The following is a 57,671-nucleotide window of genomic DNA, read 5'->3' as shown; positions in this document are numbered from 1 at the left end:
CAGAGATGATTTTATTGCAATGGTAAATGAACTAACTGATCAGGTTAAGGGTTAAGCCTATTTTCGTTTATAAATTTCTACCCATATCCCCCCTTTTTCAAACCGTTTTAGGGGAGCAAATTCTGTTTTTAGTTTATTCAGGTCGGGACTCGCATCTATTTCTATATTATCAATGATAACGAATTCTGTAGATGGCTGAATGATATAATCTACCTGTGTAAATATTTTTGAAGTATGTAAAAAACCGGTAAACGGTTTAGTGAGATGCTCTCGCTGTAGTGGGGAGTGTGCCGATATATGGTGGTCATATAATTGTTGTTGTTCCAGGTAGTTAACTAAATCCTCCTGCACGTTCATCGAATTATAAATACTCAGATCCACATCCCCATTTCCGGTATTGTTCCTGAATGCGAAGAAGGCAATGATCAGTATACCTGCAATGAAAGGATAGAATATAAACCGTTTAAACGATTCAAGCAAAACATCAAAGCAGTATCCTGCCAATAGCAGTACCATTAATATCGCAGAGAATAGGTAGCGGTTGGTAAAGAAATTAAGGCAGGTAAATGATAGGTATGCAGCAATGAAATAGATAGAGAGCACAATAAAGCGCCTGCTCTTTTTGTCATTGCCATTTTCTTTTAGTAAGCTGTGAAACGTAAATATAAATAGGGCAAGGACCGCAGGTATGAGTAATCTTCGGGTAATGAATCCATAATATTCTCCTCCAAGGATAAATAATGCAATGGCGAGTACTGCCGGATAGGCATATCTCACACTGCGCTGAGCAATAGCAGCAGCTATAGAAATCAATACAAGCAATCCAAATACATAGCTCCTGTATTGATGGGTGAATATGATCTCTATGCAATATCTGAGTTTGCCTCTGAACATGTCCCAGTGGAAATCCATTAGGCCTGTATGCTCCGGGAAAAGATACCAGCCGTTCAGCTTTTTTTGAAGCAGGAAAAACAGGCCGGTTACTACAGCTGCTCCTGCTACTGAAGCAAAATTTCGTGCCTTATCAGATAAAACTATTCCTTTGTTGAACAATTGCCAGGTGGCATGTATACCCAATACCAGCCCCAGTGAGAACCCGCTTTCTTTTGTCAGCATTAACGCTGTGCAACTGATAAAAGTGAGTATATACTTATCGGCTGAGTAGCAATATACGGTAAGCAATGACAGCCACGCCACCATTACTTCGGGCAATAATAAGGTAGACTGCACAAAGAAGATGACCTGTGTGGCTACAAGCAAAAGGCTGATGATTGCCATTCTTTTATTGAACAGCCTCAGCCCCGCCTCATACACAGTTATCAATAACAGGCAAGAGATAAACAGGCTAAAACTATGTTGCGCAGTATGGCTATCGCCAAATATTTTCATCCATGTAGCCGCGCTTGCGTAAAACAGTAAAGGATGGCCGCGCGAATAGCCCAGGTCTATGGCATTGGGCATAAGACTGGGACCATGCAGGTACATGAGTTTGACCGCGGGGGCGTAAGACCACGATTCATCCCAGTAAAATGGATAGTTTAGGGCGGGTGTCTTTACAATAATAAATACTGCCAATACCAGTAATAATACCCACCTGTTTTTAATGGCTTCCGGCATATTGATTCTTTCCGATCACGCCTTAAGATAACTTTAAGGTTGATTTGGCGATAAATTTATAATATTTGCGGCTAGTAACCTCGATAGATTTTATAACACCATGAGCTTTGTACCCAAAGTATACAAAAACGCGTACTCCGGATTATCTCCGGCTACATGGTGGCTGTCGGTAGTTATGCTCATTAACAGGTCGGGTACTATGGTGGTGCCATTCATGACTTTGTACATGACACAGGCATTGCACTACAATATTGCAAAGGCAGGCATGGTCATGGCCATCTTCGGTGCGGGTGCAGTGTGTGGTGGCTTCCTCGGTGGTAGACTAACTGATAAGTTTGGCTTTTACAATATTCAGCTGTCTGCTTTGTTATGCGGTGGCGCCATGTTTATTGTGTTAGGCCAAATGACGAGTTACCTTGCTATTTGCATCTGTACGTTTGTTCTGGCGGTGCTCAATGAGTCATTTCGCCCTGCCAATTCCACGGCCATTGCCCAATACAGTAATGAGGAGAATCGTACCCGCTGTTACTCGCTCAACAGGTTGTCTATTAATCTGGGTTTTGCTGTAGGGAGTGCTATCGGTGGGTTTATTGCATCAAGAGATTATCACCTCATATTCTGGATAGATGGATTGACCAATATCGGCGCAGCACTGCTGCTGCGAACGGTATTGTCGCCACAGCGCAATGTACAGACACCTTCAAAAAAAGACAAGCAGTCACAGCCTAAAGTAAAGGGCAGGTCGCCATATGCCGACAAACAATACATGTTTTTCGTTCTGCTGACGATCATGTTTGCCTATACTTTTTTTCAGCTTTTTACTACCGTGCCCATATTTTATAAGAACCAGCTAAAACTGTCAGAGTTCACCATCGGCAGCATTATGGCACTTAACGGACTTATAATAGCAATAGTAGAGATGGTTTTGATCTTTAAACTGGAGCAAAAGAAGAAGAATCTGCAATTTATATCGCTGGGTATTTTCCTTGTGGCAGTTTCTTTCCTTGTATATAATGTTATACCCGGTATGCTCATGGTAGCTTTAATTTCAACGTTGTTTATCACTGCCGGTGAGATGCTCTCTATGCCCTTTATGAACTCATTTATGATCAGTCGCACAGACGAAAATAATCGGGGACAGTATGCGGGACTATTTACAGTGGCGTGGTCTATTGCCCAGGTTATTGGTCCATACACTGGTACACTCATTGCAGATACTTACGGCTTCAACAGCCTTTGGTGGTGTATTGTGGCCATGTCGGTGGCTACAGCACTAGGCTTCAGGTATCTGCAATATAGGGTAGAAAGGAAAAATAATTAGAATTACTTCTGGTTCTTCCTGTAGATCTCTATCCATCCTTGGCCTTTGGTCTTTCTAAAAACTAAGGAGTATCCGGGCCTGTTTTTTATCTGATCATACCGGTAATCCGGTTCTATATTGTCTACTATCATGTAGTCGGGGTGATTGATCTCCCAATCCACGTTTTTAAAAGTCTTATTGCCCCGCAAAAATCCTGTGGCAGGATCAGTGAGGTGTATTCTTTGCAGGTAAGATCCCGCACCTATCAGCGCGTCATAAAGGTTATGTTGCTCCAGGTAGTCTACCGAGCTTTGTTGGAGCTCCATGTTATAAAAGGCGCTCCTGTCCGTATCGCCATTGCCATCGTCATTTATGTAAGCGTAGGCACTTACCGTCATCATTAAACCAAATGCCACAAAGAATAATTTAGGTTTTGTTTGTTCGGCCATCTTATCGGTGATCACGGCCACAAGCATCAGCCCCGGAATGATGCTGGCAAGCAGATACCTGTAAGTGAAAAAGTTCATGGAAGAGAAGATGATGAAGCAGCTAATAAATGCCATAGTAAGTACTATGAATTTTCTCTGCGCCAATAGCGGGAACAGAGCCGGACGTGATATAAACCAAGTCAACAAAACAAACGAAACGATCAATCCGATAAAATGGAAAAAACTATCCCAATGTCCACGCGGGCCTTGCTCCCCGGTCATGAGATAGATAAGAGCTACCGGAATGAGTATAGTGAACAGACCATACATTTTTTTAGTGATGGCTGCATATACAGTGATGGCTGCTGCAGTAAGAAAATACCAATACCTGTAGTCACTCACATACATACAGCCACTGGCTACTTTACTAAATACATGCCAGAAATTGCTCCAGCTATGTTCAACCAGTTGCGAGTATAGCGGTAGTACATACCACCCGTTTATATGCTTTTGCAGCAGGAAAAATATACCCATCAATATGCATGGAACTCCTATTGATAATAGTCTTGCCGCGTGATCTTTCCATGTTGCTTTGGTAAATGTTCTTAACGACAGTAAAGCATCAATACCCAGTACAAACCCCATTATAAGACCGCTTTCCTTGGTTAAGAAAAGCATGGAGAGATATAGGCCCGTCTGAAGATAGTTGCCCTTTATATAATGGTATAAGCTGAGCAATGCCAATAACGCCACCAGCATTTCCAACAGCAGGAATGCCGATTGTACAATAAAAAGTACTTGCGTTACCACCAGCAGCAGGCTCATAATAGCTACTCGTTTGTTGAAGATCTTTAAACCTGCTTCATATATAGTGACAAGAAATAGAACAGAGATAAGTAGGGCAAAAGAATGCATAGATACATGCGACATACCAAATATTTTACCCCATAAAGCTGCTGCTGCATGAAAAAATAAAGGATGTCCCCTTGAGAGATCAGGATCAACTGCGCCCGGTATCAGGCTGATGCCATGATTGAACATGTAAGCAACTGCCGAGGCATAAGGCCAGCTCTCGTCCCAGAAATAAGGATAATAAAGATGATGTATTTTGAAGATAGAGAAGAGGGTAATTACAATAAGTAAAACCCATCTGGATTTTAAAAATGATAGCATAGAGTTTATAGATTATCACAAAGTTATGTGTATTCTTTAATTTACATAACGTATAGACATCTATTTTATTATTTTACTTGGCATATGTCCTGCCACCAAATAACAGGCTGCCGATTCGCACCATGTTGCTGCCCTGTTCTATTGCTATTTCATAATCGCCACTCATGCCCATCGAGCATTTGCTGAATTCTGGATGATCAACAAAGTACTCCATCTTTAGCAGTACAAAAAAGGAGTCCAATGAACGGAACTCACCACGCACCTGCGCCATATCGTCAGTATTGCTGGCCATGCCCATAAGCCCGCATATGCGTATATTAGGTAGGTCAGCTTTATGTTTTACTACCTCGGTTATCTCGGCCATACTCATGCCATACTTGGTTTCCTCTCGGGCTATGTAATATTGCAGCAATACGTCTATCACCCTGTTATTCTTTGCGGCTTGTTTGTCTATTTCCTGTAGCAGTCGGGCATTATCTATACCATGTATCAGGTGTACAAATGGAGCTATGTACTTTGCCTTATTACTTTGCAGGTGGCCAATAAAATGCCAGTTAATGTCTTTGGGTAACGCAGCATATTTCTCAGTTAGTTCCTGCACATAGTTTTCGCCAAAGTCTCGCTGACCTGCATTATATAGCTCCTGTATGTCACTGGCAGGTTTTGTCTTGGATACTGCTATAAGGGTTACTTTCTTTGCAGTAAACTGGTTCCTTAGCTTTTCCCAGACTTTTAGATTCACCATGCTATTTTTCTACTTTTCTCGTGGTTTATAATGATAAGCCTTCAATCAATAAACTACAGCGGGTAAGGCTTTTAAGTTTTTACTTTTAAGTTTTTACTTGCCGCAGGCTAGTATTGTTCCTTGTCGTTAGGGAAGTCTTTACTTTTCACATCCTTTATGTAGTTTCTGGTAGCCTCGCTTATTTCGTCGTAAAGGTTCAGGTAGCGTCGTAAAAAGCGTGGAGAGAAGTTCTTTGTTATTCCCAGCATGTCATGCATTACCAATACCTGCCCGTCTACTCCTCCACCCGCACCTATGCCTATCACAGGTATGCGTAATTCTTTTGCTACTGCCTCACCCAACGCCGCAGGTATCTTTTCTAATACCAGTGAAAAACATCCTGCATCCTGCAAAATTTTTGCATTGTGTATCAGTATCTCTGCTTCTTCCTCCTCCTTGGCACGAACAGAGTAAGTACCAAACTTATATATAGATTGAGGTGTCAACCCCAGGTGCCCCATTACCGGTACACCTGCGCCCACTATGCGTTTTATGGATTCAGCTACTTCTTCACCACCTTCCAGCTTTATGGCATGAGCACCGGCTTCCTTCATTATTCTTATAGCTGAGTTCAGTGCTTCTTTGCTATTTCCCTGGTAAGATCCAAACGGAAGATCTACGATTACCAGGCAACGCTGACAAGCACGAATCACACTCTGTGCGTGATAGATCATCTGGTCGAGCGTAATAGGCAATGTTGTTTCATGGCCGGCCATAACATTAGATGCTGAATCACCTACCAGCAATACATCAATACCCGCGTCATCCAGAATTTTTGCCATTGAGAAGTCATATGCAGTAAGCATACTTATCTTTTCTCCATGGTCCTTCATTGATTGCAGTGTATGGGAAGTAACGCGTTTTATTTCTCCGTGTATAGACATTTTTCAAAAACTAAAAAGTAAAAACTTAAAATTTAAAACAGCTTAATGTAACCCAAAGTGGAAACCTAAAATCTAAACAACCAGCTTTTAGGTTTTAAGTTTTGACTTTTAACTTATAAAGATGCCCGATGCCATATACATAGCATCGTCAAATGCATCTCTGTTCAGGTTCAGTTTAATGTCGTTGTTGTCGCACCAGCCAAGTATATTCTCAGTTGCCAGGTTTCCCACAAGGTCGTTCTCTGCCATAGGGCATCCGCCAATTCCTTTCATGGCGCTGTCAAAACGTACACAACCATTATCGTAAGCAGCCTTTACTTTCTCCTCCCATTTATCTGGGGTAGAGTGGAAGTGAGCACCTATGCTTACATCTTTAAATTCAGGTATCAGGTGGCTGAAAATATGCGATATCGTGTCTGGCTTAGCCACACCTACAGTATCAGACATTGCAATGGTTTTTATTCCGAGCTGGGTTATTTTATTCACCCAGTTTATTGCTATCTGCGCATTATATTCATCTCCATAGGGATTGCCAAAGCCCATAGATATATAGATCACCAACTCCTTGCCATGCTGTATACACAGTTTCTGTATCTCCTCCACTTGTACCAGCGATTGGGCAATGGTCTTATTGGTATTCTTCATCTGGAACGTTTCAGAAACAGAGAAAGGAAAACCTATATAAGTGATCTCGTCATATTGCACTGCTTCCTCTGCGCCACGGGTGTTAGCTACTATGGCAAGAAGTTTAGTGCGGGTATTGCTCAAGTCAAGCTGTGGTATTACGTCTTTAGTGTCAGCAAGTTGCGGTATCGCCTTGGCCGATACGAATGAACCGAAGTCCAAGACGTCAAAACCTACCTTCAGGAGTGCATTAAGATAGGTTACCTTTTCTGCTGTTGGTATAAAATGTGTCCACCCCTGCATTGCGTCGCGTGGGCATTCTACCATGGTTATCTGGGATGTCATTCCGTAAAATTGTACCGTAAAGGTAATTACAATACCTGTAACTGTATAGTCGTAAATGCTATGAAACAATAAGCAAATGCAATATCTTTACTTTCTTAATAAGCACTTTATCAACCTGCCAAACCCACTATATGAAATATCTTCTTTGCACGATGTTCTTCCTGTCAGCTATCCAAAGCAGTGCACAACTTTCCTTCCGAATTATACCATTTTCTGGTTACGGTATCAGCGGCATCCATATTGCTACTTCGGCAACACCATCATACAGTTATAAAAGGGAGGGGCATTATCAATCTCACGGCTCATTTGCCGGAGGGGTATTGGCAGGTGTCTGCGGCGGCAGAGCAGGCTTTACAACAGGGCTGCAGTTTCTGTCCGATGGAATGACGTATGTTGGCACGGAGTCTATCTATCACGGTCTAGGTAGCGGTGGTAGTTACACCACGGGTAATTTTTCTGATAATACAAGATTTTCTCATCTCGTTGTTCCTGCTATTTTAAGTTTTCGTTTCTTCATAGACAGTGCCATTACATTTGTTCCCGGCATAGGTGTAGAAACAAGTTTCAATTTAAGGAGTAAGACTTATAGCAAAGATATTTATGATGATCAGCATACTTTAGTGATGTCGGGAACCGAATTCGCAAAGTATTACGCGCCCGTTACAGCATCGCTTATGCTACAGGCCAACATTGAGGTAGCATTATCTAAAAAGAGTTTTCTTTATGCAGGGCTAACCTACAGGTATATGATCAGTGATTTTCTGAGGTCGCCGTATGCAGCCGGGTATATTTATGGCTTTCAGGGTATCCTGGGTTTTGGATTCAACATGTCGCAACTAAAGCATAACCAGGTAAAAAGACCAGTGAACCCTGTAAATCAGGATGACTGATCATCGTAATGTTGCTTCAGTGCCCACTTGGCGAGATGAGTGCAAAATAAATAGACCGATAATGCGTTGTATATCTTTAATTAACCATGTTATTATGAGAAAACTTCTATTATTGTTGGCACTTTTTACTTGTCTTGGCACTTATGCTCAAAAACACACAGGCATTTATATAATCCCTTCTGCGGGAATATCATTAGGAGGTTTTGATACAAAAAAGGCATCCATTAATTGGTATAATGCAGATGCGAAATGGTCATTCAAAAGTGGGTTAGGTTTTAAAGCAGGCGTGGCTGTTGGTTACGAAAGGCAGAAGTGGTCGGCAAACACAGGTGTGTATTTTCTTAATCAGTGGAGTAGCGATGCCTATACATATAGTGTTTACGATGGCCATTTTTCTAGCTCAGATGGTAAAGGGTATGAAAGTGTTCATTCCGAATACTTACTGTTGCCGCTTAGTGTGAGTTATAGGCAAAAAATATCGGGTAATGGTAAGCCAGTCTGGTTAGTGCCTTGCGTTGGCGCAGAAGTAGGCCGGATCATAGCGAGAATATCAGATGGATGGGACGAAAGCCATTGGCAAACCTATGATGGAGTGAATTTTCGTAGTGGTTCGCACTCAGAATATTATCACAGAGAACTAAAAGAAAAAGAACTGAGCCAAACGTATAATCGGTGGGGTATGTGGGTAATGGCAAAGGTTGACTTAGAGTTTGAAACCGCCGCCAATCGGGCGTTCACAATTGGTCCTGAATTTCATTACATGGCTTCGGTTTTGTCAAAGGATGGTGGGAACGATGGACATGGCTATTCATGTTTGATTAATTTGGGTTACAAGTTGTGTCGGCACTAGGGTTTGAATATTAAGCAGTCCACCTATTGCAACTTCACCCTCGGGTCTATCTTGGCATAGAGCAGATCTGTAAATAGATTCACAACGATAAAGATGAGTGCCGTTAGCAACACAGACCCCATCACCAACGGAAAATCGAATTTATCCAATGCGTCTACCGTGATCTTCCCAACACCTTTCCAGCCAAATATGTACTCTACAAAGAATGATCCCGCTAACAACTCTGCCAGCCATCCCGAGATCGCTGTAATTACGGGGTTGAGTGCATTAGGCAACGCATGACGAAAAACCACGCGTCTGGTAGATAAGCCCTTAGCATAAGCAGTTCGGATATAGTCTTGAGACAAGGCGTCCAGGAGGGCACTGCGGGTTAATTGTGTGATGATAGCTAGTGGACGAATACCCAATGCCAACGCAGGCAGTATAAGGTTCTGAAGGGCAAGATGCCTGCCGCTAAAAGGATCATATTGCCACAAGCTGCCAGTCATATTCAACCCTGTGACCGCGTGTAACAGGTAGCCAAATACAAAAGCAATGATCAGTCCCGCAAAAAATGAAGGCATGGAAATACCTGCCACAATTGCCGCAACTGATGCTGAATCTACCCAGGTATTCTTCTTTAATGCCGCTAATACGCCCAGTAGTATACCAAAGAAAGTAGCAAACAGCATTGCGGTAAGCGCCAGTATCAACGTTCCAGGCAGGGCTTCCCATAAAATGGTGTTCACCTCTTTTTGAGTTCGGTAAGAGCGCCCAAGGTAAGGCCACTTGGCTACCAATACATTATCACCGGGGAGATCAACAATGCTGAAAAAGTGATATCGTTCCTGCATCACCTTTTCATTCACACTTATTGGTGACAAGTTATTCAGGTACAGCAGGTATCTTGTCACCAACGGCTTATCCAGGTTCATGGCCTTACGTGCGTTCTCTATAGACGCTACGTCGGTTCGCTGGCCCATAGTTAATCTCGCCGGGTCTCCCGGCAGCACGTTGAACAGAAAGAAAACGAGTGTAACTACTCCCCATAGCACCAGCAGGGAGTAACTCAGCCGCCGTGCTATAAAGCGGATCACTATTTAGTGTTCAGTTTGCCGTTGTCCAGTACTATGTCCTTAGGATAGCTAAGGTAGCTCCACTTGCCCACTACATTACCATCATTCAGCAACATAAGTCCTGGATTGCTGCGCATAGCAGTTTTGCTCACTACACCATCAAGTGTGTAGAAGGTCACGTCTTTCATACCCCATACTTCCTGGTAGGTCTGGCAAATGTCAGCACCCGCAGAGCAAAGCACAATAAACTTCACGTTCATAGTACCTGCCTTGGCAATGATATTCTTCAGGCGGTCCATGTTCTTCAGGTTGGCAGTTGCAGGCTCGCGCACAAACCACATAAAGGTGTATCCCTTAGCCGTAAGCACTTCTTCTGTTTTGTCCTCACCCTTAAGGTCATTCAGAGCGAAATCTTTTGGTATTTCAGGTTGGCCGGTTGCTTCCTTTACCAATGTGGAGATCGACGTGTCAAACTTCCACGCAGGGTCTTCCCATATCTTTTCTTTATTGAACTCTTCTGTAGTAAATTCTTTCTTTACACCGTTCTTGCTGTAAGTAAGCACAGTTTTATATTCGGCTGCAGTCGCTCCTTCAGAAGCCTGCATTTTTGACCATATGTTGTTACCAGCCTTGTAAGGCAGGCAGTCGTGAATAGGCAGGTAGTGTAGCGTATACCATTGGCCACCAAATGCAATTACGGCAGCGCCAACCACGATATACATGTTTATCTTGGCATTATTGAAAATAGGGAATACCCTGTACCTGAATATCCACAGGAAGAGGTTGATAGCTGTCAGCGCCACATCCTTATAAAAAGTTGCCTCGTTAGATAGTTTGATGCAATCCCCAAAGCAGCCGCACTCTTTTACCTTGCCCGACGTGAGCGCATAGTAAGTGAGGAATGTATAAAAGATATTAAGTAACAACATTAAACTTATGTACAGTCGGAATGAGTTACCTACTATCACAGCCACGCCACCTATTATCTCAAAGGCGATCATAGCTATAGACAATACCTCGGCATATTTACCTAATCCACTCATGCCCCAGATATCAAATATCTCGGTCATTTTGTAGGTAAGTCCCAATGGGTCATTTGCCTTAACAACTCCAGAGAAAATAAATAAGCCTCCTAATACGATCCTGCAAAGCCAGATAAGATATTTCATTCCTTTAATTTAATCGTTAATACTATTTAATGTCTTTATACTAAATGTATGCTTTCGTGTTATAGTTGGTCACTAAGTGGTAACAGAATGCTAAAATAGGTAATCATCTTTATAATGCCATACATCTAACGCCTTCTAATTCTTTGATTCACCCAGTTTTATGAGTGCAAAAATGCCGTAGTTCACAATGTCCGCAAAATTAGCTTCCATCCCTTCCGATACGGTCGTTTGCCCGTCATTGGCCAGTATTTGCTTTATTCTCAGCAGCTTTACCAATATCAGATCTACAAATGATTGTTGCGACATGTCCCGCCATGCTTCGCCATAGTCATGATTTTTCTGCTGCATAAGGTGCTCCACTTCGCCTGCATGCAGATCATAAAGACGCTTGGCCTCATCTGCACTCATGTCTATCGGCGCATCAGCCGGCAACCCCGACTGTATGAGTGCCATAACGCCATAATTGACTATGGCAATAAATTCACCTTCTATCGGATCTGCTATTTTTTGTACCCCTTTCTCCTGTATCTGCCTTATCCTCCAAGCTTTTATGTATATCTGGTCTACAATAGATATAGGCCTCAGCACGCGCCATGATGTACCGTAGTCGCGCGCCTTATTCACATACAGCCTTTCACATTTATTAATTACTTCTTTATATTGAGACTGAGTGTCTGGCATTGATATAAAATTCTACAAGTATTCCTTTAATGATACTGAGGTAATAGTTAGTAAATGCATTGCCAATAAGCAATAACTTTACCCCCAAACTTACTAGTGTTACCTCGAAAAACAAAATTAAAGGTACATACATAAATACGTTTTGAATAAACTATTAAGGAAAGAATTAAACAAACGAGCTATCAAAACACTACTGCCTATATCAGCAACTATTCAAAGCCGCGGGCGGATCTTGGATCTGTCGCGCCCTGTAATAATGGGTATTTTGAATGCTACACCCGATAGTTTTCACACCGGTTCTACTGACCCGGATACTTTACTTCGTACTGCCGAAAAAATGCTCAATGACGGTGCCACTATATTAGATATTGGCGGAGCCAGTACAAAACCCGGACAGCCTCTAATAAAGGATGAAGAGGAATTGCAAAGGATCATACCAGTTGTTACTACTATCCATAAGCACTTCCCCGAGGCCTGGTTGTCTGTAGATACTTACAATGCCAGGGTGGCACAGGAAGCTGTTCATGCAGGTGTGTCTATAGTCAATGATGTTAGCGGTGCAAGGTTCGATAACAAAATGCTTACCACTGTAGCCGCATTGAAGGTGCCTTACATTGCCATGCACATGCGGGGTACTCCCGAAACTATGCAAAACAACCCTTCATACGTTAACGCGGTAACTGAAGTACGTGACTATTTGCGAACACTGACCGACGAATGTTCAACTGCCGGCATTCACGATATTATCATTGACCCCGGCTACGGATTTGGCAAAACATTGGAGCATAACTTTCAGTTATTAAAGTCACTTCATACTTTTCGTATGCTCGGCAGGCCTATTCTGGCAGGCCTATCGCGTAAGTCTATGGTATGCAAGGCCCTTCACGTCGACCCCGAAAATGCCCTGAATGGTACAACGGCACTACACGTGCTGGCACTACAACAGGGTGCCAATATACTCAGGGTACATGATGTAAAAGAGGCTGTCCAGGTTATCAAACTCGTAGAATTATATAATGACGTTATAGATAATTGATGGCTTGCATAACACCTCCCTCTCCTTTGGAGAGGGTCGGGGTGAGGCTTTTAAACACAACACACAAATGCTCAACCAAACGCAAATACAGGAACTATCCGCAGCATACTTATCTATATTCCCTGACGAGGACGAGCGGATAAAAATATTTACAGACTATGTCAACCGCACCCAAAGCGACAACTTATACGATCGCAAGAATTTTGACGGCCATATAACTACCAGTGCATTCATCATTAAGAGAAAGTCGCGGGAAATACTTTTGCTCAAGCACAAATCGCTCAACCGCTGGCTACAGCCCGGCGGCCATGTAGAGCAGGATGATACTTTGCTTGCTTCAGCCTTGCGCGAGGCAGAAGAAGAAACCGGAATCCCCGCCAAAGAATTGATCAACATAAGCATAAATACCAACGCTGCGGTGCCTTTTGATATAGACCCACACAATATTCCTGCAAATCTCAAGAAAATGGAAGATGGTCACTACCATCACGATATCAGGTATCTTTTTTCTTACGAGGGGAATGGAGATATAGCATTCAACGAAGACGAATCGACAGGCCTTAAATGGGTGTCATTCACTGAACTTAGGGAAGACGATACTTTTGGTAAGATGATTGCAAAATTTGAACGGTTTCTATAATATTAATTATGATAGCCCAAACACCCCCACCCCCATATTACGCAGTAGTATTTACATCGCTACGCAGTGATATTGATAATGGTTATTCTTCTATGGCAATGTATATGGAAGAGCTTGCAAGAGAACAGCCTGGCTTTCTGGGTGTAGAAAGTTCCCGCGACGAAGCCGTGGGAATTACTGTTTCTTATTGTGATTCCTTAGAGTCAATTAAAGCATGGAAGGCCAATATGCAGCACACTGTAGCGCAAGAGCGGGGTAGGGCAGAGTGGTATACAGGGTACAAAACCCGTATTTGCAAAGTAGAGCGCGACTATGAGTTTTGATTTAGTCTTCACTCACGGGTAAAGTAGTGTTCAAAGTTGTAGATTGAGCACTAATGGTATAAGGCACTCCTCCTTTCACATACTGATTAACCGAAGTATCAAATCCGGTAGCAAACAGGTAGTAATTGCCATTTTTTAAATTGATAATTGTGCCGCTGAGTAAACTGTCATGGTTGGTGCATGTTGCTGAGTCGTCATAAACCCCGCTGGTTGGTGCATCCAGCGTATAATATCGTATAAACACCTTCCCGTTGATTATGTTTTTGGCAACGGTATGGTGCTGTGGATAGATGACCAGTGTTGCTGAACCTCCCTTGCCCCCGCCTTCCTTTTTGTCTGGTTTACAGGAGATCGTTAAAAGCAAAAAAGCAAAAAAAAGGTATTTCATGCCTGTAGGATTAGAATGTAATGGCCAAAAAGTAAATCTTAATTGTATCTAAAATTACGGACTGATGTATTTCATTCAAAATTATTAGTGTTAATACTTTCATGTTTCCGTATGGCATTATTACACAATACGGAATATTGAATCATGCACTTTGGGGTTTTCACTTTTCACTTCTTACTTATTAGGTCATTTTATTCTAATTTCGCTGGCCTGATAATTAAATCTGTCCTGTAATGTTGAATAGTTTGTTTTTAATGATCGATTTTACTGATCCCGGTACCTGGGTGAGTTTGGTCACGCTTTGTTTTCTGGAGATTGTACTTGGGGTCGATAACATCATTTTCATTTCTATTGTTACCGGTAAGCTGCCTCAAAAAGAACAGGCACGGGCAAGAAATATTGGTATGCTTCTGGCTATGGGTTTCAGGGTATGTCTTTTGTTGGGCATTAATTTGATTATAGCTTTGAAAGACCCTGTGATCACTATTCCCGATCTCTTCAATAAAGTAAAAGGTCTGCATATAGGTTTGAGTTATAAAGATCTGATTCTTATAGCTGGTGGTATCTTTCTTTTGGTAAAGAGTGTAATGGAGATACATCACAAGATGAACGAAGCTGCTGAAGGTGGCGGCCACAAAAAGAAGAAAGAAGCTAAGAAAAATAGCTTCGGAAGCATACTCATACAGATAGTATTAGTAGATGCTGTATTCTCGTTCGATTCTATTCTTACAGCTGTAGGTCTTGTCGACAATGTACTGATCATGATCATAGCCGTTATTATCTCAATGGCCATCATGATGATGTTTGCAGGCGGAGTTGCTGCTGTTATCAACAAATACCCTACGTTGCAAATGTTGGCCTTATCCTTCCTTGTTGTTATAGGTGTAGTGCTCATAGCCAGCGGATTTCACGAAGAGGTTAATAAGAGTATTATTTACTCTTGTCTCGGGTTCTCGATCATTGTGGAAATGCTCAATATTCGGTTCCGAAAGAAAACAACCAATGCAAAAAATGACTAAAAATACAAAAGGCACCAATCTGGTGCCTTTTGTATTTCTCGCAGAATACGCTTGCGCGATAGATATGAACAGTTGGGTGAAACTACAGTTGCAACGCTGCAGTGAGCATCTGCAGATCAACAGGCTTCTTAAGAATGTTCCTTATATATTTCATGTCAATGTTATCTTCAAAGAAACGCTTAAGTATGTCTTCTTTCTCACCACTGGTAACAATGTAGATCTCAAAATACCTTTCAGACAGCACACTATCACTTTGTATCGCTTTCATAAAACCATAGGCATCCATCTCAGGCATATAAACATCTAGCAATATTTTCGATATTTCGGTGTCTGCGGTCAATGTGTCAAGGCCCAATTTTCCGTTTGCAGCCGTTAGCGCCGTGAAATTCTTTTGGGAGAGGGTACGGCTATATACACTTAAAATTAGTGGGTCATCATCTATTATCAGGACTTTCATCGTAGTTCAGTATTGTTTTGTTAGGTACTCGCTTTATGACAGCTTCTTGGTTGCTATCAACGGCTAATATAGTGTGCAATTGGCGTATTTACTACTCGTTCAGCATTAAAATCAAGCAATAATAACAATGAATTTATCCCTGCTTTGCTTTACCGGCGCTAGCCGGCCAGTAGGGCTTGGTATAACTCAAAATTTTCGGTGTCAAAACATACAAAAGTTACCTTATCTATTTCGCCGAATTCATTAAGAAATTCACGAACGGTATGTACTGCAATTACTGCTGCCCTGTCTTTTGGAAAACGATAAACGCCGGTACTAATATTGGGAAATGCGAGTGTTTTTACTCCGTTATCTGCTGCTATTTTCAGGCTGTTGATGTAGGCATTGGCAAGTAAGATGTCCTCATTTTTTTTGCCTCCGTTCCATACCGGCCCTACTGTGTGTATCACAAATTTGGCAGGTAGTTCTCCACCTGTGGTGATCACAGCTTCACCTACCTTGCAGCCGCCTTGTCTGTTGCGTATGGCTATGCACTCTTCCAGTATATCCGGCCCCCCTGCTTTATGAATAGCACCATCTACTCCGCCACCGCCTAACAATGATGTATTTGCAGCATTAACAATGGCATCTGCGGTTATTTTAGTTATATCTCCGAGTATCACCTCAATCATTTGCCGTGTTATTTTTTGTTTCATAATCAAAATGCTCAGCCCATTCCAATTGTTTATGGAGCACTTGGTTACTGAACTCTATATGAATCACTCTTCTCTTTTTGCCGTTGGTAGTCTTGCCCGATGCATGCAGCAGCAGAGGCTTCATGATCATTATTCCTCCGGCCGGCACATTGCAGGTCACTTCTTTTTCTACAGTCCAGTCAATATTTTCCGCACGGTAAATCCCCTTCAGGTGGGATCCCGGTATTACCCTTAATGCTCCATTCTCTTCGGTTGTGTCATCAAGGTGTATTCTGATGGTGAAATTGTTTTCCAGAATTTCAAGCGGAGGCTGCACCGCAAACTGATCCTTCTTTGTCGTCCATGGCCCATAACCATCTAAGGCAATTTTCTTGTCGACAGATATGGTCAGGTCCTGGTGATACGCAACAAACCAGTTCGATTGGTCTGGTTTGTCGAAGTATATGGATTTTACAACAAAATACTCATCTCCAAATAATTCCTTTATAGAAGCAAGCATCTTTTCTGTAAAGATCAGATGAACCACTTCGGGTACTTCTTTTATAAATTGTCTGATAGCAAACAGGTCTGCACTTTTCCTGAAGGTGGGTTTAGAAGTGTCTGTTTGTTCTACTGCGGTAATAATTGAATCTATCTCGTCAATTGAGAATATGCCATCTACAAAAGTATATCCATTATCTCCTACTTCCCGTTGATGTATATGTGTTGTTGTGGTCAACTTCAATGTTTTGCAGAACTAAGTTAATTCAATCTGTTGGTTTTGTATCTAATTAATTTTCAGCTGGTTAGGTGGGAATTATGCAGCTTTTAAATGCAATCTGGCGTCAATTGCATTTAACTGCTATAAATTGGCGTAAATTATACTTTATGTTTATAGTGCACAATATCTATATGTTACGAATTGTTTTATTTATTAATATTTATTGCGCTCTTTTTACATCGGTACGAATGCTTATTTTAAGGCATTAGTCGAATTGTATTAATAATATTTGTTTTTATATCGTTAATTAATTTAAAAACCCACTAATTTTAGTATGTTTATAATTCATTGATAATCCTATGTTTGTAAAACAATTGTATTGCTATGAATAAGAAAGTTTTAATTGTTGAGGATAATGAGCTCATTGCTTTTTTACACAAAAAGTTTGTAAAAGACTGTGGAGCAGAAGTAGTGGGCACGACCTGCGATTTTGAAGAGTTTATTGACCTCATAAATGATACCCAACCCGATGTTATTTTAATGGACATTTTGCTTGGTCAGGAAATGGACGGGATCGATTTTGTGCTGGGCGCACCGTCTTCCAATGCAAGAGTCTATTATGTTTCTGCCAGCACAGATCCCGCTACACTTGAAAAGGCAAAACAGACAAAATTTCATGCATTTGTTGTAAAACCATTATCATTAGCTACGCTCAAGGAAATGCTGGATTTTTGATAGTAGTCTACTCACCACACTTTACTTTTTATCAATGGAAGACGCTAATAGGGGAAGCAGTGTAGAACCTAAATTGGAGCAGCATCAACTGGCGCACTCATATGGTCTGTTTGATCAGCTAGTCCAGCCTGTCTTTGTTTTATCGGCAACTATAGGATTACTGTATAACAATGCAGCGGCCAGTGCTTACGCAGAAAAATTTGTCAGGCATTGCAGCCAGCCGGCTTTCCAGAAATACTTCGGTGGCGTATCGCCGTCAAAAGATAGTTTTACTTTCAGACATGTTCAACGGGTATTTAGTTGCTCCATTTCTGTGGCTAACACCGGCGACTTTGTAGTTATACTTAATGATATCACACCATTAAAGCGCGAACTAGATAAACGGGAAGACCGCATATTTTTTTATGAAAAGGTGCTCAATAATGTACCGGTCGATCTTGTCATTTTTAATGATGAACATAAATACCTATTCGTGAATCGGTTTGCTATTAAAAATGACAAGGTGAGGAAGTGGATTATTGGCAAGGATGATTTTGAATACGTGAAGGAAAGGAATATGCCGGTAGAAATAGCTCAACGCAGAAGGGCTTACTTCGATAAATGCGTTACCGAAAACAGTACAGTTGAAACGGAAGACGAAACTGTAGGGGTAGGTAATAACCGGAAAACAACCCTAAGGAGATTCTCGCCGATACACGACAAAAACGGGGAATTGCTATTCATACTTGGTTTCGGTATAGATATTACCGATCGTAAGATCATGGAGACAGAGATCCAGTATTCTGAAAGAAAATACCGGGAATTATTTTTCAACAACACTGTCGGTGTTTTCACTGCAACTATTCTTGGTGGAGTAATAACGTACAATAAAGAAATTGAGAGGATACTGGATGCGATCGAGGTTGACCGTCAGTATAATATCATGTCTTTTTTGAAAGACGAAGATAAAAAGGTCATCAGCGGCACGCTAAAACAGAAAGGACGCGTAGTAAACTTTGAATCTCCAATTACTACGCTCTTAGGTGAGTCTAAAACCATATTATTAAATATGGTGATTGTCGACTCTCCACAGGAGGGTAGGTATATACTCGGAACGATAATAGATGTTACCGAGCAGGTCTTGACTCGTCTGGAGTTAGAAAGTAGTGAAGCGCGTTATCGGTCTATTTTTGAGGGCTCTCTCGATATTATCATTACCATAGGGAATGATGCAAATGTTTCCTTCCACAGTTTTTCCTTTTCGTCGGTGCTCGGCTATGAAAATAGTTTGTTGATCAACGCACCAATAGCGGAGTTCCTTACAGAAGAATCTGTGGTTAAATTCAACGCCGTTTTTGAAGAAGTGCTGAAAGGGGAGTATATGCGCGACGTGGAGTTGGAGTTTATTCACTGCGATGGCAGCATCTTAGTGTTGGAAGGAAGCATTTCTCCTTCTCCGAATATTGATGGTAGAATTGGCGGACAGGCGTTCTTCAGAGACATTACTTTGAAAAGAGAGCAGGAACGATCAATAAAGAGATCACTGGCCGAGAAGGAGATGTTGCTGAAGGAGGTGCACCATAGGGTCAAAAATAATCTTACGGTCATTTACAGTTTGTTGGAGATGGCGTCTATGAATTCTGATAATGAAGCCTTTAAACAGGTATTCGCATCTAGTCAATCCAGGGTTAGGTCTATGGCTATGGTGCACGAAAATCTTTACCAGACCAATGTCTTTTCTGAATTAGACATTGTAGCTTATTCCAATCAATTGTTTAAAGAAATTTCGGCTATTTATAACCTTGATCACAAGTCAGTATTCTTCTCAACAACCAACGACCTGATACTTATCGATATTGATCACGCTATTACTATTGGCCTCATTCTCAATGAATTGATCATCAATTTCTATAAATACGTTTATCCGGTTACAGTCAGTCCTGCTCTATCATTGAGCTATGGTCAAACAGAATTTCTTGATGAAAAGTCAGGGAATTTAAAGCACAGAATTACCCTTATATGCCAGGATAATGGTCCGGGTCTCGATCCCTCCCGTGTTGATACGGGCAGTGGTATTGGTATGTTACTGTTGCAATTACTCAGCAAGCAACTTAAGGCAACTATAACAAGGGTCTCTGACAACGGCTTTAACTTTACGATGGTATGGAATAGCACGCATAAATAATTGGGCAGTTCCTCCTAAATTATACCTGTTACCGTTCCCCACCATTTGCTCCAGTTCCACCGCCAGTCAGTGCCATCCCATATGCCGCTGTGATCAAAGGCATGGGTCATACCAATGTTATATCCTATAAAGACTATAAGGACAGCTATAGACAAATATTTAAGTGTCTTGATTTTCAGTGTCGATAATTGCTCTATTGCTGCTGCCATTGGTAATGCGAACAGAGGGTAAAAGTCTATGTAGCACCTGTGCCCATATGCCGCGCCAAACCACCATGCCCACCAACTGGCAAAAATGTAGGTAATGACGGTAAATGTCGTCAATACATTTATGCTATTCGTTCGTCGGTCTTTATTGGCTACCAGTATCCCCACAAACGATAAAATTAGAATGGGTGAGTATAAGATCAGACCATTTTGTGTGTCAAATAATACTGCGGCAATTTTCGGTTTGTTCCAGTAAATAAAACTTTCTCCGGTATAAGAATAGCTCACCCAGCTACCGGTCATTTCTTTCCAGTAATAAAGCTGTGGCAGCAAGGGGATAATGAAGAATAGAAAGGCAGTGACAATGTCTTTGTACCGCCGCTTTAAGGTCTCTATCCGCTCACTAATGTCCCCTCTCGATACGACATTATAAAATAGAAGACTTAGAGCAATAACTATATTGGTTGGCCTTATCAATACCAGCCAACCCAACAGAAGCCCTGTATATGCTGCTGTTTTTGTTGCCGGCTTTTTATAATAGTCGTCGGCCAGCAGTAGCAACCCACATACCAGCACAAAATTGTAGATATGCGCCATGCCCATCCATCTGGTGGCGTAAAAGAAATAGTTTGTACCCAGAAGCAGGCACAATCCTGTAAGCCATGCTATTCTTTTGGTAAAGTGTCGTTGTAATAGTTTCAGCAGCATATATACCCCAACCATAGACCAGAATACCCCGCACAACATGATACCAAAATAATAGGACGTGCTAAAGCCCGATGTATCCGCACCCAGCAGGTGGGCAACTACATGTGAGCCAATAAAAAATGGCAGGTAGAAAAAAGCAACCCCGCAGGTGTATTTCATCATTACTTCGCCCTGCTCATTCTTCTTTATGTCCATGCTACGCTCAGGTACATGGTGAATGCTATGTTGAATCAAAACAGCAGGCAGGTACATATAGTACCCTTCGGTATCTGCCCATATAATACCCGGCATATTATTATGATTCCTCGCATAGGCAATTGCAAGGAATACAATGAAAAGGAATGTCAGTATGGTGCTGTCTTTTAGGTTTTTCCATACTTTTACAATACGCATAGAGGCGGGGTCTTTTACCCTAAAGATAATCGGCAATTTTTAATATTTATATAGCTGATTAATATGCGGTATTACTTATTGTGTGAATAATAAATGCAGATAAAGCGGCTGTTATTATATTTGCAACAATATGGCATTGTATTTGCTGTATCATTACTGTTATATTGTTTTTTATTTGTATTAATTCGCTGCTATGAAGAATGTCATTAGTGTATTTATAAGCTTTCTTGTGTTGGTAGCCCTTAGCTCTTGCACTAAAAAATCTGTGTCTCCCGATCATTATTATACTGTTGGCGACAGCACCTTTAGTGGAAGTTATGTTCAGCTGGGTTTTGCCGGGGCCGATTTTAATGAAAAAGATGTTTCTATTCCTACCAAAAGGAACATAGTCTGGATCAGTGACTATAAAAATATTTATAGGGGTACCGCCTTGAGCAATGACTCATTTTACCTATATGTTGTAGATAGTTTTGGTACCTATGGCTTGGGTGGAAATAGTGGGACCCAGTATGTTGCTACAGCAATTACGTTCGCCTGCAAAAACAAACAAACCGGTAATTGCAAAATAGGATCAGGTGAGATCAATAAGTTTAATCCGTTTGTTCACTATGATGCTGACGTTTCAGGTGTTGGTTTCGTCAATGTGTTTCACAATGATGATGATTTCATTCAGGGTACTATCACTTGTCCATTCTATAACAACGGCCTGGCCTACTCGGTATCCGGAAGCTTCAAGTTCTATAAGCGGTAAGCGATCACTCTTCTTTATTCTTACGTTCCCGTTTTATTGGCGATACAGACTTAACTATTGTCAGTCCTTGCCGTAGCAGTTTTTCATCTTTAACTTTTGCCATTGAGTTTGTATAAGCGTCTTTCAATAGCTGTTTTATATAAGCCTTTGGAAAAGCCGTTTTGCTTTTTACCAATAGATACCGGTACTGCTTGCCGTTACCAATAAGTACTTTTTTCGGGTCGGGCACTTCAGAGCCCCAATAAAATCCAAAATGTATATTCTTACTGGTCCTTCCTACAGCTATTGAGCAGAAAGTATGTCCTTGTTTCTCTGTGGGTGACCAGCCAAAGGCCAGCGTATTATAGTTATCATAGATCAATTCGTTGGCGGTAGGGTACAGGTCCCATACAAATTCGCGCAGCCACAACACAAGGTTGGTTATGTCGGTGCCATAAGGTTCCAGATATTGTAATAGTTCCTTGTTTTGTTCCTTGCTCATTGCACTCTAATTTGCTTGCTTAAAGTTCGTGAATATAATCAATAATAAACTATGTGTATGCACGAGGCTCCCTCTACCTTTTCCTTGCCTGTTTTAGACAACATTCCGGTTTTTATATTCCTTCTGAATACAACTATATCTCCGCTTATCTGGTTAGCAACTATCAGATACTTGCCCGATGGAGACAGCGCGAAAATTCTGGGATGGTCTCCCGTTGTAGACTGATGCCCGATTAATTTGACTAAGCCTGTTTTTTCTTCTATTTTATAGATAGCTATATTGTTCTCATCCCCTCTGTTTGACGCATAGAGAAAGCGGCCGTCTGGCGACACATGTATGTCTGCGCTACTGTGCTCCTTGGCAGCATTGTGCTTGTGTGAAGCAACCCGCTGTATACATGTGAAAGATCCATCCATATAGCGGTAGGCACTTACATATCCGGCCAGTTCCTCTATGCAATAGCAATATTTCCCATCAGGGTGAAAGGTGAAATGTCTTGGCCCGCTGCCGGGCATGGTAGGCAAGGAGGAAGGCTGTGCCTCCGTCAATGGTCGTGCGGATTGGTTATTGAATTTATAGTGCCTTATCACATCCGAGCCAAGATCCGGCAGGAAAACATGATCTTCCAACGGCGATAAAACTGCCGCATGAATGTGTGCAGCATCCTGTCGTTCTTTATTTATGCTGCTGCCATCAAACGCTATTATCTGGCTTGCGGGTGCTATGCTGCCATCCGCCAACAGGTGATAAACTGATACGCTGCCCTCAGTATAATTGGCATTGATCAGCCAGTGGTTACTTCTATCTGTTGTTACATAAACAGGGTTTTCGCCATTGCTGCTTTGTTTATTAACGAAGGTCAGTTTGCCGGTTACTTTGTCAAATACATAACTGCTCACGCTCCCCATTCCTGCTGTATGAGCCTCGGTGCAGGCATATACATATTTGCCGTTGGCAGAAACAGTCAGATATCCGGGATTAAGCACGCTATCTACCGTAGAAATATGTTTCAATGTACCGGTAACAGTGTCCAATTTAAAAACATAAATGCCCGGCTTGTCTTTGTCCCAGTTATATGACCCTGCAAATACATACTCCTGTGCCTTTATACTGCAACTGATGCATAGTAGAGTAAAAGAGAAGATTATTCTTTTTAGCCACAGGCGATTGTGCAAAATGCGAACGGACAGTTTCAATTTAAATGGCGGATTAGCTTCAAAAATAGCGATTGTGCCATTTGCAGTTGAAGAGGTCCCAATTATTTTCTTCAGTATTCGTAGCTCTTTAATACTTTCGTTACTATCAATTATGATATTGCCATGAAACCAGAGATCGTAACCCTTGCTGACAAGAAAGTGGTGGGTATACATATTTCAACTACAATAGCAGAAAACAGAACAGCTGAGCTGTGGCGGACTTTTATGCCCCGGCGCAAAGAGATAGTCAATGCGGTCAATGCCGATTTTTATTCTTTGCAGTTTTTCGATCCGTCTGCCGACTTTACAACTTTCAATCAATTTTCCGTATTTGATAAGTGGGCTGCAGTAGAAGTGTCCGATTTTGAACAGGTGCCTTCTGCCATGGATTCTTGTGTTTTACATGGGCTATATGCTGTATTCCCCTATAAAGGCATGCCTCAGGCAGTAGATCCTACTTTGCAATACATCTACGGGGCTTGGTTGCCGGCATCAGCATATGTGTTGGACAACCGGGCGCATTTTGCAGTAATGGGTAGCAAGTATAAAAATAATGACCCTGATTCTGAGGAGGACCTGTGGATACCTATCAAAAGTAAAAACTGATGAACGATAACTACGCGATCAGGCCCTTTATTGCTACAGACGTATGGGCTTATAAGGCTATGCGGTTGGAAGCGCTGCTTTATGACCCTGGTATGTTTGGTAACAGCCACGCTTTGGAAACTACATTTACAGACCAGCAGTGGATGGATAGGGTAAGTAATCCTCTGAGCTGTTGTTTTGGTTTGTATTATAACGATGAATTGATAGGTATTACTTCTATTATTGTCACCGATAAAAACAAGCCGGTCGATGCTTATATGACTCAGTCTTACATACGCAAGCCATATAGGGGTAATGGCCTTTCTCGCATGCTCTATGATGCCCGCATAGCATGGGCGGCCGCACACAATATAAAGCGATTGCTTATCGGCCACAGAGCCGGTAACATTATTTCAAAGGCTGCGAATCAGCACTACGGTTTTGTATATTCGTATAGCGAACCACGAACATGGCCCGATGGAACTACGGAAGATATGCTCTACTATCAATTGTTGTTGTAATTTTTCTGTACTCACTTATATTACAAACTATATCTTATGAAGAGGCTCTATTTTATACTTACATTCAGCATACTTACTGCCACTCTGGTGAGTTGTAGTGACGACAAGACTAACGATACTGCCACCACGCCTACACCGGTAACAGACAGCATAAAAACAAAAGTACCCGATGAATTCATAGACTTATTGTTTGCAGACCAGTCCATACAGCAATTAGATAATTTAGCGTCAGCAAGAACTATTGGTAACAAATCTATCTGGACCGATTTTCTTTCAGCCACACAGCAGGCATTGCAACATAAGAACGATGAAGCAATAGCGGCCTTTCGCCTGATCGCTGATGATAAAACGAATGAACCACGGGTAAGATTGTGGGCATGGAATGGTTTACGTAGTCTGGGTGTAAGGCCAAAGAAGGTAGAAATTCTGGGACTTATTTTAGAAGTTCCTCAGCAAGGTAGTACAGAGTTGCTTGCTATGTATGCCGATAGATCGGCTCGCTACATCAATTACTCAGGAATGGTGGTAGTATGGGAGCAACATGAACATAAGATGGATAGCCTGATGGGTGCTTCATTTAAATTAGCCGACCAAATAGTGGCTACACAGGCCCTCACTAATGAGCGGTCTCATGCCAGAACAGATAAGGTGAGATTCAGTTTCCTGACCACTGACGGGCTTATGCAGGCAGAAAAAAGCATAGAGGCACTCAACGACCCCAAAGACAATTTTACCCGCATATTTGGCAATTCCGTACAAGTGCTCAGTGAAATGGTGAATAGAGCAAAAACGACACCTAAAGAATAGGGGGCTGTTGGTTAGGGACGTTCACCTATCTATCGCAACCGTTCAATATTTACTTGTATACTTCCCCAGTTATTCCATTCATACCCCGGCACATCATTTGCAAAAAAAGACAGTTGGCCGCTTTGTGTAATTGTTATTTCTGCAGCACTGCCTATTGCAAATGCCGCACTATCATTATTGTCGTAAGTTCCGCAAAGACAAAAGCATTTCACGCCCTTTACCCGCTGTCCAAACATGTTTGCGAGCGGGTTGTAGTACCCATTCGCACCGGAAGGTATGACCATATCCACCCACCATTGCCCTTTATCGCACCATATACGGTAGACCTCCCCGGCAATCACCTCTACTTGATTTTCAGAATACACGTCGCCAGCATTCACCTTTATTATTAAGATGCTACCTATCTCTGGTTTGTGTATAACGATGTTGTCTGGCATTACTCATAAAGTTAGCATCTTTGACGGCAGCATAAGAAACAACAGATATTACATCAAAAAAAGTTCAAAAAAAGTGTGATAAAAATTTTGCAAAGAAAACTATATCCCTATCTTTGCACTCCCTTACGGAAACGGACAGGGACTTTTCTTAAAGTAATGATATCGTAGCTCAGTTGGTAGAGCAATACACTTTTAATGTATGGGTCTTGGGTTCGAGTCCCAACGATGTCACTTCTTAGAAACAGAAAGCCTCCCTTTGGGAGGCTTTCTTGTTTATACTATATTTACATAATTAGTACTGCTTCTTTAATGACTCTTCTATGAAATTCCCGCTATCTGATTTTATTGATTTTCTTTATTGGGTTAAAGACCAGACAGAATATTATTGGCAGCACTTTCCAGTAGATCAGCCCGTGGAATATGGATGCCCGGAATGGTTGCGGGGCGCGAAGTGGATAGGTATGATGGAAGATGAGATTGATTCGGTGCAGGAACGTTACTCTATAACGTTCACACCTGAGCATAGGGAGTTTCTTAGGGTTTTGCATACCATCGACAAAAAAGCCGGAGACTCTGAACATACATTCATATTTTCAAGAAACTGGTTGGAAGATGACGCCGACATTCGCTACAGGTTGGCCGCTGTTAATAATGAGATACGGGAGAAAGTTGCCAGTAACTTTTGGTTCAATTCCTGGGGTAGCAGACCCGATGATTTTGATGAGAGAATGCTTGTTTTTGACAACCAGCTAAAAAATGCTCCCAAGCTCATTCCCGTTGCAGGCCATAGATATCAGGTGGCTGATATGTCCTTAGAGAATAGGCCTGTTTTGTCAATTTTGGGTGTAGATATGGTTTATTATGGATCCGACTTCCGCTATTATCTTATTAACGAGATAGGGCAGTTCCTTAATATCAATAGCGAGGATAATGTTGCTGAAGAAGACAAAGACGACGAGTGGCTTGCGCATGTCAGAGATGAATACAAACACCTTTTTGAACCTTACGATAAAACAAAACTCCCCGATTTTCCTTTCTGGAAAAATTTCGTTCTCATCGATTGGACAAACTGGGCAAACAATACACATCTATAACCACCCTTAAAAATTAAACAACACCTTTACATTCAGCAACCTGCTGGTAAGCCTGTTAGGCACCGCGTATTGGTTATTGGTACTGTTGTCCTGTATCCATGTGTAAGAGAGGGTATTCTGTATACTCAGCAGATTAAACACCTCAAGACTGGCCCATATACTATGCAGCATATTAAAGTAGCTATGTGCCGGGTGGTTTTTGCGTTCACTATTCAGCAGTAGGGCAGAGAAGCCTATATCTACACGTTTATAGTCGGGCAGGCGAAGGGTGTTCTGGTAAAGGTGTCCTGACGGCGGACCAACCGGCAGCCCTGTTGCATACATCATATTGATGTGCACTTTAAAATTCTTGTTCTGCCTCAGGTAGTCTTCAAAATACATACCCAGCGTAAAGCGCTGGTCAGCAGGCAGCGGGAAGTAATTATTAAACCCTGCTATGCCCGCACTATCCGTTACCTTTTGTTCCCCCTTTAGAATACCTATACTTATGAAAGAGGTCGCATCCTTCACTATATCACCATACAGGCGTATCTCTCCACCATATATGCGGCCTATTGCATCATTCTTGCCTGTGTACCTTATGCGCACATTGTCGTAGAAGTAAGGATCCAGATCCCACAGATTCTTAAAATAAACCTCGCCGGTGATCCTGAACGGACGATAGTACATGTTGAAATTATAATCAACACCTGCCACCACCTGGAACGACTTCTGTGCTTTCAGGTCTTTGTTCACACTACCCGCCAGGTCACGCATTTCGCGATAGAACGGTGGCTGCTGGTAAAGGCCTGTAGAGAACTTATAAATGAGATCTCTTTTACCCGTAGGCTTATACGAAAAATTCACCCTCGGGCTTATCAGTAGCTCATTATTCAGCATGCTGTAATTGCCTCTTACACCAATGGTGGCATTAATCCTGCCCGAGTCAAAACTGATATTATCCTGCACAAACGCACTGATACGGGTGTAATTAAAATCGGCAGACGAATTATAGAAGTAGGCCATTACCAATTCATTAGGGTTATAAGGCTGGTTGAACCTCGCCGAATCCCTCCTCTGCCATTCATGTAGGTTATCGCTGATGTTGGTAGTGGTTACATTGGCGCCAAACTGAAAGAAATTCTTCTTAGCGTCGTACGATCCCCGCATCCCCACATCTGCCACGCCTACCTGCAGGTAGTTACGGGCAAAGTTCTGTATATATCCCGTCCCCAGGTAGGTTTTTATCTGCCCGAAGTCTTTCTTGCTCTGGTCGGTCTGCAACTCACCAAACAGGTATTCACCTCCTATATCATAGGTTTCATACTCTTTAGTCTGGAATGCCGATGCCAAAAACTTAAGCCGGAGCTTTGATGAATCAGGGTGATAGCTGGCAGATACACCTCCAAATCGACTGTCGAACTGGTCAAACTCGCCACCGTTATAGAACACATCCAGTTGGTAAGCCTGGTTCAGCACACCAAAGCTAGACACCTGCGACTCCGGGAAGAAGGTAAACCTGTTGCGGGCGTAGTTGCCTATGGCCTCTACCTCCCATGTGTTATTGATGCGGTAATTCAGCAACGTTTGTATGTCTGTAAACGACGGATTATAAATACCCTTTGTTGGCTGAGACTGTAATACATATTGGTTACTTTTCTGTCTTGCACCAAACAGGTAGGTAAATTTCTTGTTCTTCGAAATGCCTTCCAGGTGCAGGTTGGCACCCAGTAAGCTGGCCATTACAGATCCCGAGAACTGCGCGGGGCGCTTGTACTGTACGTCCAATACGCTACTCATCTTATCTCCATATTTCGACTGGAAACCACCTACGGAAAACGTAAGATTAGATACCAGGTCACTATTCACAAAACTCAATCCTTCCTGCTGCCCCTGCCTTACCAGGAATGGCCTGTAGATCTCAAAGTCGTTCACATACACCAGGTTCTCATCAAAGTTTCCGCCACGTACGCTATACTGAGAGGTAAGTTCATTGTGACTGCCTACCATCAATTTCAACAGACCTTCCACGCCACCCGATACATCGGGTATAAAGTTTACTTTCTGTAGTTCTATATGCACATCACCCGCTCTGTTGCGTTGCTGTTTATCTCTTACCACACCTTCCTTCAGTACATTTTCGCGGGCGCGTAGTTTTATATTTACATTTCGTATTTCTCCGCTATTCAGCGTTACGGTTCTTTTTTGCAGAAAATAACCCGGCAGGTAGTAAAAAATAGTAACAGACTTACCCGGCGGCACATCCAGCATGTAATAGCCTTTAGTGTTAGATCGCACACTGTATTGGGTGGCAGAGTCAATGACTCCCACACCTTCAACTATTTTACCAGAATCATTTTTGATAATACCATCTACTACTGCCTGCTGCGCACGTGCGCAGACAGATAATATCATGACCACTAATAATAAACCTAACCGCCTTAACTGCATACTAGTTTCCTAAACGTACCGGAACTGATTTTATTTCCCTATCTCTTTCAACTTTTTGATCGTATCTGCCGGATCGGGAGATGAAAATACAGTATTTCCTGCTACCAGCACATCAGCCCCATCCTTTATAAGCAAGCCTGCGTTCTGTAGCGTTACACCGCCATCTATTTCTATAAGGGTGCTGGCACCACGTTCTACTATCATTTGTTTCAGCGTGCGGATTTTATGGTAAGTACGCTCAATAAACTTCTGTCCGCCAAAGCCTGGGTTTACGCTCATCAGGCATACCACGTCTATGTCTTCTATAAGGTCTGCCAGCAGTTCTATAGGTGTGTGCGGATTCATAGCCACACCAGCCTTCATGCCATTAGCTTTAATGATCTGCAGGTTGCGGTGCAGGTGGGTCGATGCTTCATAATGTACGCTCAGCACATCTGCTCCTGCCTTAGCAAACCCCTCAATATACTTTTCAGGCTCTACTATCATCAGGTGCACGTCAAATGTCTTTTTTGCCTTCGCCTTCATAGCCGCTATCACGGGCATACCAAAGGTTATATTAGGCACAAAGCGACCGTCCATCACATCCAGGTGAAACCAGTCAGCCTCGCTGTTGTTGATCATGTTGATGTCTGCTTCCATGTTAAGGAAGTTAGCCGATAAAATAGAAGGGGCTATTAATGCCATTGGTATTGTTGTTTTTGTTTATTTACTATTTGTATTATGATTGCAACATATCAAAAGCAAATCGCCACAAAAAAGCGGGTCATTGCGAGGAACGAAGCAATCTAGTATCAGGACGTACTTGTTTTGGGTCATCCTAATAATCTCCATTGTGATGGTGAGCTTGTCGAACCAGCATCCGGCCCTTACCCTTTCACCTTCAACCTTGCTAACGCCACTTTCGGGCTCTTATACCCTGTGTCCAGCTTCACAGCTATTCTATAGTCGTTGATCGCATCCGGCATCTTGTTCATCATTTCATTACACACACCCCGGTCATAGTATGCTGTCGGATTATCCGGCTGCAACTTCACAGCTATGTCGTAAAAGCTGAATGACTTCGTTATAGAGTCCTGTTGCATCAGTATATAACCCATGTTAAAGTAAGCATCTACAAAATGCGTATTCTTAATGATACACTTTCTGAAGATAGCCTTGGCACTGTCATAAAAGTTGTGGTTTTGCAGATACACCCCACGCGCATACATCGGGAATACATCCGAGCTGTCCATCTTATAAGCAGTTTCCAGGTACTTTACTGCCATTGGGTCGTTTTTAGCACTGTATAACAGCCCCAGTTGTATCAAGGCCTCTTTATAATCAGGTGCTACCTCCAGCGTTGTCTGGAATGCAGAGATCGCTTTTACTGTGTCCTTACTATCCTGGTACACCATCCCCTTAAGAAAGTAGGCTTCAGGATTATAAATATCTTTACGCAACACAATATTCACCTGTTCTATAGCCTTTGTATAGTCCTTAATGTATAGGAATAGCTTGGCTATCTTCAGGCGGGCCTTAGGGTCTGCAGGGTTTTTGGTTATCGCTTTTTGCAACCAGTCTACCGATCCGTCCAGGTCCTTATTTTCAAACAACAGATCACCTACCGCGCTATAATACACCGCATTATTAGTGTCCAATGAAGACGCCATCTTGAAATCATTCAGCGCAAGGGTGTCTTGTTTCAGCTTTACAAGCATCTTTCCACGGCTGTAATAAAGACCGGGATCCTTGGGACTTTTACTTATAGATAGCGTGATCTCTTTAAGTGCCGGATCGCTGTTAAAGAAAGGATTAGATACCAGCGATTTTGTGGGGTCTACACAACCAAAAAAAAGCAAAACCCCGAATAGGATAGGTAAAAATTTAGTCCAGTTGCTTTTCATGGTGCAAACTTATTAAAAATTGAAGATACTAATGAGGAAATTGCCTTGGTACCGGCACATATACCCTCATACTTTAACTGTTTGCATACTTTTATCGCGCATATATCGAATCCATCATTTGTTTCGCCGCTTGCGGGCGATAATGGTAGATCTCATAATAATTATGAACGTCATTCGTAATATTATTGATTCCTGCAAAATCATAAACACTACCTGCTCCGAATATGTTCTGAAGTATTCTCAGGTCCGAAGGTGCAAGCTTTATCTGGTTGTACAGGGGGCTGATCACTATTTTGTAGTTAGTACCTTTCTTGTTCAGTATTGCTTTTATGTTGCGCAGCATTACCATTTGGGTGTCTCCTATCGCAGGTTGTCCATATTGCTGTGTGGTGTCCCGCTTATAGAACATGTCTTTGTTCACCTGGTAATAATTTTTCTTGCCATATATTATTTTTTCGTTGGCATAGACCTGTATGGTTTCATTTCGTTTTACATCGTACTTAATATAGGTGCGGTAGAGCAGTTGTTGTCGGCGCATGTACTTTTTTACCTCTCCTGTCGCCAGCCAGTCGCAGTATGCGTAAAGAAATTTATAGTTGAAAAAGGCTTTCACATAGTTTAGCTGGAAACGAATGGCGCTCTCTCCCGACGTGATCGGATCTTTAGTAACTGTATATCTGGGGTCATTGCTAACTTTCGATAGCAACTTTGCATCTATAATTAATAGCAGGTTCTTGATCGGTTTCCCTTGTTTATCCAGATACTTAAGTTTCTTCTCTACGCCGTATAGCGACTCAAATATGGCATTAAAGTGGTAGGTATTGGTATCGTGTATATGCCCTTCCCAATCTTTCATCTCAAAATACCCCGATCTCGATCCGCCCATTATATAGGAATCGTATTGGTATTTGCTGAAATTATTGATGAGTGTACGCGTAGAAACGAAATCACTGTTGTAATCAAATACTACCGATGAATCGTCCTTTTTATAATAAGCGTCGTAGTGATACAGCACCTTAAATGGGTCTTTCCAAACGTACAGCAGCAGCACCGCCAGTATGGGCGATGAGATCAGCAGTAGTTTTAGGAATAACTTCTTCATTGTTGCCAGTTAAAATTGAAAGTAAATGAATTGTTTGTTATCGTACACGCCAAAGAAGGTAAGGAGTATGAGTCCGGTAAAATATAGGGTCCATCTTATGGCTGCAGGTCGTTGGCTAAATGTATTCTGCAGATCATATTTTATCTTCAATAGATGAGCCATTTCCATAAGTACGATCAGCGCAAATACGGGCAGCAATACCGATCTGAATTGTGGCAGATGTGTAAACCCCAGTTTGCCGGTTGATAAAAACAATCCTATTTCACGTGGAAGGTCCTTCAATTTCTTAATAAAATACCAGGCATCATCCATATTCTTTCCCCTGAAAAAAATGCGAGCAAAGGCAGTAAGCGAAAATGTGATGACTATGTCAAGCCCATGATCCAACCATTTAACGCTGCTGATGCCAACAGTATCATTAATGCGTTTCCTTAATTTCTTCGTCATGTGTCCCACTATCATATAAGCCCCTTGCAGCAAGCCCCATATAATAAACAACCAGCCGGCCCCATGCCATAGGCCACTCAGCAGGCATACAAAAAAGAGGTTTCTGTATGTTTTGAAATTGCCTTCTTTATTGCCGCCAAGCGGCAGGTACACATAATCTCTGAACCAGCTGGATAATGAAATATGCCACCTGCGCCAGAACTCAGATACTGTGCGCGCATGAAATGGCATGTTGAAGTTGGTCATCAGTTTAAACCCCATTACCCTGGCCGATCCTATGGCAATATCTGAATAGGCCGAAAAATCGCAGAACACTTGCACATGAAAAAGGGCAACACCCATGTATAGCCCCAGTGCCGAATAGGCATGAGGATGGTTAAAGATAGGATCAGTAACGGTCCCAATTCTATCTGCTATCACCACCTTTTTTATTAATCCCCACAACATTAATCTCAGCCCCGCCACAATGCGCTCATACTCCGGGTTATGTACCTCTCTGAATTGGTGAAGTAGGTTTTGTGGCCTTTCTATGGGACCTGCTACCAGCTGCGGGTAAAACATTACATAGAGCGCATAAATACCAAGGTGACGTTCGGCTGGTTGATTACCACGGTACACTTCTATGGTATAGCTCATCGCCTGAAAGGTGTGGAACGACAACCCTATAGGTAAAATTATGTTGAGTAACGGTATGTAACTCTTCATGCCTGCAGCAGCGAACATTGCATCCACATTGCCAATAAAAAAATTATAGTATTTGAACACACACAATACGCCCACATTGGCTACAATGCTCAATATAAGCCATCGCTTTCGCCGCGCTGGGTCTGTTGCCGATTCAATGAGTATACCCGCCGCGTAATCAATACCAATAGTAAGAAATAGAATAAGGATATAGACCGGCACGAAGTACATGTAAAACACGCAACTGGCCACCAGTAAATGCAACCACCTGAACCTATGCGGCAGCAAAAAATAGATAAGCGTAACAACCGGGAAAAAGAATATGAAGTCTAAGGAATTGAAAAGCATAGCCTAACCGGTTATCATTACCAGTCCGAAAGTAATAATTATAAATTAAATGAAGTTTTTGCTACTCGGTTTTTCATTCCAAATGCGATTGGTTTGTCACATTGGTACAGCTTATTATTCTTTCTTTTGCGCTATTACTACAAAGTCCGCAGTCTTGCTGTCACCGGTCATATATTTCTATTATCGAGGCGTTTTCTTTACCTATAGTGTTGCAAAATCTATCAAGTGTCTCATGGTATAAACTCACATCCATGAATTTGTCTTGATATACATCAGCCATCTTGTTAAAGATAGCAACTGCTTTTTGTGTATTGTCCATACTTTATGAAAGATATTGCTACACAAGTTACCAATTGTTGTCGTTTTAGAAAATGGCGATAAGCCTAAAACAGAAACCGGTCAACTGTATCACAGTTGACCGGTTTTATTACTTGTCTTTTCCTTTAATTCTTCGATATCATTCCAGATAATGGGTTGCGCAGATTACTGTACTCCATCAGGTCTATTTTTACCGACCCTATCAATATCGGGCTTTCAACTCTCACAGGTATATGATTAGGGTCATCACTAAGCCATATGGTCATTTTTTCTCCGCCTTTAAATATGGTTCCTTTTATCAGCAAGGGAACTATTTTAATGGCATTGAAGGTGCCCATTTTCGTTGTTATCTGCTCTTTGCCAAGGTATTTTACATACAGATTGTACACCTGGTTGTCGAGGAACATATCAAATGAAATTTTGTCACCCGGTTTGTGTCCGTTGTAGTTAATGTTGCGTGCAAAGTACATGGCCGACAAAACGTCTTGCGTACAATCGGGTATGGCAAAGGCCTTATTATCTGTAGTGGCCTGCTTGTTCCTGTGATCAAATTTTACATCGTTGATGAACTTCATACCACCTTCGTTTACATGCCTTACAAACCGCATAGGCAGCATGGTCTGGCGGTCTATGTAACTTTCATAGGTGTCCAGTACTTTATAAAACCATTCAAATGAATTGGCGGTTTTTCCTATGCCGGTTATGTGGTACGCTTTACGGTTCGAAACATTTTCAACACTGGTGGTAAACTGCGCACTCCCGGCATTTATCCAGACAAAGCTCATATTGTAAAAAACCTTGAAGGTTAGTTTCTCTCCTTCCTGAAAACTGGTATTGGCCGCAAGGCACTGTGCCTGCGCGGTCGAAAATAATGGCGAACTTACTGTTATAAGCAGTATTCCTGAAATGGTTAATATTTTGTATATGATGTGCTCTTTTTTCATGTTCACGTTGTTCTTACTTAGTGTAAGACAAATATTGTGCCGTAAAAAATGTATGTCTATACTGTCAATACTTCGTATATTGTCTCTGCCTGAATTTAATATAGCCGCAAAGCTAATTTCGGTATTTTTGTTAATAACTTATTATATCTCTTTTTTGAAAGAACCTACTCAGATAATTTTAGGCATAGATCCGGGAACACTCGTAATGGGGTACGGGCTCATAGCCGTAAGTAAAAATACTATTTCACTTGTGGAAATGGGGGTACTAAAGCTTTCATCTAAAGAAGATCATTCCGAGCGGTTGCATCTCATTTTTAAGAAGACAGATGCGCTGATAAAGTTGCACCGCCCGCTTGCGGTGGCTATTGAGGCACCATTTTTTGGCAAAAATGTTCAAAGTATGCTAAAGCTGGGTAGGGCACAGGGGGTGGCAATTGCTGCGGCTATGGCCAATGGGTTGCAGGCAACAGAATATGCACCACGTAAGATCAAGCAGTCTGTCACCGGTAGGGGCAATGCTTCTAAAGAGCAGGTTTGGCAAATGTTGCAGGCCACGCTCAAATTTACTGAGGAAGATCCCTACATGGATGCTACAGACGCTGTGGCTGTTGCCCTTTGCCATCATTACCAATTGCGCTCTCCGCTTCCGTTAATACCGGTTGCCACTAAAGCGAAAGTTAAAAAAAATAATAGCTGGGAAGCATTTATATCCAATAACCCTGAACGGATTAAATAGTTTGTTTTTCGTTATTTGTCAATATTTTACAAATAAAATCCAAGAAGTGTTATATTAGCACTAGAATTAAAATTAGCCTACTTATTTATGTCACAACCGAAAGTTAAAATACTGCTTGTTGAGGATGATCCCGTGCTTGGATTTGTAGTGAAAGATTTTCTGCAAAAACAGAACTATGAGGTAACACATTGTACTGATAGTGATACCGCATGGCAGCAGTTTATGAAAAACATTTACGACATCTGCTTGCTTGACGTAATGTTGCCCGGCAAGAAAGATGGCATAGAGCTGGCTAATAACATACGCAAAAAAAATGAAAATATACCTATCATGATGCTTACTTCAAAAGGTATGGATGATGATAAGTTGGCTGGTTTCGAAGTAGGGGCCGATGATTATGTTATTAAGCCTTACAATATGCATGAAGTGCTGAAAAGAATACAGGTATTCCTTAAGCGCAGCAAAAAGAAAGACCAGGAAGGTCCTGCTTTCTTCAAAATTGGTACACTCGATTTCGATTATGCTAACCTCACTTTAATGAACGATACAGAGCAGCATCAGTTAACTCAAAGAGAAGCCGATCTGTTTAGATATTTATGCATGAATGCAAACAGGGTATTAAAAAGAGACGAGATACTCATGAACGTGTGGGGTAAAGATGACTACTTCCTCGGCCGCAGTATGGATGTATTCATAACCAAAGTGCGTAAATATCTTAAAAATCAGACCGAAGCTAAACTACAGACCATTCATGGTATCGGCTTTAAGTTTGTCTTCAACGCAGCTGAAGCTGAAGTAGAATAGAAATTCAAACCTCAACCATATTATCACAGGCGCTATCATAGCGCCTGTTTTTGTTTATATGCTTTTCAGTTGTAAACCGCTATCTCTTCTAATAAAATAGAATGTTTACAGTTTAAGGGAAAGCTCCCTCTCCTTTGGAGAGGGCTGGGGTGAGGCCTAATAAGGCGAGACGCAAAATATTTCATTATTGTTGATGGCGGCTTATTTTAGTTGTAATTTAATGGGTCTTATTCCTTTACCAATCTGTGTGTTGATTTCATTGCGCCTGAGGTTACCTCTACAAGATATATGCCTGCTGCCAGGTCTTTTAATGGGATGTGTACATTACCATTACCACCTGCATTTGAAACATGGTAAACACTCACGCCCGACATGTCCATCACGTTCACCAAAACAGCTGCTGTGTTGCCGGTGCTATACGCTATGTTCACTTCATCAGTTGCCGGGTTAGGTGTTAATTGCACCTTTATATTCACTTTTGCAACTGCAGGTTGTGGCTTGGCAATCAGTTCAAATCTTTCATTACCTTGTGTCTCTTTGTTTTTGGTGATCGCAAATCTGTATTCCGAGCCTTGTTGCAGCAATACAAATTTTTCCAGCTGCTTATCATGCAGATAAAGTGGGGTATCGCCGGTTACAGGTAAATTTTCCGCTACAATAATATACTCCTGTGTATAAGCGCTACTGATTCCCAGCGCAATGGCTTTCGAAGGGGTAAATGGACGCGTGTCAATTGCCAGCTTCCTGTTGCTGTTAGACAGGCTGTAAAAGGCGAAATCAGTTCCTGTTGGCTTACCTGCATCAAAATTCCTGTCTTCCTCATCGGTCGCCGCAGCGTTATACTGCACCTGTAGCATGTCATAAAGATGATTGTTGGTGTCGTATATTTTTAGAGAGATGCCTTCCTGCGCTTGTTTGAACAATGAATTATCAGCCCCCGGCTTTTTATCATGCTCGTTAAATAATAGCTGAGCGCTGTCATACGCTGCCCTTACTTGGAACGATGTAAGCGCTTGTATAGAATAAGGTATTGGGGCCGTTGCGCCAATAGGAATGACCATATACTGTCCGCCTGCACTCATTGTCGGGTTCCATACATAAAATGCGCTGCCTGTTATCTTTCCGGCCATCTTGGCATTGTACAATATAGTACCAATATCTACAGGAGACGGGTAAGGGTTACCTACCATGTTATAATCCTGGGTCAACTCCTCTGGCCAATGTTACCAACTGTGCACCCTGGTTTATAGTGCCTGTTATGGCGATAGTTACCGGAGATGGATTGTAAAGGAAAGTGTAGCCAAGCCCCTGTCCTTTAGCTCCCCGTACAAATAACCTGAGGCCCTGATATCTCTGAAATTTGTTGGTGTCGGCAGCACTGATGTTGATCTTCGTAAATGGTTTCCATCCCGGGTCATATCCTAAAGTCGAATTACTTTTATATGGATCTAACCGGAACACTGATGATGCATTAGTCGAAGTACTCGTAAAGCCGTTAAATGACCCGCCAATGCCTGTTATGTCTATACACTTCTGCACCTGACTCAGCGAAATCGCCGAGTTGAATGGATGGCTCACAAAGCGGTATCTGCGATATCCACCTGGTATGTATTGCTGTATCGTCATCTTACCCGTAATAGAACTACCCATGGGTAAATATCCGATCCTTGCAGTGCCTGAGCTGTCAGAAGCAAGCAACAGGCTATCATTTGTGTTAAATGTGCCACTTATTATAGTGAATGAATTTTTTATGGTTATACTTGAAGCAGCTGAAATACTCGCACCCCATACATTGATCAATTCTAGGTTACTGATGGTGCCGATGCCATAGATATTCTGAAATGCCGGACCCTTTAGCTGCAGGGTGCCGGCTCCCGTAAACTGGCCATTGTTACTCAGTGTTCCTTTCACATTCAGTTTAGATCCTGTATTGGCGGTAATGGTTGTTCCTGAGTCAAGAATTAGATTTCTTGCAAATGCGCTCCCGCCTGCTGGAATAGTTGGAGGGTATAATGTACCCGATGCTATAGTTACATCTGTAACACTGTCTGGTACAAATCCGCAAGACCAGTTACCGGCATAATCCCAGCTTGTTTCATGGCCTGAAGCGCCGCCAACCCATTGCATACTGATCACGTTTGCATTAGCAACAGTGTTGATTGTAGTGCTGCAACTGGCATCATGTACTTCAACAAGGTTATAAATATGGTTGGCAACAACTAGGCCGGTACTTAATGAGTAAGAGCCGCCGGGCAGTATATGCATAATATTTGAGCCGCCGTCTATATTGAAGGTAACGGTTGCACCCGGTGTGCCGTTAAAAACTATTATACCTGTTGTTCCCAAACAAATAACAGGTGGTGTAACTATAGATGCAGTTGGATTGGCAGAGACGGTAAACGTATGAACTGTTGATGCCGAGCCGCAGATGTTGGAGGTAGTGTAGCTGATGTTGGCTGTGCCTGGTGATCCTGCTAATATCAGACCGGTTAATGAGTGGATCGTGGCAATGCTACTATTGCTGCTGCTCCACACACTACCTGTTGTTAAACTAGCAAGGGTGGTTTGCAGTCCCTGGCAGAGTGAGAATATACCTGTTATAGCTGATGGGGTAGCAGGCTGTGCTGTATTGGTTAGCGTTGTTGCCGCAATACAAGATGCATTTGCATAGGTAATGTTCGATGTGCCCGCAGATAGGCCAGTAGCAAGGCCTGTCGACGAATTTATAGTAATAATGCCGGGTGCACTACTGGTCCATGAGCCCCCGGCTACTGCGTTGGATAACGTAGCTGGTACACCACTGCACAAGAATGAAACGCTATTAATCACACCCGGTTGTGTATTTATTGTCACCGGATAAGTTGCAGTACATGCGGCACCTACCGTATAGGTTATAGTTATGTTGCCGGCAGATACAGCTGTCATTGCTCCGGTTGAAGAGTTTATGGTGGCGGCTGTTAAGTTGCTGCTTGTCCATGTTCCGCTGGGAGTAGCATTTGTAAGGCTGGTGATTGTACCTGTACACACGGTGTTGCTCCCCGATATGGCAGCTGGCGTAGTGAATACATTGATCGTCTTTATTACTGGTGTGCCACAGCCGGTTGAGTATGTAATGTCAGCTGATCCTGTTCCAACCGCAGTTACTATTCCCGTTAGCGAGTTTACTGTTGCTAACGCAGTATTGCTGCTTGTCCAGGTGCCACCTGTTACGCTGTTACTAAGGGTTATCGATCCTGGATTGCAAAGCACAGATAGTCCTGATATTGCAGCAGGTTGAGTGCTTACTGTTATTGTACGATTCGCTCCGCATGTCCCCCCAATAATATATGATATCAGGCTGGTACCCGCAGACAATGGTGAAATTGCCCCTGTGGAAGAATTTATAGTACCCACAGCTGTTGTGCCGCTGCTCCACACACCGCCCGATACTGAATTGGTCAATGAACTGATTACTCCCGCGCAAAATGCGGTACTGCCTGCTATTGCCGCTGGGGCAATGTTTACCGTTATGGGGCGTGTTGTATTTGCGCCGCAGCCTGTGCTGTAGGTAATGGTAGTTGTACCCGGCGTTACGCCTGACACCAGACCTGTAGATGCGTTAACGCTGGCAATTGCGGTATTGGCACTTGTCCATGTGCCGCCAACTGCGGTGTCCAGGTATGCTCTCGTAGCGTTTTGACACACAACCGACGATGCTCCTGTAATGATCGTTGGAACAACGAGCGTGGTGAAAGTCATTCCCGATGCGCACGATGCTATTGTATAACTGATCACAGATGTGCCATTGGCTACCGTAGTAACAACACCTGAGGCACTTATTGTGGCTTTAGTGGGGCTGGCACTTGACCATACTCCTGATGGTACTGCATTGCTTAAAGTAACGGAGGAACTATGGCACGATGATACTGTTCCGGTGATTGGGCCGGGTTGAATATTCACAGTTGCAGTTCTTGTAACATAACAACTGCCAAGCATGTAGGTGATCGTCGCCGTACCTGCAGTAACTCCTCTTATAATTCCGGTTGCACTAATAGTGGCAACCGATGTATTACTGCTACTCCATGTACCCCCGTTAACTGTGTTGGTAAAAGTAATGGTAGACCCCTCGCAGACCGATGTTTGTGTTGCTCCTATAACAGCTGGAACGGCCGCCACGGTTAACACTACGCCTGCTTTACAATTACCAACTGAATAGCTGATGGTTGACGCCCCTGTTGTCAATGTGCTGACTATTCCCGAATTGGAGTCGATTGATGCTCGTGAAGGCACTGAGCTCAGCCATATTCCTCCTGCTACGCTGTTGCCTAAACTCGTAGATGAGCCAAGACAGACACTTGTCGGGCCTGTGATCGGCCCAGGTGCAACATTAACAATAACTGGTCGCGTAATGTAGCAGTTATTTGCGCTGGTAAATGTAATGGTGGTAGTGCCGGCAGTAATACCTGTCACTCCCACTGATACGCTGTTATTGATAGTAGCAATGCTGGCGTTGCTTATACTCCACGTTCCTGGTGTGGAGGCATCCGTCAGTGTTGTAATCGCATTTTGGCAAACAGTATTGGTGCCTGCTATGTTAAGCGGATTAGTGTTGATGGTAAAAAGTACGGTGCTGGAACATGTGCCAATTGTGTAATACATAAGGGCAGTTCCGCCAAAGGCAACACTGCCTGCCACTCCTGTTGAAGCATCAATTGTAGCTCTTACCGTTGCCGTGCTGGACCATACGCCTCCGGGAATACTATTATATAATGTTGACTGGTATCCCACACATGCCACAGCAATACCCGTAATTGCCGCCGGCTGTATATTTACAGTTACTGCTTTTGTTATGTAGCACCCCGTTGGCGCAGTATAAGTGATATTGGTTGTCCCTGCAGTTATTCCACTTATGTTTACTGGTGAAGACATATCTATCGTTGCAATTGCGCTATTGCCAGTAGTCCATGTACCACCGGTAGTCGTATTACTATAGCTTATTGTTGCTCCTTCACATACGTTGGTTGTACTGCCGGTTATTGACGGAGGGTTGGCAATGACACTAAATGAAGTAGTTGATCGGCATGTTCCAATCGAGTAACTTATCGTTGCTGTACCTGTAGCTACTGCACTCACTATCCCGCCTGTAGAGATAGTTGCTGTAGGATTAGCACTACTTGCCCATGTGCCTCCGGGCACAGAATTGGAAAGTGTTAGGGTTGTGCCTACACAGCCTGTAGTTGCACCTGTTATTGTACCCGGTATCGTTGTAACCATTACACTCGTAATCCCACTTGTCAGTGTTCCCGACACATTGCAAGTGCCACTACCACTCCATGTGATCTGGCTGTAGTAATATAATGTGCCTGTGACTGTCGTAATGGGTACATAGGTGGTGTTGCCTGTTGCCGCGATGGCACAGTTTCCCGTTACACTGCTGACCAATGTTCCACCCGAGGTACTGTTAGTAATGTTGGAATACCAGCTAATGGTAATGCTGCTTCCCGATGAAACCCCTGACCCGGTATTACAGGTATTATATGTATATGATAATTGGGTTGCTGCAGCATTCTGGCAATAGGTCGCTCCTCCGGTGATGCTGCTATTTGATGTGGGGCTAAAAACCTTTTGTGACCAGCAGGTAATATATGATCCCGTTAAACATAATAAAAGAACTAAACACTTACTCATAATACTTGAGTTGAATTGCATTGGATATTTTTTTCGCATTTTGAAACACAGTTTCCTAAATAGCACTTAAGTAGCTATGTTGCCAGACTGGGTGATTCCGGTAATGATTTCAAGGAGGAGATGAGGAAAAGAAGTAGTTATCTGGCTCGTCAGATTTTTATTTACTGGATAAAGTCAGACTATAAATGTCTGGTAATTAATTAGTATTGAATAGTTATTTGTTTTAATTCGAAGCGAAAGTAAGCTATTTTGTTTATGATTTGTTATTTAATTTATTTTATTAACATTTTATTTATTTAATGTTGACCAAGCACGTCTACTGGTTGTTTTAGCAGGATTGAAAATTTGATAGTCAAACTGATTTGAAAATTTCTATAGATACTGATAAGCATGAAAAAGGTTCCCTTCATGCAAAGGAACCTTTTCTGTTGTAATTTAGTGGTCTTATTCCTTTACCAATCTGTGTGTTGATTTCATTGCGCCTGAGGTTACCTCTACAAGATATATGCCTGCTGCCAGGTCTTTTAATGGGATGTGTACATTACCATTACCACCTGCATTTGAAACATGGTAAACACTCACGCCCGACATGTCCATCACACTAACTGATACGGCTGCTGTATTGCCGGTGCTATACGCTATGTTCACTTCATCAGTTGCCGGGTTAGGTGTTAATTGCACCTTTATATTCACTTTTGCAACTGCAGGTTGTGGCTTGGCAATCAGTTCAAATCTTTCATTACCTTGTGTCTCTTTGTTTTTGGTGATCGCAAATCTGTATTCCGAGCCTTGTTGCAGCAATACAAATTTTTCCAGCTGCTTATCATGCAGATAAAGTGGGGTATCGCCGGTTACAGGTACATTTTCCGCTACAATAATATACTCCTGTGTATAAGCGCTACTGATTCCCAGCGCAATGGCCTTTGAAGGGGTAAATGGACGCGTGTCAATTGCCAGCTTCCTGTTGCTGTTAGACAGGCTGTAAAAGGCGAAATCAGTGCCTGTTGGCTTACCTGCATCAAAATTCCTGTCTTCTTCGTCTGTCGCTGCGTTGTTATAGCTTATCTGCAGCATGTCATAAAGATGGTAGTTGGTGTCATACACCTTCAATGAGATCACATTCTTAGATTCCTTGAATAGTTCATTGTCTGCGCCTGCGGTCTTATTGTTTTCACTAAACAATATTTGCGCACTGTCATATGCCGCCCTCACCTGGAAAGATGTAAGTGCTTGTATAGAATACGGTATTGGGGCCGATGTGCCTATTGGAATAGCCATATACTGCCCGCCGGCACTCATAGCAGGGTTCCATACATAAAACGCACTGCCTGTTATCTTGCCGGCTATCTTGGCATTATACAATATTGTACCTATGTCTATAGGAGAAGGATAGGGGTTACCTACCATGTTATAATCCTGGGTAGAGTCAATGCCTTTGGCCAGCGTTACCAACTGTGCACCCTGGTTTATAGTGCCCGTCATAGCTATAGTTACCGGAGACGGATGGTATAGGAACGCATATCCCAACCCCTGTCCTTTAGCGCCTCTTACAAATAGACGAAGTCCCTGGTATCTCTGAAATTTGTTGGTATCAGCAGCGCTGTTGTTGATCTTGGTAAATGGTTTCCATCCCGGGTCGTAGCCCAACGTGGAATTACTTGTATAGGGGTCCAGCCTGAAAACAGATGATGCATTAGAACTGGTAGAGGTAAAACCATTAGCAGCCCCGCCAACTCCTGTTATATCTATATATTTCTGCACCTGGCTCAGCGATATTGCCGAATTGAATGGATGGCTCACAAAGCGGTATCTGCGGTATCCCCCCGGTATGTATTGCTCTATTTTAATTTTGCCGGTTACTGATGTACCGCTTGTTAGTTCGTTTATTCTGGCCGTTGCCACAGAGTCAGACGATAATACAAGGCTGTCATTTGTGTTAAATGCACCCTCGCTTACAGTCAGTGCTTTTATAATGGTTACTTTAGCCCCGGTGCTGATCGTCACGCCCGCGTTATTGGCTACTTCCATATTATCAACAGTTCCTGTTCCCGTTATTGTCTGTGCCGCGCTTCCGTTCAGTTTTAGTACGCCGCTTCCTTCTACACGACTATTATTGATAAATGCACTTTTCACATTTAGTATTGCGCCTGTCGATGCTATTACCGAAGCTCCTGCCTCAATAGTAAGACTCTTAACAGTGGCGCTCGCCCCGGTGGCTATCACAGGTATTCTATTTATGCCGCTGGGTAGGGTTACATCGCTTGCACTATCCGGAACTGCACCGCAAGACCAGTTGTTTGCTTCTGCCCATTCGTCTTCATGTCCTGTCGTTCCGCCTACCCACCGCATTGGCACCGGTGTTACTATTGCCGATGTATTGATTGCCGCACTGCAAAAAGCATCATTTACAGATACAAGATTGTAAGTGCGTGCTGTGTTGAGGTTACCGGTATTGATGGTGAAACTGCCGCCGGTCAGCACTTGTGTTAGGTTAGTGCCACCATCTGCGTTGTAAGTGATCGTTGCTCCGTTCGTTCCGGTAAAGCCTACTGTTGTGGCATAGTTAACGCATGGATTAGTAACTGGACTTAATGTGGCAGTTGGTGTTGCTGATGTTGTAACCGATGTGGTTGCAAAACAACCGTTGCTGGTGTATGTGATATTTGCAAGCCCCGCAGTTATGCCGGTTACACATCCTGTCGACGCATCAATGCTGGCTATAGTTGTATTCTCGCTTGTCCACGCACCACCTGCCAATGTATTGCTGAGCGTTATGGCCGCAGGCATACATATGTGTGTTGCTCCTGTTATTGCCGATGGTTGGGTATTTACGGTAACAGTAGTAGTGGCACTGCAGGCACCACCCAGGGTATAGGTGATAATTGTTCCTCCGGGTGCTATTGGTAATACAGCCCCTGTAGTAGCATTTATGGTGGCTACGGCAGTATTACTGCTTGTCCACACACCCGATGGTTCGGTATTGGTAAGTGTATTCACAACACCTGTACATAGTGTTGTCGATCCGGCTATTGCCGATGGATTAGCAATGATAGTTACTGCCCTCGTTGCGGGTGCACCACAGCCTGTCGCATAGGTAATAGTTGCGCTTCCGGCGGCCACTCCCGTCAACACGCCTGTACTGGCATTTATAGAAGCAATTGCGCTGTTATTGCTGCTCCATGTTCCGCCAACTGCTGTATTAGTATAGGTTCTGGTGGTGCCTGCACATTGGTTAGTTGCTGCTCCGCTTATAGCTGGTGGGGTGATCAGTGTTGTAAATGGTAGGGTAGCAGTACAGCTGCCTATTGCATAGCTGATGGTTGTTGTGCCATTAGCTACTGTCGTTACTCGTCCGCTGCTGTTTATAGTGGCTTTTGCCGTATTAGAGCTCGTCCATGTTCCGCCGCCAACTGTATTATTTAGTGTTACTGCACTGCCCAGGCAAGCCGATGATGCGCCTGTAATAGCCGCAGGTGCTGTGTTTACAGTAATTCCCCTCGTTGCAAAACATCCGGTTGGCATTGTGTAAGAAATGGTTGTGCTACCTGCAGCTATTCCTGTTATGCCCACCGGCGAACTGCCGTTTACTGTAGCGGTTGCGCTGTTAGCTGTGCTCCATGCACCGCCTGCTGTTCCGTTGGTAAATGTGGTTATAGCGCCCTGGCAAATGGTATTAGAGCCTGTAATGCTTCCGGGGGTTGCGTTAACGGTAAATGCCAGCGTTGCTCTGCATGAGCCTATTGTATAAGATATTGTTGTGCTGCCCGCTGCAACAGCGCTAACTATACCAGTTGCTGTTATTGTGGCCTTAGCAGTTGCTGAGCTTACCCAGGTGCCACCTCCTACAGTGTTAGCTAAATTGGTACTTGTTCCGGTGCAAGCTGCGGTAGCTCCAGTTATTGCTGCCGGTGCTGTATTCACTGTTACAGACCTTGTAGCGTAGCAAGTAGGTGAGATCACATAACTGATGGTTGTTGTCCCGGCCGTTACTCCAGTCACATTTACAGGAGATGAGGCATCAACTGTAGCTACAGCTGCATTTGCACTTGTCCATGTACCGCCTGTATTTGTAGTGCTGAATGCGGTAACCGCATTTTCACATATAATATTGGTGCCGGTAATAGTAGCCGGTGTAGAAATTACTGTAAATGGCGTTGTTGCCCTGCAAGAACCTATTGCGTAAGTTATTGTTGTAGAGCCCGCTGCTACAGCACCTACAGTTCCTGTTGACGTTATGGTAGCTATCGAGGTAGAATTGCTGCTCCAGATGCCGCCCGCCACCGTGTTATATAATGTGCTTGATGTGCCCACGCAGCCCGTTGTTGATCCCGTTATTACATCAGGCGTTGGGCTCACCGTCACTGCAACGGTTGTGCTGGTTACGCTGCCAGATGAATTACACGTACCCGCATCCGTCCAGGTGATGATGCAATAATAGTAGAGTGTACCAACTACAGATGTCGCGGGTTGATAATTACTTGATCCTGTTGCTGTTAGTGCACTGCGTACTATCGTAGTACTTACTACAGTGCCTCCCGTTGTTGAATTAACGCTGTTTTTATACCATTTGATCGTTATGAAGGTGCCTATAGAGCTGCCACTACCGGTATTACAGGTATTGTAGGTATATATGAGTGCACTTGCAGTTACATTTTGGCAATAGGTGTTGCCGCCTGCTATGTTGTTATTAGATGCTGGTGTGAATATTTTCTGCCCCATGCCGGCATAGCTCATTACCATCAATACGATGGTAACTGCTATAAATCTTAAATGACCAGCTGTGAAGAAATGTTTCATTTTTAATAATATTAATAAATATTAGTATGCAAATATTTGTTTAATAGTATATTTCTGCTTTTATGTGTTGCGTCAATTGTTAATAATTGTACCTCTTTCTTTTCAATTTTATTTTTCTCTTTAAGGTGCTGTAATAATGTTTGTTAGGTATGTTATGCACCACTTATTAACATTGGTATAGCTGCTTAATTGTTATTGGTTTGTTATCGAAGAATACAAACCTAAGTAAAAATTTTAAATTATTTTGTTATCGGGACATTTAGATAATTATTAATTAATATTTGATTCTGTTCGTGGATAACTTTTAGTGAATATTTAAACAATTAAGGAATACTATGCTTACCAAACATTTATGCAGACGTGTGCCGGCTTTTGTAATTTGTGATTTGTTCCGAAACTCACGCAGGAAAGGCTTTTCGGGATATCTTAGTATTTTGCAATCCTCTGCCCAGCTATAATTTTTCTAAGACCAAACAGCGTTAATCTTTATCAATTAGATTACTACTAATGGGGATAAAAAATATTTATTTTATTCTGAAATAGCTTGAATGTTCTCCTCAGGCTCTAATGAAATACTTCTGTTCATGCTGGTTACACTGCCAGCAGCAACAGCTATATCCAGTCACGGAGTTAGCGCCCTATATTACCGCTCACCCGGTTACAATAAATCAGGATAGCTGCCGTTATAATCCAAACTATTTCTATGAAATCTTTGAAATTCGTGCCGTTGATCTTGCTTCTGGCTGCCTGCCACAAGAAGGATATGCTTCAAACACAGGCAACACACAATCCTGCGTTTGCTCTGAGAAGCATCTATACAGATTCCTTCATTGGCACTTATACCTATCGGTATCATGAAAGTAACGATGCTGCAGTAATTGAACTTGACACTGTAATTACCTTACCGCTTATAGTCTGCGTGCAGCACGACAATACAGATTCCGTTCGTATTTATGATAACCTGGGAGAGACGCCATACCATGTAAGTTCCGGCTATTCCGGCGGATGGGCAACACGATATTATAGCGGGATCAATTCACATACTTTTTTGAAAAACAGCGATAATAAATATGGTGGTTATATACGCATTACAGGCGATAGCCTGTTGTATAGCAGCAACCCGTCATCCATTCGCTATAAAGGTGGCCCAATAATTTACCGTAGTGTTACATTCCGTGGAAAAAGATAAAGACAACAAAGCCCCTTCATCAGGGGCTTTGTTGTTATATTGAATGCACTAAGCAACCACTTTTAGGTTTTAACTTTTGACTTTTAACTTAGATTACGCCATGTTGTGGAACACCAGCTGCACGTCATCATCAGTTTCTATGCGCTCTATCATTTTAAACACGTCTTCAGCTTGCTCAGGTGTTACCTCTACAGTATTCAGTGGTATCCATTCCAGTTCAGATGATATAGGAGTAATCCCCCTGTCTTCTAGTGCTTTCTGCATATTACCGAAGTCAGTAAATGCGCAACGCACTATTATATTGCCATCTGCATCATCACCTATCTCTTCCAGTCCAAAGTCTATCAGCTCCAGCTCCATGTCATCCATATTCAGTCCGTCAGACTTCAACTTGAATACACCCAGGTGCTTGAAAAGGAATACTACAGATCCGCTATTTCCCGGTGTGCCACCACCCTTGTTGAAGTGCGACCGTACGTTAGCCACGGTACGGGTTGTATTATCAGTAGCAGTTACTACCAGCACAGCCACACCATGCGGAGCATAACCTTCGTACAGTACTTCTTCGTAGCTGCTGATGTCCTTACCCATCGCATTTTTGATAGCAGCCTCAATGCGGTCCTTAGGCATATTAAAGCCCTTGGCATTCTGCATTACACGGCGCAGAGCAGGGTTGGTATCAGGCTCCGGACCACCTTTCTTTACAGCAATCGCTATTTCCTTACCTACACGGCTAAACTGCTTCGCCATACGGTCATAGCGAGCAAACATTGATGATTTACGTACTTCAAATATCCTACCCATATATTAAATAGTGCTTATCTTATAGTTTGAGGTTGCAAAAGTAAGAAAATTCTTCTAATGGCTGAATGACTGAATGGCTCAATTGCTCAATGAAGTTAATATTAATGAGTATATAGTCAGGATAGCGGATCACCCGGTAAAAATTGATTGAAACTGGAGTTATCTTTACCGCAAAGAACAACACATCAATGAACTACTGGCTCGTAAAATCAGAACCATTCAAATATAGCTGGGATCAGTTTCTAAAAGATAAGAAGACCTTCTGGGACGGAGTGCGCAACTATGGTGCCCGCAATAATATGAAGGAAATGAAAAAAGGCGATCGCGTTTTCTGGTACCATAGTAATGAGGGATTGGCCATTGTGGGTATAGCCGAAGTAGTTAAAGAAGCTTATCAGGACCCAACTACAGAAGACCCTGCCTGGGTAGTGGTTGATCTTAAACCTTATAAAACATTACCCAACCCCGTTACGCTTGCTCAGCTCAAAGCCGATGGTCGTTTCAATGAAATGGACTTAGTAAGGCTAGGCCGCTTATCTGTAGGTAAGGTGAGACCGGAGGAGTATGAGGATATTCTGGCAATGGGTGGACTATAAGCAACAAGCCCTGAAAGGGCTGATAATGTTAGCCCGGGATTTTAATCCTGGGTAGATGTGCCTAATCAACCAGTTTTTCCTGCATTTCCTTGGCTGTTTGTGTGCTGCCATCATGGCTCCATCCCGGCGGGTTCAATAGGTATTTAAGTTTAGTGCCAAAGGGGATCTTTCGCTTAAAGTCTTTAGCTATTGCCTGCCACTCATGCGTTACCATATAAATAGGGTGGTGTGGATGGACTATTGGTTTTACAATGCCATATACCGGATCTTCGTCGGCACGCTCTTCCGTAAAGGTGCCAAACATTCTGTCCCATATGATCAGCAGCATGCCCATGTTCTTATCCAGGTAGGCCACATTACTAGCGTGGTGTACCCTATGGTGAGACGGGGTAACGAATATATATTCCACCCAGCGCGGCAACTTCTTAATAGCCCTGGTGTGCACCAATATGCCGTAAGACTGTGTAATGGCATAGGCAAAGAAGATATCGGCGGGGGAGAAGTTGAGCAGTACAAGTGGTATGAAGTAAAAGAACCGGTACATAGGCATGAATACCGATGATCTGAAACCGGTTGTAAGATTATATTCCGGCGACGAGTGATGGGTAACATGCACAGCCCAGAACAGTCTGCAGTTATGATCTACATAATGCTCTATGTAAAACAGGAAATCCTCTGCCAGCACCAATAGTACCCAATAAAGAACAGGGTTTAAATGAATCGGTAGGCGATACTGATAGAAGAAACTGAGGACGGTAAGCGATACGAATACGCGCAGCACAAAGTCTATACCGGCGTTCAGCAGGTTCAGGTATATATTGGTGATGGTTTCCTTTACACTGTAAAACTTCAGGTGGTTGAAATTGCTCAGTAGTATTTCCAGCGGAATGAAGAGCGCATAGATGGGGATATTGAACAACAACATGATCTCATCGTACAACGAGAAATGAAACAGCTGCTGTATCTTATCCGGTAATATCATCTGCTGAAATTGAAACAGGTAGTGTCTGGAAGCACGGAGCCAAGATCACTACCTGTTTTTAAAATATTGATTGAATGTCTAATTAAGGCTTGCCTACAGGGACACTTTTAGGTTTTAACTTTTGACTTTTCACTTATACGGTCATTATCTCTTTCTCCTTCTCCTTGCACACACTATCTACCATTAATATAAACTTGTCGGTGATAGCCTGTATTGCAGTTTCAGAGTTTTTGGCAGTGTCCTCGCTCAGGCCGTCTTTCTGCAACTTCCTCACCTGCTCTATGCTATCTCTACGTATGCTGCGTACAGAAACCTTTGCTTGCTCACCTTCATTAAAAGCCCGCTTAGATAGTTCCTTACGACGTTCTTCGGTTAGTGGCGGCAGAAACAGGCGGATGTAAGTACCATCGTTCTGTGGGTTAAGGCCTATATTAGATGCTATGATCGCTTTTTCAATAGGGCCCATCATGCTCTTTTCCCATGGCTGCAGCGCTATAGTACGTGCATCGGGTATAGAAATGTTGGCTACCTGGGCAAGTGGTGTAGCGCTGCCGTAATAATCTACGAAAATGCCGTCCACTATTGCTGCATTGGCCTTGCCGGCGCGTATTTTCCTTAATTCAGTTTCAAGATGGGTGATAGCTTTTTTCATGTCTACCGACACCTCATCCATTATCATTTCTAATTCTTCGTTCATAAGTAACGATATTTTGAAGAACGCAAATGTAGGAAAATTTGCTGTTTTTTATTTCAGGGGTTTTGCCGGTCGCAAAATCTAATCATTAATTAGTGCACATTAGGCTATTACTTATTCTTCAGTACTATCCATATTGGCTTATCCAGCGTGGTACTGGCGTCTATATATTGTATGTCAGTACCCATTGTTATTTTGGCACGTGCGGTATTCAGCGGCTCCGATCCTTCATTAACTGCAATGATCTTTATCGTATCGGCCATCGAGGTTCTCAGGTTAATGGTCAGTTCTTTGTGTATGCCGCTCAGTCGGTAGTTCTCTAATAATATCTTGCCATTTTGAACAACAGTGATCATGTCGCCGTCAATGGTTTTTGCATCCCATACTTCCATCTTAGCCAACTTCCCCGAATGGGTGAATTCCTTAGTGCTGCCGGGAGTTACCTTCATAATTTTTGAATCAGGTACTGCGGTTTCTGTCTGGTATACCACTGTTTCCTTGGGTGTTGCAGGCTCTTCAGAGGCCATTACCTTCATCAGGTTTTTGGTTACTGTCGTATCTTTCTTCAGGTCAGATTTCATCAGCTTATCCATCACATCGCTGGCCGAAACCAATACCATAGAGCCTGTTGCACATACCGATACGCCATCTTCACCGTATCCTGTAAATGTGCCTCTGAGTAGTGTTGTTCCCTTCTTTTTCGTCGCTTTAAGATTGGCATGAATAAAACACAGCGCGCTGCCGGTTTTGGTCTTTGTACTTACCACCCTGGTCTCTCTGAATTTCAGTGATTTCTGGTTGGCATTGATAGATCCTTTGATCAGGGTCTTGGTCTCATTAGGCCCCATTACGTCAGTTACCGAATAGCCGGTAAGCACGCCATTGCTGTCATTTACCTGTATCTTATAAGAAAATGCATCTCCGTCTTTGATGTTTACAGAACCAATAAAAACCACATTAGTAACCTGTGCCTGCAGGCTAAATACAGGCAATAGTAAAAGAATGAGCAGCAATAATTTATTCATATATAGCAATATACTAACGGTAATGAACTTTTCAGTTACAAATGTCGTGCCTTCATTATTTGTGGGCGGGTGTATCTTCGGTTGCCTCTTTCCTTATGGAAAACCCACAGACTGTTTGTTATGCTGAGGGCCAGGGTTTCATCTACCCAAACCATCAACATGCACTTTTAAATTTAATATTTTCTTTTTACCTTTTATATCACCTGCACTATCAAGAACTTCAAGTACTGGGTGGTGGGTATATTCCACATTATAGGGTGGTCGCTGCTTTGCGTTTGCCAGCATACCTGCCTTAGTGTGCGGTGTGCATCTTTAGCGGCCATAGCTATAGTTTTCAGGAACAGGTCTGGCGGAACCAGGTTAGTACAAGATGCCGTAACCAGGAACCCGCCTGGTTTGGTTAGCTTCATACCCCTAAGATTGATCTCTTTATAGCCTGTTACTGCCTTATCTATATTTTCCCTGCTCTTGGTAAATGCAGGAGGATCCAGCATCACCACGTCAAACTTTTTACCCTCAGTGCCCCATTTCTTCAGTGCGTCAAATGCGTTCACCGCCTCAAACTTACATACATCGTCATACCCATTCAACGTGGCATTACGGCGTGCTGTTGCTACCGCGTTTTCCGAAATATCCAGTCCCAGCGTGCTTTTGGCACCATAGTGAGCTGCGTGCAAGGAGAATGTGCCTGTGTAGCAGAATGCTTCCAATACATCAGCCCCCTTTGATATATGCTGTATGGCGCGGCGGTTATCCTGTTGATCAAGGAAGTAGCCGGTCTTCTGGCCATTCTCTATATCCACATGAAACTTCAGGCCGTTCTCGTTCAGAATGATGTTGGTATCAAAAGGATCACTTAAAAAGCCCTTTATCTGTTCCATACCTTCCAATTCGCGCACTGGCACATCATTACGCTCGTAAATTCCTTTTGGGTTGAACAGCCTTTTAAGTGCGTCAGCAACGTCTTCCTTCCAGCGTTCTATTCCCAGCGCAAGTGTCTGTATAACAAAGTAGTCGTTGAACTTGTCGATGATCAGCGCAGGTAGTCCGTCAGCCTCTGCAAATATCAGGCGGCAGTTCTCCGTGTAGCCTATGCTTTTGCGGTAATCCCATGCCTTTTTGATCTTATTATAGAAGAAATTTTCGTCTATTGTTTCGTTTTTATGCCTTGTCAGCAAGCGTATCCGTATCTGTGATGCCGGATTTACATACCCCTTACCAATAAAAGATCCGTTATAAGAATATAATTCTACTATATCGCCGGGAGCGCAGTCGCCCTCGCTATCGCCTAGTTCATTTGCAAATACCCATGGGTGGCCGCCAAGAATACGATCACCTATTTTCTTTCTGAGGAAAAATTTCGCCATGCCGCAAAGGTAGTTAATTCAATTAGCTCATTAGCTAACAGGCCATTAATGTGTTGGCATAATACTCTGACATCCAATGATAGCATTTTCACATTAGCACATTTTTACATTTCCTCATTGAATTAAGCCATTGAGCCATTTCGCAATTGAGCCATTAATTTGTAGGTTTGCTATACAAATACCACCTATGGGCATTCGTACTGCTACTTTTCTGTTCATTGTTGCTACTGCATCATCTTTTCCTGCCTTGGCGGGTAAAAAAAATAAGAAGGTGATCAAACAGCTTCAGGCTGATATTACCTTATTGGCATCAGATAGTCTTGAGGGCCGTCGTACAGGCACCGCGGGTGAAACAAAAGCAGGGAATTATATAGAAAGTCGGTACAAAGAGCTGGGTATCCCGGCTTATAAGAGCCAATATCGTTATCCTTTTCATTTCACTTATGGCCGTGAGATAGGGCAGACTACGCAGATACGCCTAAATAGTAAGGTAGTGAAGATAGGCGACGAAGGGTTCCCATTGCCTTTCAGCGCACCGGGTGCATCCAATAGCGACGTGATGCCCGAGGTTACTGAGCAAGGTGCTATATGGATGGTGCCATTGTACAAGGATAAAGACGAGGCCGACAATCCGCACTTTGAAGCGGATAAGTATATGTATGAATACGCCAAAGAAGCAAAGCGTGGCGGTGCCAAGGGTGTGATCTTCTTTGATAGCTACAACAGTAAGTACGAACCTTCATTCAATAAGCAGTCTGAATACGATCCATTAGAAATACCTGTTGCTTGCCTGAAATATGCTGGGTACAGAAAGTATATATTGCCGATACAGGATGGAACTGGAACCCGCTCCAGTCTTGCTGTGGAGCTGAATATCTCTATAAAGAAGACAGACAGGACAGGAACTAATATTGCTGCTTATGTAGACAATGGCGCGCCTTACACTGTTATTGTAGGTGCTCACTATGATCACCTGGGTTTTGGTGAAGATGGCAATAGCCTGCATGCCAATGCCGCTAAAGAACATGAGATACACCATGGCGCTGACGATAATGCCAGCGGCACTGCTGCCCTTATGGAGGTGGCACATTGGGTGAGCAATAGTAAGCTGCATAATTACAACTACCTGTTCATTCACTTTTCTGGCGAGGAGCTTGGATTGTATGGCTCTAAGGCATTTGTAAAAGACCAAAAGATAGATAGCAGTAAGATAGCCTACATGCTGAACATGGACATGGTAGGCAGGCTCAACGACAGCACCCGCGCACTTACCGTAGGTGGTGTAGGTACATCACCTGTTTGGGCAGATGTGGTAACCATGGGTGAAAAAAGAAAGTTTAAAATGGTGCTGGATAGTGCCGGTGTTGGCCCCTCTGATCATACCAGTTTCTACTACGCAGGTGTACCCGTATTGTTCTTTTTCACAGGTACGCATAAGGACTATCATAAGCCATCAGACCGCGCTGAGTTTATCAATTACGCCGGCGAGGCAGAGGTCATAGATTATGCCGAAGCTGTGTTGACTAAGATGGATAAGGAAAACGTGAAGCCTGCTTATGTAGTTACTAAGTCGGCAACTGCGGGTCGTTCAAAATTCAAGGTTACGCTGGGCATTATGCCCGACTATTCTTACCAGGATGGTGGCGTACGTGTGGATGGTGTTACAGACAACCGCCCTGCAGCTAAGGCTGGAGTTAAAACCGGTGATATCATCATTCAACTGGGCGATGTAAAGATACTGAGTATGCAGTCTTACATGGAAGCTCTGGGAAAATTTGCACCCGGTGATAAGACCGAAGTAAAGCTTAAGCGCGATGGCAAGGAAATGAGTTTACCTATAGAGTTGATGGGTAAGTAGTCATAAGTCATAAGTCATAAGTAGAAAGTCATAAGCAGAAAGTCGTAAGTCTGTAATTGTAAGTTCCCGTTATCTTGGATCTCGTCGCATTTTATAGGTAAGCAATTCCCATATTGCGTTAAGCAACCCAATGGCTATTTCTACCTATTGTGCGATTTTGTCTGGCATAGTGAGCTTTTTGCCGAGCTGCTGTTTCGGCAATGCCCCTCTGTCTCATTTCCAACACAATTTCGTACATTAGCGACAGTAAATTAAAACATCATTTCCCTTGAATAATAAAGCTAAGATCACAGACCCAAATGCGGAAAATCCTGAACGGTTTTTAAAACTCAGGCTGGCAAAACCTAAAACGGTTGCCGCCGGTATGACCGCAGTACTTTCCAGTGCCAAACACGTATTTGGAGAGATGGATGTGGCCAGGGGGATGAAGGCTTTACTTGCACTCAACCAGAAGGATGGTTTCGACTGCCCGGGTTGTGCCTGGCCCGACCCGGATGGGGTGCGCTCTAAGATAGCCGAGTACTGCGAGAACGGTGCAAAAGCGATAGCTGAGGAGGCTACTACCAAGAAATTGGGAGCACAATTTTTTAAGGATAATTCGGTGTTCGATCTGGCTAAGTTGAACGACTATCAGATAGGTAAAAAGGGTAGGGTGGCCGAGCCAATGTACCTGCCCGAAGGGGCTACACATTACCAGCCAATAAGCTGGGATGATGCGTTCAAGAAGATGGGCGATAAGCTCAATTCTCTGGCATCGCCCGATGAAGCTGTGTTCTACACATCGGGCCGCACTGGTAATGAGGCCGCATTTCTCTATCAGTTGTTTGCCCGCGAATACGGCACTAACAATCTGCCCGACTGCTCTAATATGTGCCACGAATCTAGTGGTGTAGCTTTGGGTGAAACGCTGGGTCTGGGTAAAGGATCTGTGAAGCTGGAAGATTTTGCAAAGTCGGAAGTGATTATCATACTAGGGCAAAATCCGGGTACCAATCATCCGCGTATGTTATCTGCATTGCAGGAAGCAAAAGAGGCAGGATCTACTATCATATCGGTTAATCCGTTACCGGAGACGGGGTTGATAGGGTTTAGTAATCCTCAAACAGTGAAGGGTGCATTGGGGATCAAAGCACGACTTACAGACATATTCCTGCAGGTGAAGTTGAATGGCGACATGGCCCTTTTGAAGGCAATAGAATTGTTGCTGCTGGAGGAAGAAGAAAAGAAGCCGGGATCTGTTTTTGACCTGGAGTTCATTAAGAATAATACAGCGGGTTATGAGGAGTTTATCAGTAACCTGAAAAAATATAAGGTAGAAGAACTGGCGGAAGCTGCCGGCATAAGCATGGAGCAGATACGTGAGACTGCTGATGTGTTCAAAAAGAAAGGCAAGATCATAGCCTGTTGGGCCATGGGCCTTACGCAGCATAAGAATGCAGTGGCTACCATACAGGAAGTAGTGAACCTGATATTGCTGAAAGGCAGTATAGGCAAACCAGGAGCAGGCACCTGCCCCGTACGTGGACATAGCAATGTGCAGGGCGACAGAACAATGGGTATCAATGAAAAGGCGCCTCAAAAGTTCCTCGACAGTATAGAACGTGTTTATGGTTTCAGGCCACCGCAGGCGCACGGATATGATGTGGTGGAATGTATACATGCTATGCACGAAGGCAAGGCTAAGGTGTTTATAGCTATGGGCGGCAACTTCTTATCAGCTACGCCGGATACTACCTATACCGCTGAAGCTATGCGCAACTGCGATATGACGGTTCACATATCTACTAAGCTCAATCGCAGCCACCTGATACATGGCAAGGAAGCACTGATACTGCCGTGCTGCGGCCATACCGACATAGA

51 protein-coding genes and 1 tRNA gene (2 of these 52 cut by a window edge) are annotated in these 57,671 nt (G+C 42.9%); 22 read left to right on the top strand and 30 right to left on the bottom strand.

All coding sequences use genetic code 11. From position 1 onward, the window contains the following. Positions 1–55, top strand: the 3' end of a protein-coding gene (aat, locus tag CJD36_RS05660; protein WP_105038168.1) for a leucyl/phenylalanyl-tRNA--protein transferase. It extends 608 nt beyond the left edge of the window; 55 of the gene's 663 nt are visible here — the last part of the coding sequence; the start codon falls outside the window, past its left edge; its stop codon occupies positions 53–55. Between the two features lie 2 nt (positions 56–57). Here the strand turns inward: aat and CJD36_RS05655 are convergent, their stop codons facing one another. Then, positions 58–1,617 carry an ArnT family glycosyltransferase gene (locus CJD36_RS05655; RefSeq protein WP_105038167.1) on the bottom strand — a complete coding sequence of 520 codons (1,560 nt, stop codon included), beginning with the start codon at positions 1,615–1,617 and terminating at the stop codon, positions 58–60. Positions 1,618–1,717: 100 nt separating this feature from the next. Here CJD36_RS05655 and CJD36_RS05650 point away from each other — a divergent pair, with 100 nt between their 5' ends. Beyond that, positions 1,718–2,938 carry an MDR family MFS transporter gene (locus CJD36_RS05650; protein ID WP_105038166.1) on the top strand — a complete coding sequence of 407 codons (1,221 nt, stop codon included), beginning with the start codon at positions 1,718–1,720 and terminating at the stop codon, positions 2,936–2,938. A 2-nt stretch (positions 2,939–2,940) separates the two neighbouring features. On the opposite strand, the gene CJD36_RS05645 is transcribed toward CJD36_RS05650, so the two are convergent. From CJD36_RS05645 to CJD36_RS05630, 4 genes are all read right to left on the bottom strand, one after another. Beyond that, the gene (locus CJD36_RS05645) at positions 2,941–4,518 is read right to left on the bottom strand and encodes an ArnT family glycosyltransferase (protein ID WP_105038165.1); all 1,578 of its coding nucleotides are present in this window, start codon (positions 4,516–4,518) and stop codon (positions 2,941–2,943) included. Positions 4,519–4,591: 73 nt separating this feature from the next. Continuing rightward, positions 4,592–5,263, bottom strand: coding sequence for a YggS family pyridoxal phosphate-dependent enzyme (locus CJD36_RS05640; RefSeq protein ID WP_105038164.1), 672 nt, complete (start codon positions 5,261–5,263; stop codon positions 4,592–4,594). Between the two features lie 107 nt (positions 5,264–5,370). Then, positions 5,371–6,186: a 3-methyl-2-oxobutanoate hydroxymethyltransferase gene (panB, locus tag CJD36_RS05635; RefSeq protein ID WP_105038163.1), complete on the bottom strand. Its 816-nt coding sequence runs from the start codon at positions 6,184–6,186 to the stop codon at positions 5,371–5,373. Positions 6,187–6,294: 108 nt separating this feature from the next. Beyond that, a complete protein-coding gene (locus tag CJD36_RS05630) occupies positions 6,295–7,155 on the bottom strand; it encodes a beta/alpha barrel domain-containing protein (protein ID WP_105039025.1) in 861 nt (286 codons plus the stop codon). A 131-nt stretch (positions 7,156–7,286) separates the two neighbouring features. Here CJD36_RS05630 and CJD36_RS05625 point away from each other — a divergent pair, with 131 nt between their 5' ends. Together CJD36_RS05625 and CJD36_RS05620 are read left to right on the top strand one after the other, a co-directional pair. After that, complete coding sequence (locus tag CJD36_RS05625) at positions 7,287–8,045, top strand: hypothetical protein (RefSeq protein ID WP_133162516.1); 759 nt, start codon at positions 7,287–7,289, stop codon at positions 8,043–8,045. Positions 8,046–8,139: 94 nt separating this feature from the next. Further along, entirely contained in the window at positions 8,140–8,895 is a 756-nt protein-coding gene (locus tag CJD36_RS05620; RefSeq protein ID WP_105038161.1) for a hypothetical protein, read from the top strand. Positions 8,896–8,918: 23 nt separating this feature from the next. On the opposite strand, the gene CJD36_RS05615 is transcribed toward CJD36_RS05620, so the two are convergent. From CJD36_RS05615 to CJD36_RS05605, 3 genes are all read right to left on the bottom strand, one after another. Beyond that, positions 8,919–9,971, bottom strand: a complete 1,053-nt coding sequence (locus CJD36_RS05615) for an ABC transporter permease (RefSeq protein WP_105038160.1) — start codon at positions 9,969–9,971, stop codon at positions 8,919–8,921. After that, a complete protein-coding gene (locus CJD36_RS05610; protein WP_105038159.1) occupies positions 9,971–11,119 on the bottom strand; it encodes a BT_3928 family protein in 1,149 nt (382 codons plus the stop codon). Before CJD36_RS05610 ends, CJD36_RS05615 begins: the two co-directional genes overlap by 1 nt. A gap of 135 nt (positions 11,120–11,254) precedes the next feature. Then, positions 11,255–11,800, bottom strand: coding sequence for a DUF1599 domain-containing protein (locus CJD36_RS05605; RefSeq protein ID WP_105038158.1), 546 nt, complete (start codon positions 11,798–11,800; stop codon positions 11,255–11,257). A 142-nt stretch (positions 11,801–11,942) separates the two neighbouring features. On the opposite strand from CJD36_RS05605, the gene folP reads away from it, so the two are divergent. The 3 genes from folP to CJD36_RS05590 all read left to right on the top strand — a co-directional run bounded on the left by folP (position 11,943) and on the right by CJD36_RS05590 (position 13,799). Then, positions 11,943–12,836, top strand: a complete 894-nt coding sequence (gene folP, locus CJD36_RS05600; protein ID WP_240609308.1) for a dihydropteroate synthase — start codon at positions 11,943–11,945, stop codon at positions 12,834–12,836. Positions 12,837–12,903: 67 nt separating this feature from the next. After that, positions 12,904–13,476 carry an NUDIX hydrolase gene (locus CJD36_RS05595; protein ID WP_105038156.1) on the top strand — a complete coding sequence of 191 codons (573 nt, stop codon included), beginning with the start codon at positions 12,904–12,906 and terminating at the stop codon, positions 13,474–13,476. A gap of 8 nt (positions 13,477–13,484) precedes the next feature. Next, on the top strand, positions 13,485–13,799 hold the full coding sequence (locus tag CJD36_RS05590; RefSeq protein WP_105038155.1) for an antibiotic biosynthesis monooxygenase family protein: 315 nt from the start codon (positions 13,485–13,487) through the stop codon (positions 13,797–13,799). A gap of 1 nt (position 13,800) precedes the next feature. Here the strand turns inward: CJD36_RS05590 and CJD36_RS05585 are convergent, their stop codons facing one another. Next, entirely contained in the window at positions 13,801–14,187 is a 387-nt protein-coding gene (locus CJD36_RS05585) for a hypothetical protein (protein WP_105038154.1), read from the bottom strand. A 233-nt stretch (positions 14,188–14,420) separates the two neighbouring features. Here CJD36_RS05585 and CJD36_RS05580 point away from each other — a divergent pair, with 233 nt between their 5' ends. Then, positions 14,421–15,206, top strand: a complete 786-nt coding sequence (locus CJD36_RS05580) for a TerC family protein (RefSeq protein WP_240609307.1) — start codon at positions 14,421–14,423, stop codon at positions 15,204–15,206. Between the two features lie 82 nt (positions 15,207–15,288). Here CJD36_RS05580 and CJD36_RS05575 read toward each other — a convergent pair whose 3' ends face one another. From CJD36_RS05575 to CJD36_RS05565, 3 genes are all read right to left on the bottom strand, one after another. Beyond that, positions 15,289–15,663, bottom strand: coding sequence for a response regulator (locus CJD36_RS05575; protein WP_105038152.1), 375 nt, complete (start codon positions 15,661–15,663; stop codon positions 15,289–15,291). 158 nt (positions 15,664–15,821) lie between these two features. Further along, the gene (locus CJD36_RS05570) at positions 15,822–16,358 is read right to left on the bottom strand and encodes an O-acetyl-ADP-ribose deacetylase (protein ID WP_240609306.1); all 537 of its coding nucleotides are present in this window, start codon (positions 16,356–16,358) and stop codon (positions 15,822–15,824) included. Continuing rightward, complete coding sequence (locus CJD36_RS05565; RefSeq protein WP_170067821.1) at positions 16,327–17,076, bottom strand: phytanoyl-CoA dioxygenase family protein; 750 nt, start codon at positions 17,074–17,076, stop codon at positions 16,327–16,329. Before CJD36_RS05565 ends, CJD36_RS05570 begins: the two co-directional genes overlap by 32 nt. 366 nt (positions 17,077–17,442) lie before the next feature. Here CJD36_RS05565 and CJD36_RS05560 point away from each other — a divergent pair, with 366 nt between their 5' ends. After that, entirely contained in the window at positions 17,443–17,793 is a 351-nt protein-coding gene (locus CJD36_RS05560) for a response regulator (RefSeq protein ID WP_105038150.1), read from the top strand. Positions 17,794–17,827: 34 nt separating this feature from the next. Next, entirely contained in the window at positions 17,828–19,957 is a 2,130-nt protein-coding gene (locus CJD36_RS05555) for a PAS domain-containing sensor histidine kinase (protein WP_105038149.1), read from the top strand. Positions 19,958–19,971: 14 nt separating this feature from the next. Here CJD36_RS05555 and CJD36_RS05550 read toward each other — a convergent pair whose 3' ends face one another. After that, entirely contained in the window at positions 19,972–21,264 is a 1,293-nt protein-coding gene (locus CJD36_RS05550; protein WP_105038148.1) for a glycosyltransferase family 39 protein, read from the bottom strand. Between the two features lie 193 nt (positions 21,265–21,457). Between CJD36_RS05550 and CJD36_RS05545 the strand changes: the two genes are divergently transcribed. Beyond that, complete coding sequence (locus CJD36_RS05545; protein ID WP_105038147.1) at positions 21,458–22,015, top strand: hypothetical protein; 558 nt, start codon at positions 21,458–21,460, stop codon at positions 22,013–22,015. A 4-nt stretch (positions 22,016–22,019) separates the two neighbouring features. On the opposite strand, the gene CJD36_RS05540 is transcribed toward CJD36_RS05545, so the two are convergent. Both CJD36_RS05540 and CJD36_RS05535 read right to left on the bottom strand, forming a co-directional pair. Beyond that, on the bottom strand, positions 22,020–22,496 hold the full coding sequence (locus tag CJD36_RS05540) for a DUF1801 domain-containing protein (protein ID WP_105038146.1): 477 nt from the start codon (positions 22,494–22,496) through the stop codon (positions 22,020–22,022). 38 nt (positions 22,497–22,534) lie between these two features. Further along, positions 22,535–23,671: a lactonase family protein gene (locus CJD36_RS05535; protein ID WP_205685563.1), complete on the bottom strand. Its 1,137-nt coding sequence runs from the start codon at positions 23,669–23,671 to the stop codon at positions 22,535–22,537. 144 nt (positions 23,672–23,815) lie between these two features. On the opposite strand from CJD36_RS05535, the gene CJD36_RS05530 reads away from it, so the two are divergent. The 3 genes from CJD36_RS05530 to CJD36_RS05520 are packed head-to-tail and all read left to right on the top strand — an operon-like array spanning position 23,816 to position 25,605. After that, positions 23,816–24,298: a GyrI-like domain-containing protein gene (locus CJD36_RS05530; protein ID WP_105039023.1), complete on the top strand. Its 483-nt coding sequence runs from the start codon at positions 23,816–23,818 to the stop codon at positions 24,296–24,298. Beyond that, positions 24,298–24,798, top strand: a complete 501-nt coding sequence (locus CJD36_RS05525; RefSeq protein ID WP_105038144.1) for a GNAT family N-acetyltransferase — start codon at positions 24,298–24,300, stop codon at positions 24,796–24,798. Before CJD36_RS05530 ends, CJD36_RS05525 begins: the two co-directional genes overlap by 1 nt. Before the next feature lie 36 nt (positions 24,799–24,834). Further along, complete coding sequence (locus CJD36_RS05520; RefSeq protein WP_105038143.1) at positions 24,835–25,605, top strand: hypothetical protein; 771 nt, start codon at positions 24,835–24,837, stop codon at positions 25,603–25,605. A 29-nt stretch (positions 25,606–25,634) separates the two neighbouring features. On the opposite strand, the gene CJD36_RS05515 is transcribed toward CJD36_RS05520, so the two are convergent. Further along, complete coding sequence (locus CJD36_RS05515) at positions 25,635–26,042, bottom strand: hypothetical protein (RefSeq protein WP_105038142.1); 408 nt, start codon at positions 26,040–26,042, stop codon at positions 25,635–25,637. A 158-nt stretch (positions 26,043–26,200) separates the two neighbouring features. Here CJD36_RS05515 and CJD36_RS05510 point away from each other — a divergent pair. Together CJD36_RS05510 and CJD36_RS05505 are read left to right on the top strand one after the other, a co-directional pair. After that, positions 26,201–26,273: transfer RNA gene (locus CJD36_RS05510), tRNA-Lys, on the top strand. A gap of 89 nt (positions 26,274–26,362) precedes the next feature. Further along, positions 26,363–27,136, top strand: a complete 774-nt coding sequence (locus tag CJD36_RS05505; protein WP_105038141.1) for a hypothetical protein — start codon at positions 26,363–26,365, stop codon at positions 27,134–27,136. A 6-nt stretch (positions 27,137–27,142) separates the two neighbouring features. On the opposite strand, the gene CJD36_RS05500 is transcribed toward CJD36_RS05505, so the two are convergent. The 6 genes from CJD36_RS05500 to CJD36_RS05475 all read right to left on the bottom strand — a co-directional run bounded on the left by CJD36_RS05500 (position 27,143) and on the right by CJD36_RS05475 (position 35,292). Continuing rightward, entirely contained in the window at positions 27,143–29,530 is a 2,388-nt protein-coding gene (locus CJD36_RS05500) for a TonB-dependent receptor (protein ID WP_105038140.1), read from the bottom strand. Positions 29,531–29,596: 66 nt separating this feature from the next. Further along, the gene (gene rpe / locus CJD36_RS05495; protein ID WP_205685562.1) at positions 29,597–30,250 is read right to left on the bottom strand and encodes a ribulose-phosphate 3-epimerase; all 654 of its coding nucleotides are present in this window, start codon (positions 30,248–30,250) and stop codon (positions 29,597–29,599) included. A 182-nt stretch (positions 30,251–30,432) separates the two neighbouring features. Then, positions 30,433–31,449, bottom strand: coding sequence for a tetratricopeptide repeat protein (locus tag CJD36_RS05490; RefSeq protein WP_105038138.1), 1,017 nt, complete (start codon positions 31,447–31,449; stop codon positions 30,433–30,435). Positions 31,450–31,540: 91 nt separating this feature from the next. Next, positions 31,541–32,551 carry a hypothetical protein gene (locus CJD36_RS05485; protein WP_105038137.1) on the bottom strand — a complete coding sequence of 337 codons (1,011 nt, stop codon included), beginning with the start codon at positions 32,549–32,551 and terminating at the stop codon, positions 31,541–31,543. A 9-nt stretch (positions 32,552–32,560) separates the two neighbouring features. Then, positions 32,561–34,030, bottom strand: coding sequence for an MBOAT family O-acyltransferase (locus tag CJD36_RS05480; protein WP_105038136.1), 1,470 nt, complete (start codon positions 34,028–34,030; stop codon positions 32,561–32,563). Positions 34,031–34,473: 443 nt separating this feature from the next. Beyond that, entirely contained in the window at positions 34,474–35,292 is an 819-nt protein-coding gene (locus CJD36_RS05475) for a DUF3108 domain-containing protein (protein ID WP_105038135.1), read from the bottom strand. 154 nt (positions 35,293–35,446) lie between these two features. Here CJD36_RS05475 and ruvC point away from each other — a divergent pair, with 154 nt between their 5' ends. Both ruvC and CJD36_RS05465 read left to right on the top strand, forming a co-directional pair. After that, complete coding sequence (ruvC, locus tag CJD36_RS05470) at positions 35,447–36,028, top strand: crossover junction endodeoxyribonuclease RuvC (RefSeq protein WP_240609305.1); 582 nt, start codon at positions 35,447–35,449, stop codon at positions 36,026–36,028. An 87-nt stretch (positions 36,029–36,115) separates the two neighbouring features. Beyond that, positions 36,116–36,832, top strand: coding sequence for a response regulator transcription factor (locus CJD36_RS05465; RefSeq protein WP_105038133.1), 717 nt, complete (start codon positions 36,116–36,118; stop codon positions 36,830–36,832). Positions 36,833–37,059: 227 nt separating this feature from the next. Here the strand turns inward: CJD36_RS05465 and CJD36_RS05460 are convergent, their stop codons facing one another. The 3 genes from CJD36_RS05460 to CJD36_RS05450 all read right to left on the bottom strand — a co-directional run bounded on the left by CJD36_RS05460 (position 37,060) and on the right by CJD36_RS05450 (position 47,296). Beyond that, entirely contained in the window at positions 37,060–38,022 is a 963-nt protein-coding gene (locus CJD36_RS05460) for a T9SS type A sorting domain-containing protein (RefSeq protein WP_105038132.1), read from the bottom strand. A gap of 1 nt (position 38,023) precedes the next feature. Further along, the gene (locus CJD36_RS05455; RefSeq protein ID WP_161499214.1) at positions 38,024–42,499 is read right to left on the bottom strand and encodes a beta strand repeat-containing protein; all 4,476 of its coding nucleotides are present in this window, start codon (positions 42,497–42,499) and stop codon (positions 38,024–38,026) included. A gap of 444 nt (positions 42,500–42,943) precedes the next feature. Continuing rightward, on the bottom strand, positions 42,944–47,296 hold the full coding sequence (locus CJD36_RS05450; RefSeq protein ID WP_105038130.1) for a T9SS type A sorting domain-containing protein: 4,353 nt from the start codon (positions 47,294–47,296) through the stop codon (positions 42,944–42,946). 703 nt (positions 47,297–47,999) lie between these two features. On the opposite strand from CJD36_RS05450, the gene CJD36_RS05445 reads away from it, so the two are divergent. Beyond that, the gene (locus CJD36_RS05445) at positions 48,000–48,485 is read left to right on the top strand and encodes a hypothetical protein (protein WP_105038129.1); all 486 of its coding nucleotides are present in this window, start codon (positions 48,000–48,002) and stop codon (positions 48,483–48,485) included. A gap of 93 nt (positions 48,486–48,578) precedes the next feature. On the opposite strand, the gene CJD36_RS05440 is transcribed toward CJD36_RS05445, so the two are convergent. Continuing rightward, the gene (locus CJD36_RS05440) at positions 48,579–49,289 is read right to left on the bottom strand and encodes a YebC/PmpR family DNA-binding transcriptional regulator (protein WP_105038128.1); all 711 of its coding nucleotides are present in this window, start codon (positions 49,287–49,289) and stop codon (positions 48,579–48,581) included. Between the two features lie 188 nt (positions 49,290–49,477). Here CJD36_RS05440 and CJD36_RS05435 point away from each other — a divergent pair, with 188 nt between their 5' ends. Continuing rightward, positions 49,478–49,885, top strand: coding sequence for an EVE domain-containing protein (locus tag CJD36_RS05435; RefSeq protein WP_105038127.1), 408 nt, complete (start codon positions 49,478–49,480; stop codon positions 49,883–49,885). A 61-nt stretch (positions 49,886–49,946) separates the two neighbouring features. Here CJD36_RS05435 and CJD36_RS05430 read toward each other — a convergent pair whose 3' ends face one another. The 4 genes from CJD36_RS05430 to CJD36_RS05415 all read right to left on the bottom strand — a co-directional run bounded on the left by CJD36_RS05430 (position 49,947) and on the right by CJD36_RS05415 (position 53,953). Continuing rightward, positions 49,947–50,867: a sterol desaturase family protein gene (locus CJD36_RS05430; RefSeq protein WP_105038126.1), complete on the bottom strand. Its 921-nt coding sequence runs from the start codon at positions 50,865–50,867 to the stop codon at positions 49,947–49,949. Between the two features lie 133 nt (positions 50,868–51,000). Beyond that, positions 51,001–51,564 (bottom strand): ribosome recycling factor, encoded by a 564-nt coding sequence (gene frr, locus CJD36_RS05425; RefSeq protein WP_105038125.1) that lies wholly within the window; start codon positions 51,562–51,564, stop codon positions 51,001–51,003. 107 nt (positions 51,565–51,671) lie between these two features. Next, positions 51,672–52,586, bottom strand: coding sequence for a hypothetical protein (locus tag CJD36_RS05420; protein ID WP_105038124.1), 915 nt, complete (start codon positions 52,584–52,586; stop codon positions 51,672–51,674). 194 nt (positions 52,587–52,780) lie between these two features. Beyond that, on the bottom strand, positions 52,781–53,953 hold the full coding sequence (locus CJD36_RS05415) for a class I SAM-dependent rRNA methyltransferase (RefSeq protein WP_105038123.1): 1,173 nt from the start codon (positions 53,951–53,953) through the stop codon (positions 52,781–52,783). A 187-nt stretch (positions 53,954–54,140) separates the two neighbouring features. Here CJD36_RS05415 and CJD36_RS05410 point away from each other — a divergent pair, with 187 nt between their 5' ends. Together CJD36_RS05410 and CJD36_RS05405 are read left to right on the top strand one after the other, a co-directional pair. Next, positions 54,141–55,811: a M28 family peptidase gene (locus tag CJD36_RS05410; protein WP_105038122.1), complete on the top strand. Its 1,671-nt coding sequence runs from the start codon at positions 54,141–54,143 to the stop codon at positions 55,809–55,811. A gap of 268 nt (positions 55,812–56,079) precedes the next feature. Continuing rightward, positions 56,080–57,671, top strand: partial view of an FdhF/YdeP family oxidoreductase gene (locus tag CJD36_RS05405; RefSeq protein ID WP_205685561.1) — the 5' portion only. Its footprint extends 721 nt past the window's final position; the window shows 1,592 of its 2,313 coding nt (coding positions 1–1,592); its start codon is at positions 56,080–56,082; the stop codon falls past the right edge of the window.

The organism is Flavipsychrobacter stenotrophus (assembly GCF_002954265.1).
GTDB lineage: Bacteria > Bacteroidota > Bacteroidia > Chitinophagales > Chitinophagaceae > Flavipsychrobacter > Flavipsychrobacter stenotrophus.
The sequence above is the reverse complement of the archived record's forward strand: the minus strand, read 5'-3'. Positions and strand labels throughout refer to the sequence as shown.

Coding starts and splice junctions, on each gene's coding strand:
- CJD36_RS05575 (WP_105038152.1), bottom strand. CDS start 15,663: ATGAAAGTCCTGATAATAGATGATGACCCACTAATTTTAAGTGTATAT.
- CJD36_RS05640 (WP_105038164.1), bottom strand. CDS start 5,263: ATGGTGAATCTAAAAGTCTGGGAAAAGCTAAGGAACCAGTTTACTGCA.
- CJD36_RS05485 (WP_105038137.1), bottom strand. CDS start 32,551: ATGAAGAAGTTATTCCTAAAACTACTGCTGATCTCATCGCCCATACTG.
- CJD36_RS05655 (WP_105038167.1), bottom strand. CDS start 1,617: ATGCCGGAAGCCATTAAAAACAGGTGGGTATTATTACTGGTATTGGCA.
- CJD36_RS05650 (WP_105038166.1), top strand. CDS start 1,718: ATGAGCTTTGTACCCAAAGTATACAAAAACGCGTACTCCGGATTATCT.
- CJD36_RS05525 (WP_105038144.1), top strand. CDS start 24,298: ATGAACGATAACTACGCGATCAGGCCCTTTATTGCTACAGACGTATGG.
- CJD36_RS05480 (WP_105038136.1), bottom strand. CDS start 34,030: ATGCTTTTCAATTCCTTAGACTTCATATTCTTTTTCCCGGTTGTTACG.
- CJD36_RS05540 (WP_105038146.1), bottom strand. CDS start 22,496: ATGAGCAAGGAACAAAACAAGGAACTATTACAATATCTGGAACCTTAT.
- CJD36_RS05585 (WP_105038154.1), bottom strand. CDS start 14,187: ATGAAATACCTTTTTTTTGCTTTTTTGCTTTTAACGATCTCCTGTAAA.
- CJD36_RS05500 (WP_105038140.1), bottom strand. CDS start 29,530: ATGATATTATCTGTCTGCGCACGTGCGCAGCAGGCAGTAGTAGATGGT.
- CJD36_RS05530 (WP_105039023.1), top strand. CDS start 23,816: ATGAAACCAGAGATCGTAACCCTTGCTGACAAGAAAGTGGTGGGTATA.
- CJD36_RS05555 (WP_105038149.1), top strand. CDS start 17,828: ATGGAAGACGCTAATAGGGGAAGCAGTGTAGAACCTAAATTGGAGCAG.
- CJD36_RS05450 (WP_105038130.1), bottom strand. CDS start 47,296: ATGAAACATTTCTTCACAGCTGGTCATTTAAGATTTATAGCAGTTACC.
- CJD36_RS05445 (WP_105038129.1), top strand. CDS start 48,000: ATGAAATCTTTGAAATTCGTGCCGTTGATCTTGCTTCTGGCTGCCTGC.
- CJD36_RS05605 (WP_105038158.1), bottom strand. CDS start 11,800: ATGCCAGACACTCAGTCTCAATATAAAGAAGTAATTAATAAATGTGAA.
- CJD36_RS05490 (WP_105038138.1), bottom strand. CDS start 31,449: ATGAAAAGCAACTGGACTAAATTTTTACCTATCCTATTCGGGGTTTTG.
- CJD36_RS05520 (WP_105038143.1), top strand. CDS start 24,835: ATGAAGAGGCTCTATTTTATACTTACATTCAGCATACTTACTGCCACT.
- CJD36_RS05570 (WP_240609306.1), bottom strand. CDS start 16,358: ATGAAACAAAAAATAACACGGCAAATGATTGAGGTGATACTCGGAGAT.
- CJD36_RS05595 (WP_105038156.1), top strand. CDS start 12,904: ATGCTCAACCAAACGCAAATACAGGAACTATCCGCAGCATACTTATCT.
- CJD36_RS05435 (WP_105038127.1), top strand. CDS start 49,478: ATGAACTACTGGCTCGTAAAATCAGAACCATTCAAATATAGCTGGGAT.
- panB (WP_105038163.1), bottom strand. CDS start 6,186: ATGTCTATACACGGAGAAATAAAACGCGTTACTTCCCATACACTGCAA.
- CJD36_RS05515 (WP_105038142.1), bottom strand. CDS start 26,042: ATGCCAGACAACATCGTTATACACAAACCAGAGATAGGTAGCATCTTA.
- CJD36_RS05625 (WP_133162516.1), top strand. CDS start 7,287: ATGAAATATCTTCTTTGCACGATGTTCTTCCTGTCAGCTATCCAAAGC.
- CJD36_RS05610 (WP_105038159.1), bottom strand. CDS start 11,119: ATGAAATATCTTATCTGGCTTTGCAGGATCGTATTAGGAGGCTTATTT.
- CJD36_RS05410 (WP_105038122.1), top strand. CDS start 54,141: ATGGGCATTCGTACTGCTACTTTTCTGTTCATTGTTGCTACTGCATCA.
- CJD36_RS05465 (WP_105038133.1), top strand. CDS start 36,116: ATGTCACAACCGAAAGTTAAAATACTGCTTGTTGAGGATGATCCCGTG.
- CJD36_RS05580 (WP_240609307.1), top strand. CDS start 14,421: ATGTTGAATAGTTTGTTTTTAATGATCGATTTTACTGATCCCGGTACC.
- rpe (WP_205685562.1), bottom strand. CDS start 30,250: ATGGCATTAATAGCCCCTTCTATTTTATCGGCTAACTTCCTTAACATG.
- CJD36_RS05550 (WP_105038148.1), bottom strand. CDS start 21,264: ATGCGTATTGTAAAAGTATGGAAAAACCTAAAAGACAGCACCATACTG.
- CJD36_RS05415 (WP_105038123.1), bottom strand. CDS start 53,953: ATGGCGAAATTTTTCCTCAGAAAGAAAATAGGTGATCGTATTCTTGGC.
- CJD36_RS05620 (WP_105038161.1), top strand. CDS start 8,140: ATGAGAAAACTTCTATTATTGTTGGCACTTTTTACTTGTCTTGGCACT.
- CJD36_RS05420 (WP_105038124.1), bottom strand. CDS start 52,586: ATGAATAAATTATTGCTGCTCATTCTTTTACTATTGCCTGTATTTAGC.
- CJD36_RS05630 (WP_105039025.1), bottom strand. CDS start 7,155: ATGACATCCCAGATAACCATGGTAGAATGCCCACGCGACGCAATGCAG.
- CJD36_RS05645 (WP_105038165.1), bottom strand. CDS start 4,518: ATGCTATCATTTTTAAAATCCAGATGGGTTTTACTTATTGTAATTACC.
- CJD36_RS05455 (WP_161499214.1), bottom strand. CDS start 42,499: ATGAGTAAGTGTTTAGTTCTTTTATTATGTTTAACGGGATCATATATT.
- CJD36_RS05475 (WP_105038135.1), bottom strand. CDS start 35,292: ATGAAAAAAGAGCACATCATATACAAAATATTAACCATTTCAGGAATA.
- CJD36_RS05430 (WP_105038126.1), bottom strand. CDS start 50,867: ATGATATTACCGGATAAGATACAGCAGCTGTTTCATTTCTCGTTGTAC.
- CJD36_RS05505 (WP_105038141.1), top strand. CDS start 26,363: ATGAAATTCCCGCTATCTGATTTTATTGATTTTCTTTATTGGGTTAAA.
- CJD36_RS05440 (WP_105038128.1), bottom strand. CDS start 49,289: ATGGGTAGGATATTTGAAGTACGTAAATCATCAATGTTTGCTCGCTAT.
- CJD36_RS05560 (WP_105038150.1), top strand. CDS start 17,443: ATGAATAAGAAAGTTTTAATTGTTGAGGATAATGAGCTCATTGCTTTT.
- CJD36_RS05460 (WP_105038132.1), bottom strand. CDS start 38,022: ATGGTAGGTAACCCTTACCCGTCTCCTGTAGATATTGGTACTATATTG.
- CJD36_RS05590 (WP_105038155.1), top strand. CDS start 13,485: ATGATAGCCCAAACACCCCCACCCCCATATTACGCAGTAGTATTTACA.
- CJD36_RS05545 (WP_105038147.1), top strand. CDS start 21,458: ATGAAGAATGTCATTAGTGTATTTATAAGCTTTCTTGTGTTGGTAGCC.
- frr (WP_105038125.1), bottom strand. CDS start 51,564: ATGAACGAAGAATTAGAAATGATAATGGATGAGGTGTCGGTAGACATG.